The organism is Methanococcoides vulcani (genome assembly GCF_900111645.1).
Lineage (GTDB): Archaea > Halobacteriota > Methanosarcinia > Methanosarcinales > Methanosarcinaceae > Methanococcoides > Methanococcoides vulcani.
This window is the reverse complement of sequence record NZ_FOHQ01000005.1, coordinates 57672-115342: the sequence shown is the minus strand read 5'-3', so window position 1 is coordinate 115342 and position 57671 is coordinate 57672. Positions and strand designations below refer to the sequence as shown.

The 57671-nt window shown below is 45.4% G+C and carries 59 protein-coding genes, 1 tRNA gene and 1 pseudogene (2 of these 61 cut by a window edge); 33 read left to right on the top strand and 28 right to left on the bottom strand.

All coding sequences use genetic code 11. The annotated features are described in order from the left end of the window. Positions 1-697: the 3' portion of a cation:proton antiporter gene (locus BMX02_RS08490; protein WP_091690257.1), read on the top strand. The gene continues 476 nt to the left of window position 1, outside the view; 697 of the gene's 1173 nt are visible here — the last part of the coding sequence; its start codon lies off the left edge, out of view; it ends in the stop codon at positions 695-697. A 51-nt stretch (positions 698-748) separates the two neighbouring features. Beyond that, on the top strand, positions 749-2044 hold the full coding sequence (locus BMX02_RS08485; RefSeq protein WP_091690256.1) for a PAS domain-containing protein: 1296 nt from the start codon (positions 749-751) through the stop codon (positions 2042-2044). Between the two features lie 58 nt (positions 2045-2102). Here the strand turns inward: BMX02_RS08485 and BMX02_RS12420 are convergent. Then, positions 2103-2548: pseudogene (locus BMX02_RS12420) on the bottom strand (pyridoxamine 5'-phosphate oxidase family protein). 182 nt (positions 2549-2730) lie between these two features. Between BMX02_RS12420 and BMX02_RS08475 the strand changes: the two are divergent. Together BMX02_RS08475 and BMX02_RS11920 are read left to right on the top strand one after the other, a co-directional pair. Beyond that, the gene (locus BMX02_RS08475; RefSeq protein WP_091690255.1) at positions 2731-5409 is read left to right on the top strand and encodes a cation-translocating P-type ATPase; all 2679 of its coding nucleotides are present in this window, start codon (positions 2731-2733) and stop codon (positions 5407-5409) included. An 82-nt stretch (positions 5410-5491) separates the two neighbouring features. Then, entirely contained in the window at positions 5492-5635 is a 144-nt protein-coding gene (locus BMX02_RS11920) for a hypothetical protein (RefSeq protein WP_167879321.1), read from the top strand. Between the two features lie 105 nt (positions 5636-5740). Here the strand turns inward: BMX02_RS11920 and BMX02_RS08470 are convergent, their stop codons facing one another. Continuing rightward, positions 5741-6520 (bottom strand): ATPase domain-containing protein, encoded by a 780-nt coding sequence (locus BMX02_RS08470; RefSeq protein WP_091690254.1) that lies wholly within the window; start codon positions 6518-6520, stop codon positions 5741-5743. 532 nt (positions 6521-7052) lie between these two features. Between BMX02_RS08470 and BMX02_RS08465 the strand changes: the two genes are divergently transcribed. From BMX02_RS08465 to BMX02_RS08450, 4 genes are all read left to right on the top strand, one after another. Then, complete coding sequence (locus BMX02_RS08465) at positions 7053-8195, top strand: S-layer protein domain-containing protein (RefSeq protein WP_091690320.1); 1143 nt, start codon at positions 7053-7055, stop codon at positions 8193-8195. Between the two features lie 129 nt (positions 8196-8324). Next, positions 8325-8867 (top strand): hypothetical protein, encoded by a 543-nt coding sequence (locus BMX02_RS08460; protein ID WP_091690253.1) that lies wholly within the window; start codon positions 8325-8327, stop codon positions 8865-8867. Between the two features lie 84 nt (positions 8868-8951). Continuing rightward, positions 8952-9060, top strand: a tRNA-Met gene (locus tag BMX02_RS08455). A gap of 97 nt (positions 9061-9157) precedes the next feature. Next, complete coding sequence (locus BMX02_RS08450) at positions 9158-11893, top strand: DNA-directed DNA polymerase (protein WP_091690252.1); 2736 nt, start codon at positions 9158-9160, stop codon at positions 11891-11893. 76 nt (positions 11894-11969) lie between these two features. Here BMX02_RS08450 and eno read toward each other — a convergent pair whose 3' ends face one another. Further along, positions 11970-13247: a phosphopyruvate hydratase gene (gene eno / locus BMX02_RS08445; RefSeq protein ID WP_091690251.1), complete on the bottom strand. Its 1278-nt coding sequence runs from the start codon at positions 13245-13247 to the stop codon at positions 11970-11972. A 152-nt stretch (positions 13248-13399) separates the two neighbouring features. Here eno and BMX02_RS08440 point away from each other — a divergent pair, with 152 nt between their 5' ends. After that, positions 13400-13777: an MreA family transcriptional regulator gene (locus tag BMX02_RS08440; protein WP_167879320.1), complete on the top strand. Its 378-nt coding sequence runs from the start codon at positions 13400-13402 to the stop codon at positions 13775-13777. Positions 13778-13806: 29 nt separating this feature from the next. On the opposite strand, the gene BMX02_RS08435 is transcribed toward BMX02_RS08440, so the two are convergent. The 5 genes from BMX02_RS08435 to nadC all read right to left on the bottom strand — a co-directional run bounded on the left by BMX02_RS08435 (position 13807) and on the right by nadC (position 18515). Beyond that, positions 13807-14253, bottom strand: coding sequence for a PPC domain-containing DNA-binding protein (locus tag BMX02_RS08435; protein WP_091690319.1), 447 nt, complete (start codon positions 14251-14253; stop codon positions 13807-13809). Between the two features lie 13 nt (positions 14254-14266). Continuing rightward, on the bottom strand, positions 14267-14950 hold the full coding sequence (locus tag BMX02_RS08430; protein WP_091690249.1) for an ABC transporter ATP-binding protein: 684 nt from the start codon (positions 14948-14950) through the stop codon (positions 14267-14269). A gap of 206 nt (positions 14951-15156) precedes the next feature. Further along, complete coding sequence (locus tag BMX02_RS08425; RefSeq protein WP_091690248.1) at positions 15157-16263, bottom strand: FtsZ/tubulin family protein; 1107 nt, start codon at positions 16261-16263, stop codon at positions 15157-15159. A gap of 56 nt (positions 16264-16319) precedes the next feature. After that, positions 16320-17546: a COG1361 family protein gene (locus BMX02_RS08420; protein WP_167879319.1), complete on the bottom strand. Its 1227-nt coding sequence runs from the start codon at positions 17544-17546 to the stop codon at positions 16320-16322. Between the two features lie 132 nt (positions 17547-17678). Continuing rightward, entirely contained in the window at positions 17679-18515 is an 837-nt protein-coding gene (gene nadC / locus BMX02_RS08415) for a carboxylating nicotinate-nucleotide diphosphorylase (RefSeq protein WP_091690246.1), read from the bottom strand. Between the two features lie 135 nt (positions 18516-18650). Here nadC and BMX02_RS08410 point away from each other — a divergent pair, with 135 nt between their 5' ends. The 3 genes from BMX02_RS08410 (at position 18651) to BMX02_RS08400 (ending at position 21357) form a co-directional block, all read left to right on the top strand. Continuing rightward, positions 18651-19466 carry an aspartate dehydrogenase gene (locus BMX02_RS08410; RefSeq protein WP_091690245.1) on the top strand — a complete coding sequence of 272 codons (816 nt, stop codon included), beginning with the start codon at positions 18651-18653 and terminating at the stop codon, positions 19464-19466. Between the two features lie 101 nt (positions 19467-19567). Further along, positions 19568-20488 (top strand): quinolinate synthase NadA, encoded by a 921-nt coding sequence (nadA, locus tag BMX02_RS08405; protein WP_091690244.1) that lies wholly within the window; start codon positions 19568-19570, stop codon positions 20486-20488. Positions 20489-20511: 23 nt separating this feature from the next. Further along, a complete protein-coding gene (locus BMX02_RS08400; RefSeq protein ID WP_091690243.1) occupies positions 20512-21357 on the top strand; it encodes a geranylgeranylglycerol-phosphate geranylgeranyltransferase in 846 nt (281 codons plus the stop codon). Between the two features lie 3 nt (positions 21358-21360). Here BMX02_RS08400 and BMX02_RS08395 read toward each other — a convergent pair whose 3' ends face one another. The 3 genes from BMX02_RS08395 to BMX02_RS08385 form a co-directional block, all read right to left on the bottom strand. Continuing rightward, entirely contained in the window at positions 21361-21996 is a 636-nt protein-coding gene (locus tag BMX02_RS08395) for an RNA ligase partner protein (protein ID WP_244625207.1), read from the bottom strand. A 116-nt stretch (positions 21997-22112) separates the two neighbouring features. After that, positions 22113-24311 (bottom strand): CDC48 family AAA ATPase, encoded by a 2199-nt coding sequence (locus BMX02_RS08390; protein ID WP_091690241.1) that lies wholly within the window; start codon positions 24309-24311, stop codon positions 22113-22115. A gap of 148 nt (positions 24312-24459) precedes the next feature. Beyond that, the gene (locus BMX02_RS08385) at positions 24460-25152 is read right to left on the bottom strand and encodes a (5-formylfuran-3-yl)methyl phosphate synthase (RefSeq protein ID WP_091690240.1); all 693 of its coding nucleotides are present in this window, start codon (positions 25150-25152) and stop codon (positions 24460-24462) included. Positions 25153-25209: 57 nt separating this feature from the next. Between BMX02_RS08385 and BMX02_RS08380 the strand changes: the two genes are divergently transcribed. Both BMX02_RS08380 and BMX02_RS08375 read left to right on the top strand, forming a co-directional pair. Continuing rightward, positions 25210-25905 carry a HisA/HisF-related TIM barrel protein gene (locus BMX02_RS08380; RefSeq protein ID WP_342210534.1) on the top strand — a complete coding sequence of 232 codons (696 nt, stop codon included), beginning with the start codon at positions 25210-25212 and terminating at the stop codon, positions 25903-25905. A 61-nt stretch (positions 25906-25966) separates the two neighbouring features. Then, entirely contained in the window at positions 25967-26215 is a 249-nt protein-coding gene (locus BMX02_RS08375) for a hypothetical protein (protein ID WP_091690238.1), read from the top strand. On the opposite strand, the gene tmk is transcribed toward BMX02_RS08375, so the two are convergent. Then, the gene (tmk, locus tag BMX02_RS08370) at positions 26212-26817 is read right to left on the bottom strand and encodes a dTMP kinase (RefSeq protein WP_091690318.1); all 606 of its coding nucleotides are present in this window, start codon (positions 26815-26817) and stop codon (positions 26212-26214) included. The genes BMX02_RS08375 and tmk overlap by 4 nt on opposite strands. A gap of 61 nt (positions 26818-26878) precedes the next feature. Continuing rightward, on the bottom strand, positions 26879-27007 hold the full coding sequence (locus BMX02_RS12270; RefSeq protein ID WP_280176528.1) for a hypothetical protein: 129 nt from the start codon (positions 27005-27007) through the stop codon (positions 26879-26881). 96 nt (positions 27008-27103) lie between these two features. Here BMX02_RS12270 and BMX02_RS08365 point away from each other — a divergent pair, with 96 nt between their 5' ends. After that, a complete protein-coding gene (locus tag BMX02_RS08365) occupies positions 27104-27781 on the top strand; it encodes a DUF166 domain-containing protein (RefSeq protein ID WP_091690237.1) in 678 nt (225 codons plus the stop codon). 50 nt (positions 27782-27831) lie between these two features. Here BMX02_RS08365 and BMX02_RS08360 read toward each other — a convergent pair whose 3' ends face one another. Then, positions 27832-29268: a methanogenesis marker 14 protein gene (locus BMX02_RS08360; RefSeq protein ID WP_091690236.1), complete on the bottom strand. Its 1437-nt coding sequence runs from the start codon at positions 29266-29268 to the stop codon at positions 27832-27834. Between the two features lie 21 nt (positions 29269-29289). Then, complete coding sequence (gene trxA / locus BMX02_RS08355) at positions 29290-29682, bottom strand: thioredoxin (protein ID WP_091690235.1); 393 nt, start codon at positions 29680-29682, stop codon at positions 29290-29292. A 222-nt stretch (positions 29683-29904) separates the two neighbouring features. Between trxA and BMX02_RS11915 the strand changes: the two genes are divergently transcribed. Beyond that, positions 29905-30069 carry a hypothetical protein gene (locus BMX02_RS11915; protein ID WP_167879318.1) on the top strand — a complete coding sequence of 55 codons (165 nt, stop codon included), beginning with the start codon at positions 29905-29907 and terminating at the stop codon, positions 30067-30069. Next, positions 30066-31085, top strand: coding sequence for a restriction endonuclease (locus BMX02_RS08350; protein WP_091690234.1), 1020 nt, complete (start codon positions 30066-30068; stop codon positions 31083-31085). Before BMX02_RS11915 ends, BMX02_RS08350 begins: the two co-directional genes overlap by 4 nt. A 17-nt stretch (positions 31086-31102) precedes the next feature. Here BMX02_RS08350 and BMX02_RS08345 read toward each other — a convergent pair whose 3' ends face one another. From BMX02_RS08345 to hcp, 5 genes are all read right to left on the bottom strand, one after another. Further along, entirely contained in the window at positions 31103-31312 is a 210-nt protein-coding gene (locus BMX02_RS08345) for a hypothetical protein (RefSeq protein ID WP_091690233.1), read from the bottom strand. A 52-nt stretch (positions 31313-31364) separates the two neighbouring features. Then, positions 31365-31694, bottom strand: coding sequence for a hypothetical protein (locus tag BMX02_RS08340; RefSeq protein ID WP_091690232.1), 330 nt, complete (start codon positions 31692-31694; stop codon positions 31365-31367). 24 nt (positions 31695-31718) lie between these two features. Continuing rightward, positions 31719-32708 (bottom strand): radical SAM protein, encoded by a 990-nt coding sequence (locus BMX02_RS08335; protein ID WP_177165258.1) that lies wholly within the window; start codon positions 32706-32708, stop codon positions 31719-31721. 34 nt (positions 32709-32742) lie between these two features. Continuing rightward, positions 32743-33171 carry a hypothetical protein gene (locus tag BMX02_RS08330; protein WP_091690230.1) on the bottom strand — a complete coding sequence of 143 codons (429 nt, stop codon included), beginning with the start codon at positions 33169-33171 and terminating at the stop codon, positions 32743-32745. A 138-nt stretch (positions 33172-33309) separates the two neighbouring features. Next, positions 33310-34998, bottom strand: a complete 1689-nt coding sequence (gene hcp, locus BMX02_RS08325) for a hydroxylamine reductase (protein WP_091690229.1) — start codon at positions 34996-34998, stop codon at positions 33310-33312. Between the two features lie 222 nt (positions 34999-35220). On the opposite strand from hcp, the gene BMX02_RS08320 reads away from it, so the two are divergent. The 3 genes from BMX02_RS08320 to BMX02_RS11910 all read left to right on the top strand — a co-directional run bounded on the left by BMX02_RS08320 (position 35221) and on the right by BMX02_RS11910 (position 36686). Beyond that, positions 35221-36066, top strand: coding sequence for a DMT family transporter (locus tag BMX02_RS08320; protein ID WP_091690228.1), 846 nt, complete (start codon positions 35221-35223; stop codon positions 36064-36066). Positions 36067-36293: 227 nt separating this feature from the next. Next, positions 36294-36488 carry a hypothetical protein gene (locus BMX02_RS08315; protein ID WP_091690227.1) on the top strand — a complete coding sequence of 65 codons (195 nt, stop codon included), beginning with the start codon at positions 36294-36296 and terminating at the stop codon, positions 36486-36488. 54 nt (positions 36489-36542) lie between these two features. Then, positions 36543-36686 carry a hypothetical protein gene (locus tag BMX02_RS11910; protein ID WP_167879317.1) on the top strand — a complete coding sequence of 48 codons (144 nt, stop codon included), beginning with the start codon at positions 36543-36545 and terminating at the stop codon, positions 36684-36686. Between the two features lie 666 nt (positions 36687-37352). Here the strand turns inward: BMX02_RS11910 and BMX02_RS12265 are convergent. Further along, positions 37353-37484 (bottom strand): hypothetical protein, encoded by a 132-nt coding sequence (locus BMX02_RS12265; protein ID WP_280176527.1) that lies wholly within the window; start codon positions 37482-37484, stop codon positions 37353-37355. A gap of 253 nt (positions 37485-37737) precedes the next feature. On the opposite strand from BMX02_RS12265, the gene gatC reads away from it, so the two are divergent. From gatC to BMX02_RS08270, 9 genes are all read left to right on the top strand, one after another. Beyond that, positions 37738-38019 carry an Asp-tRNA(Asn)/Glu-tRNA(Gln) amidotransferase subunit GatC gene (gene gatC, locus BMX02_RS08310; protein ID WP_091690226.1) on the top strand — a complete coding sequence of 94 codons (282 nt, stop codon included), beginning with the start codon at positions 37738-37740 and terminating at the stop codon, positions 38017-38019. Positions 38020-38028: 9 nt separating this feature from the next. Further along, positions 38029-39456 carry an Asp-tRNA(Asn)/Glu-tRNA(Gln) amidotransferase subunit GatA gene (gene gatA / locus BMX02_RS08305; RefSeq protein ID WP_091690225.1) on the top strand — a complete coding sequence of 476 codons (1428 nt, stop codon included), beginning with the start codon at positions 38029-38031 and terminating at the stop codon, positions 39454-39456. Continuing rightward, a complete protein-coding gene (gatB, locus tag BMX02_RS08300; RefSeq protein ID WP_091690224.1) occupies positions 39457-40878 on the top strand; it encodes an Asp-tRNA(Asn)/Glu-tRNA(Gln) amidotransferase subunit GatB in 1422 nt (473 codons plus the stop codon). Positions 40879-41406: 528 nt separating this feature from the next. Next, on the top strand, positions 41407-41556 hold the full coding sequence (locus BMX02_RS08295) for a 50S ribosomal protein L40e (RefSeq protein ID WP_091690223.1): 150 nt from the start codon (positions 41407-41409) through the stop codon (positions 41554-41556). 7 nt (positions 41557-41563) lie between these two features. Then, entirely contained in the window at positions 41564-42307 is a 744-nt protein-coding gene (locus BMX02_RS08290; RefSeq protein WP_091690317.1) for a phosphoglycerol geranylgeranyltransferase, read from the top strand. 27 nt (positions 42308-42334) lie between these two features. After that, complete coding sequence (locus tag BMX02_RS08285; protein ID WP_091690222.1) at positions 42335-44062, top strand: ABC transporter ATP-binding protein; 1728 nt, start codon at positions 42335-42337, stop codon at positions 44060-44062. Between the two features lie 108 nt (positions 44063-44170). Next, on the top strand, positions 44171-44482 hold the full coding sequence (locus BMX02_RS08280; protein ID WP_091690221.1) for a phasin family protein: 312 nt from the start codon (positions 44171-44173) through the stop codon (positions 44480-44482). Between the two features lie 100 nt (positions 44483-44582). After that, positions 44583-46262 carry an ABC1 kinase family protein gene (locus tag BMX02_RS08275; RefSeq protein ID WP_091690220.1) on the top strand — a complete coding sequence of 560 codons (1680 nt, stop codon included), beginning with the start codon at positions 44583-44585 and terminating at the stop codon, positions 46260-46262. Between the two features lie 112 nt (positions 46263-46374). After that, positions 46375-47349, top strand: a complete 975-nt coding sequence (locus BMX02_RS08270; protein WP_091690219.1) for a DUF128 domain-containing protein — start codon at positions 46375-46377, stop codon at positions 47347-47349. A gap of 24 nt (positions 47350-47373) precedes the next feature. On the opposite strand, the gene BMX02_RS08265 is transcribed toward BMX02_RS08270, so the two are convergent. From BMX02_RS08265 to BMX02_RS08240, 6 genes are all read right to left on the bottom strand, one after another. Then, complete coding sequence (locus tag BMX02_RS08265; RefSeq protein WP_218138498.1) at positions 47374-48225, bottom strand: DUF4435 domain-containing protein; 852 nt, start codon at positions 48223-48225, stop codon at positions 47374-47376. Further along, a complete protein-coding gene (locus BMX02_RS08260; protein ID WP_091690217.1) occupies positions 48200-49555 on the bottom strand; it encodes an AAA family ATPase in 1356 nt (451 codons plus the stop codon). The genes BMX02_RS08265 and BMX02_RS08260 overlap by 26 nt, the downstream gene beginning before the upstream one ends. 309 nt (positions 49556-49864) lie before the next feature. Next, positions 49865-50992 carry an isocitrate/isopropylmalate dehydrogenase family protein gene (locus BMX02_RS08255; RefSeq protein ID WP_091690216.1) on the bottom strand — a complete coding sequence of 376 codons (1128 nt, stop codon included), beginning with the start codon at positions 50990-50992 and terminating at the stop codon, positions 49865-49867. A 102-nt stretch (positions 50993-51094) separates the two neighbouring features. Beyond that, on the bottom strand, positions 51095-51577 hold the full coding sequence (locus tag BMX02_RS08250; RefSeq protein ID WP_091690215.1) for a 3-isopropylmalate dehydratase small subunit: 483 nt from the start codon (positions 51575-51577) through the stop codon (positions 51095-51097). 132 nt (positions 51578-51709) lie between these two features. Continuing rightward, positions 51710-52651 carry an aminopeptidase gene (locus tag BMX02_RS08245; protein ID WP_091690214.1) on the bottom strand — a complete coding sequence of 314 codons (942 nt, stop codon included), beginning with the start codon at positions 52649-52651 and terminating at the stop codon, positions 51710-51712. Positions 52652-52656: 5 nt separating this feature from the next. Then, positions 52657-53940, bottom strand: coding sequence for an ATP-binding protein (locus BMX02_RS08240; protein WP_091690213.1), 1284 nt, complete (start codon positions 53938-53940; stop codon positions 52657-52659). Positions 53941-53989: 49 nt separating this feature from the next. Between BMX02_RS08240 and BMX02_RS08235 the strand changes: the two genes are divergently transcribed. After that, the gene (locus BMX02_RS08235) at positions 53990-54610 is read left to right on the top strand and encodes a diacylglycerol/polyprenol kinase family protein (protein ID WP_091690212.1); all 621 of its coding nucleotides are present in this window, start codon (positions 53990-53992) and stop codon (positions 54608-54610) included. Positions 54611-54671: 61 nt separating this feature from the next. Next, a complete protein-coding gene (locus BMX02_RS08230; RefSeq protein WP_135644075.1) occupies positions 54672-55160 on the top strand; it encodes a hypothetical protein in 489 nt (162 codons plus the stop codon). Between the two features lie 151 nt (positions 55161-55311). On the opposite strand, the gene BMX02_RS08225 is transcribed toward BMX02_RS08230, so the two are convergent. After that, positions 55312-56379, bottom strand: coding sequence for a formate--phosphoribosylaminoimidazolecarboxamide ligase (locus BMX02_RS08225; RefSeq protein ID WP_091690210.1), 1068 nt, complete (start codon positions 56377-56379; stop codon positions 55312-55314). Positions 56380-56569: 190 nt separating this feature from the next. Between BMX02_RS08225 and truA the strand changes: the two genes are divergently transcribed. Both truA and BMX02_RS08215 read left to right on the top strand, forming a co-directional pair. Next, positions 56570-57397: a tRNA pseudouridine(38-40) synthase TruA gene (gene truA / locus BMX02_RS08220; protein ID WP_091690209.1), complete on the top strand. Its 828-nt coding sequence runs from the start codon at positions 56570-56572 to the stop codon at positions 57395-57397. Then, positions 57394-57671, top strand: partial view of a M48 family metallopeptidase gene (locus tag BMX02_RS08215; protein WP_091690208.1) — the 5' portion only. The gene runs 238 nt beyond the window's last position; the window shows 278 of its 516 coding nt (coding positions 1-278); the start codon lies at positions 57394-57396; its stop codon lies beyond the right edge, outside the window. Before truA ends, BMX02_RS08215 begins: the two co-directional genes overlap by 4 nt.

Sequence of the window (57671 nt, the reverse complement as noted above, 5' to 3'; positions counted from 1 at the left end):
TCTCTCTATTGTAGTTACCATGGCAACATATGACCAGTTTCCCTCTGCTGTGCAAATATTGTTCATTTTGTCAAAGATAGTTGCTTTTGTGGCAATAATGCTCATTTTCAGGGTAAAGTTCTTCCCTACGCTTTTTGCCTATGTTCATAAAATGCATGTCAAGGAGTCCATTTTTGCATTTGTGATAATGGTGGCTCTTTTTTCTGCCTACCTTGCGGAGGTCTTTGGCCTGCATGCTGTGATAGGAGCATTCATTGGAGGGGTAATGATCTCGGATATCTCCCATGCAAAGATCGAGCATGTGCAAAGTAAGGTGACAGGAGTTGCATACGGTCTTTTCGTACCGATATTTTTCGCGTTCATAGGGCTGTCCGTAAATATTGCCACTTTGCAAACGGTTGGTCTGTTCTCTGTAGCTGTAGTCCTGCTGGCTCTTGCCGGCAAGTTGATCGGAGGGTTTGCAGGAGGTCGACTTATCGGGTTTGACAATTACGACAGCCTGATATTCGGGGTAGGTGTAATGCCAAGGGCAGGAGTGGAGCTGGTTCTGATATCTATTGGAAAGGAACTGGGTATCATAGGCGATGAGATATTTTCAGCCATTGTTCTGATGGTTGCAGTGTCTATTTTCATATCACCTGTACTTTTGAAAATGGCGATACAGTCTAAAGAGAGAACAAAATCGATCAATACTTAAGCTCATCAGACAAATAAGAAATTGAAAGTGTTAATCTAATGGGGGCAATCTATGGGATCTAATATATCAGTTAAAAATGATGACAATGGTTCTGAAAGTGTATTGGGTAAAGTACTGGACAGAAAAGAGGTACTTGAAAAAATAATAGATAACAGTCCTGTCATTGCCTTTCTCTGGAAGGCAGAGGACACCTCCGAGGAAAAATGGCCAGTTGAATATGTTTCAGGCAACGTAAGTCTTCTTGGTTACACAGTAGAGGACTTCATTTCCGGTCGCCTCCTTTATGCTGATATAGTCCATCCTGATGATCTGAAGATGGTGGGAGAAGCCCTGAGACAACGTTGCAGGCAAGGGGGAGATTTCTTTGACCAGGAATACAGGATAATTTTAAAGTCCGGTGATGTACGCTGGGTTGATGAGAGAACCTATATACAGCGGGATGATGCCGGAAACGTGACACATTATCAGGGTACTATTTTTGATATAACAGAACAGAAGAACAATGATCTGGCCTTTGATGAAGCAGTGAGGAAACAGAGGTATCTGGAAGATATCATCAACAATAGCTCTACGATGGTATTCCTGTGGAGGGTGGAGGAGTTCTGGCCTGCCGATTATGCTTCTGAGAATGTTTCAAAGCTTGGTTATTCTGCTGAGGATTTCGTACTTGGACGCATTGTTTATGGTGACCTGATCCATTCCGATGATTATGGGATGGTCAAGGATACACTTGCAGAGAAGTGTGAGGACGGCAGTGATAACTATACCCAAGAATATCGTGTGATAACAAAAGATGGAAAGTTATTGTGGGTAGATGAGAAGACCTTTATTCTCAGGGACAAGGATGGGAATGTAACTCACTTCCAGGGTATTGTTCAGGATATCACAAAGCAGAAAGAAAGCGAGATAGCATTGAAAGTTGCACTGGAAAAGCAGGCTGAACTGCTGGACAGGAAAAAGGCACTTGAGAAGATCATTAACCACAGCCCGGTGGTCGCTTTCCTCTGGAGGACGGATCTTGAGGATGAAAAGGAGCTCTGGCCTGTTGAATTCGTTTCAGATAACATAACCCAGTTCGGATATACTGTTGATGATTTCCTATCCGGGGATCTTCTTTATGGTAACATAATCAATCCTGAGGACCTGCCTGAGGTACAGATGGAACTTTCGGACATCTGCAGGGAAGGTGGCAAGGTCTTTGTCAAGGAATACAGGATAAGAACAAAGTCGGGGGGAGAGAGATGGGTGGAAGAGCAGACGTTCGTCCAGCGCAACGATGAAGGTGTTGTGACCAACTATCAGGGTGTTATCCAGGATATTACGGAACGCAAGGAGAAAGGCTGCTAACTGAAAGATCCAAAGGCAAAAAGAGATAGCAGATATTTAAAAGGTGAAAAGGGCGAAGTCAGTAATCGACTTCGTACCTGAATCCGAACTCTACATTATAATCGAGGAAGAAAGCTTTTGTTGGTTCGACCTTTATGATCCTGTTATCCGGGTTCTTTGGCATATCTGCTGCAAATGGGAATTTTTCTACCATTAACTGGAAAAACGTCTGTATTTCAGCTTCATCTGTAACAAAAGATGCTTTTCCCTCCATCTGTATACCTGTAATCTTGAATACATCAAGGCTATCTTCGTCTACAGTAAATGCAACTGAAGGATTATTTTCGATATTCTGGTATTTCTTGTGTCCTTGCCTGTTCCAAAGTAAACAACAGGTCCTGCGGAGACAAAACCCATGCTGTGAACCATTGGTTTTCCTTCAGGACTGACAGTAGCGAGATTCAGGTATGGATGACTTTTCAGGTATTCAGCTATGCGCTCTTTGGTCCCTGAATCACATTGCATGTTAGTTCCTCATATAATTTGATGATCCATCAATTCCATTAATGGTAAAAAAAGGTGGCATGTTAAATTATTTAGCTTTGCCTAAAGAGATTTAGAGAGTAGAGGTCATAGATGTTAGCTATTACTCTGGGCAAATTAAGAAATACTATTGTAACATATTTTTATTCTGAGCGGGTATCCTGATGGATTATGAAAATATTGATATTGATTCTGTTCTTGCGGACCTGAATACTTCAAGAGAGGGACTTTCAGAAGAGGAGGCAGCAAACAGGCTGCTTGAATCCGGGTTTAATGAACTTGAAGAAAAGACAAAAGTAACTCCTCTCAAGGTCCTGTTGAGACAGTTTGCAAATTTCATTGTGTGGGTACTCCTGGCAGCAGCTATCATCTCATTAACAATAGATGAGGTTGTGAACTTCTGGGTAATTGTGATCATCATAGCTTTTGTTGTAATTCTGGGATTTGTCCAGGAGTTCAAGGCCGAGAAAGCTATGGAAGCTCTCAAGAAAATGGTTCAGCCGGTAACCCATGTCGTAAGGGGAGGAGTTGTGATCGAGATCCCTACAAGGAATGTTGTTGTAGGGGACATAATGGTTCTGGAAACCGGTGATAAGATTGCAGCTGATGGCTTTGTTTTTGAGATACAGGGTCTTAAAGTTGATGAATCCGCGATAACCGGTGAGAGCATGTCTGTGGTAAAAGGAACAGGCGATCTGATCTTTTCAGGAACACAGATAGTTCATGGAAAATGCAGGGCAATCGTCACAGCGGTGGGCATGCAGAGCAGGCTTGGAATGATCGCAGGCATGATACAGGAGAACGAGGTCAGGACGCCTCTTCAGGAAAAAATAGCCGACCTTGCCAAGAGTCTTGCTATTATTGCCCTTATTGCATCAGGTCTCACTTTCGTGCTTGGTCACTTTACTGGTGCACCCACTGAAGAGATGCTGATAATAGCTCTTGCACTGGCAGTAGCAGCGGTTCCTGAAGGTCTGCCACTGACCATGACGATCACGCTGGCATATGGTATGCACCGAATGGCAAAACATAATGCAATAGTCAGGAAGATGCTGGGTGTTGAGACGCTGGGTTCCACAACGGTCATATGTACCGATAAGACCGGAACTCTGACAAAGAACGAGATGACAGTTCAGAAAATATATGCTGGTGATGAGTTCTTTGATCTTACCGGTGTAGGATACGACCCGGAGGGTTCCCTGTTAAAAGATGGCGAAGATGTGGAAGTGGAAAAGAACCACACTCTTGGTATGCTGCTAAAGGCAGCAGCATTATGCAACAATTCCTCGATGGTGCAGCGGCAGGGCAGATGGGATGTGGTAGGTGCCCCTACGGAAGTATCATTGATAGTTGCGGCTTCGAAAGCCGATATCTGGAAGGATGACCTTGATGCTGAGTATGAAAAGCTGCACGAGATCATGTTCACTTCCGAGAGGAAGCTGATGACGACGATCCATAAGACCAATGAAGGCAGGATCGCTTTCTGTAAAGGTGCACCGGAATTTGTCCTTGAAAAATGTGTTTCCATTGAAAGGGACGATGGTGTCCATGAACTGAACGATGATGATGTGGGCAGGATAGTGCAGCAAAACACCGAGCTTGCACGTTCTGCATATCGTGTACTTGGAATATCATACAGGAACCTTCCTGAAGGTTTGCCTGTAGAAGGATCCGAGAACGAGTTGACATTCCTTGGACTGGTGGCCATGATAGATCCTGAAAGGAAGGAAGCAAAGGATGCGATAGCCCTTTGCAGGCAGGCGGGCATCAGGGTTGTGATGATAACCGGGGACAATGAAGAAACTGCAAAGGCTATCGGAAAGAAGATCGGTCTGTATGCTGATTATGATGGTCCTGTGGACCGGATGGATGATAAGCTCAAATGTATCATCGGTGATGCTGCTATAACAGGAAGCGAGCTCCTGTCCCTTGATGATGAGGAATTTGATTCTGTTGTTGAAGGTGTCAGTATCTATGCAAGGGTCATGCCTGAACAAAAGCTCAGGATAGTTCAGGCGCTGCAGAACCGGGGTCATGTTGTTGCAATGACCGGGGATGGTGTCAACGATGCACCGGCACTAAAGAAAGCTGATATCGGTATCTCCATGGGAATTAAAGGTACTGATGTCGCAAAAGAGTCCAGTCTGATGGTCCTGCAGGATGATAATTTCGAGACCATCGTGGAAGCTGTAAAACGCGGTCGTGGTATTTATGAGAACATCGAAAAGTTCACAACCTACCTTGTCTCAAGGAACTTTACCGAAGTAATTCTCATAATGCTGGGAATCACGCTTCTGGGATTTGACCTGATACCACTTCTGGCGTTACAGATATTGTTCATCAATATGTTCGACGAGATCATGCCTGCAATAGCACTTGGGCTTGATCCGGTACGGGATGAAGTGATGTATGAAAAACCCCGCAAACCGGGGGAGAGGATACTCAAAAAGAGAAACCTGTTACTGGTGGTCAGTATTGCTTTAATCATGGGTCTGGTGTGCTTCTTTGTGTTTATATTCTCAGATCCTGTGGGTAACATCGAAAGGGCACGTACCATGACCTTTGCAACCATTGTAAGTATGATACTTTTCATTCCATTCGTGTTCAGGTCACTGACAAGATCAGCTTTTAGTGTTGGTCTTTTCACTAACAAACTGATGCTTGTAGGTGTCGCCAGCACATTCCTGCTGACACTGACGGTGATGTATGTTCCATATCTTGGGAATGTATTCGAGCTTGTAGCTCTGGGTCCGGCCGAATGGATAGTTCCTATCTCCGCAGCTTTTGCAACACTTTTTATTGCTGAAGCGATAAAGAAAATACTGGCAAGCAGTGGAATATGAATCAGAGTAAACCTAATATATGGCTCTGGTCAATATAAAACAGGCTTAATAAAGAAATTAGAATCTGGATCGGTGAAGTAAAATGAACTACAGATGCCCATTGTGTGAAGGAAGGATGAATCGCTGGAGATATCCTACTATCAAAAGACATGACAATTTTGGTCGTGCGCTTGTGATATACAAGTGTATAGAATGTGGGAACGAAGAGACCTATCCTGATCTCTGATACTTTTGCTTTTTGTAGGTATTTTCAGGCATCTTAGAAATATATTCAAGATGCCCGAGTTCTTCCTTTAATTATTCTTTATATATTACAGTGCCCGGATAGTTTTCAGAATGAGGCATACACTTCTTCATGTGGGTGTATCACAAAACCTTCTGATGTAATATCATATGGGTGTAGCTTCTTGCTGTGGTCGGAACCACGCATCTTGAAGATCTCAATGGTACGGGTGCGGACCGTCTCACGCATGTCGTAATGAAGCACGAAGGTGCCGTCTGTTACGAAGGTCTCCACACCGAACCTTGCCGGCTCCTTTTCATTGATGATCTCACATGTCAGCAGTGAGGTCAGTCCGATAACTTCCAGGGTCGTACTGAGCTTGAGGAGTTCCACACGGATCTTTGCAGGGTCGTGCAGGTAGAAACTGATAGAAGTCGTGGAGTCGATAAGAGCCCTCTTTGCATCGATCTCTTCCTGGCTGGCAATTATCTGGTCCATCATGGAGCGAGTGTCAAAAGGCCTGACATCGACATATTTCTCCTGTGATGGAATGCCGATCTTGGTGGAACATGCGTCGATGATGATAAGTTTGCCTTCATCTTCCAGTGCCTGGAGGTCCCATCCGAATTTCAGTACGTTCTCCCTGATCTGTTCCGGTCTTTCTTCTGTTGCGACGATAATACCGTTCTCACCGTATTTTGTAATACCATTATATATGTACTGGACGGAAAAGTTCGTCTTACCTGCACCGGATGTACCTGATACAAGGTATGAACGGTCGCGGATAAGTCCTCCCCCACAAAGTTCATCAAATCCGGGGATACCGGTCTTGACCCTGTTCATTTCATCTTCCATTGATATTTCTTCAGAGGCTGACCCTTCGAACATTATATTTTCACTCCTCATTATATTATTGTGTACACGGTTTGAGGCTATTATCTGCCAACTATGAGACACATTTGAACCATTATTAGTAATTATATGATACAACAGGTTTCACTGTTATTATAATAATAATTAACACGCTGTACATATAAATTTATTGAAGATATCTATATGTTACAGCATTGATCATGACAACAAGAACGTTGATGTGCACAATATCGACAATTTACGAATTATAATAGGTGATTTTTGAACATTTTATATTAAATCCCCTGAATAATCTTCGACATTCACCGTTATTTGCATCGATATTTACCTTTGCATTACGATAAATACTCTTAAAGAGACCACAAAAGCTTTAAAAGCCAATTAACTTAATAGTCAGTTGTAATCCAATATGACGGGATTAAGAGGGTGATTATGTCTCCTTCGGCAATGGACGAAACTTCGTGCTTTGTCTGGAGGACTGATACACGTTAATACGTTTATCTTGATTCTCACTCTTGATATATATTTAAAATAATGGAGGAAAATAATGAAAAGCTTTTTAGCAATCGCAATGGCTGCTCTTATGGTACTGAGCTTTGTATCAGTAGCAAGTGCAGCAGACAGTGTTGAGATTCGCAGTCCTGTATTCAGTGGTGCAGATGACAGCGCTCTTAACACATATACAACTGATTTTACAGACTTTGCAGCATTCTGGTATGACATTGATGAAGGATTAGGTTCCGAAGCATTTGTCATTACTTATGATGGAGATGCTGACAGGACACTCGATGAAGGAAGCCTTGAATACACCGCAGACGTTATCAATGTAGCATATACCTATGGCGGATGGGCTGACAATGGAGAAGAATTCCAGAAGCTCGGTTTCCTTGCAGAGGAATATGTTCCAGTCAACGGTGACCTTCAGATCCTTTCCACACTTATCATGGACGACGATGAGAAGTACACCATGCGTGTTGGCCAGACACTCGACCTCGGTGAGGGCTTTGCACTCACACCAAAGCAGATCGATGTCGATGGTAACAAGGTATGGCTCGAGCTCACAAAGGACGGCGAATTCCTTGATGATGATGTCTACAACACAGAAAACAACATTGACAACAGCTCATGGGACTATGAGGCAGATGTTGCTGGTGAGGAAGATGTTGTTGTCATGAGAGTACACATTAACGAGGTATTCCAGGGACAGGTCGACAGCCTTGCAATCATTGAAGGTATCTGGCTCATGTCAGATGAAGCAATGGAGATCGCTGACGATGAAGAGTTCGGTATACTCACAGTTGAGGCAGTTGGTGCAGATTTCATCACACTCGAGAACACCGATGAACAGGTCAACCTCAATGCAGACGATGTCATTGAACTTACAGATGACATGAAGCTTAGAGTTGCTGACAGTGATGACGATGATGTAAGGTTCTACCCATTTGTCGAAATGACTGTTGACGGTGAAGCTCCAGAAGTCGAAGAAGTGCCTGAAGAAGAAGTAGTTGCACCTGAAGAAGATGTAAATGTTACACCTGAAGAAGATGTAAATGTTACACCTGAAGAAGATGTAAACGTTACACCTGAAGAAGAGCCAGTCGAAGAAGAAGAAGAGCCAGTACCTGGCTTCGAAGCAGTCTTCGCAATTGCAGGTCTTCTTGCAGTAGCATACTTCGTCAGAAGGAACTAAATAACTAAAATCTAAGAAGGGTGAAAACCCTTCTAACATTTCTTTTTTTTGTCCGGTTTTTCGATAAATTAAAATACCTTATGCCCTTATTGTATCTCATTCTAACTTAGAACAATGAGGTCTTTAAGAATGAATATGAAGGTATTGATGGTTTCTCTCATTGCATTGCTGCTTGTTGCAATGTCAGGATGTACAGATCCGGCTGAGCCGGAAGATCCCATAACAGCTGCTAACCTCAGCGTTGATGGTGTAGTGCTGGAAAATGTTCCTGAAGGGTTTGATTACCTTGGTGCCCACTCCCTTGAGGTCGAAGATGTAAAGGCAAGCTATGCGGATGTCACTGGTATCGTGGAAGCTTCTGAAGGTATATACCAGCGTGATTCTGTGGACTATTTCATTATAGCCATCGAGCTTGAAAGCAGTGAGGCTGCTGAAGAGCTCGTTACCCAGTACAAAGCTGGTTTTGTTCCTCTTGCAAATGGTGACAGGTTCGTGGAAGAATCCTTTAACGGACATGATGCAACACGTGTAACAAAATATATCACCTCAAATGGTGAACAGGTCCCACGTTATCACTACGTATGGACCAATGAGAACTTCGTGTTCCTCGTCAAGGGAAATACCGATGACAACACGATAGTAATGGATCTTGCTGAAGCGACCGGATTCTGATCCGGTCCCTTTTTAAAAAGTTTAAAAGATGAAGCAGTCAATCGATATGCTTTAATACCACTATGTCCATTTAGGTGCTGCAATGCCCGGATAGCCTAGTTGGTTGGGGCGCCAGACTCATAGGGACTTTTAACCGAGCGTCCAAATCTCCTGAGAAATCTGGAGGTCGCGTGTTCGAGTCACGCTCCGGGCACTTTGCCTTTCATTAATTTTGTTTTTTGCTATCAGTTTTATTTTCTGTCTTGCTTTGACAACAAAGCATATATTATGCCTTCACATTAAGTAGTTCCATGAATTTTCAGATCCTGGATGCTGACTATTTCCGTGAAGAAGATCGACCTGTAGTACGCCTTTTTGGCAGGTCCGACGATGGGAAGAGCGTCTGCTGTCTTGTTCCGGGATTTGAGCCTTATTTTTATCTGAGTGCATCAGGTGATCTCCAGAAGCTGGGCCAGACAATAAAGGACAGGTTCGATGTTGTAAAGGACATTGAAGTGGTCGAGAGGTTCGAGCCAATAGGCTATCAGGAAACAAAACAACCCATGCTAAAGGTCACCACATTTGACCCGCGCAACGTTCCTGAGATAAGGGATGAAGTGGCAGAAATGCTTGGTGGAGGGAAAGTTTATGAAACTGATATCCTGTTCAGGAACAGGTTCCTTATAGACAAGGGTTTCAAAGGCATGGGGTGGGTGTCCGCAGAAACAGATACCGATGTATCAAAAGGTGATCTGCTCTGTGACCATGTCATGAGATCGTCAGAGCTGACCGAAGTTGACAGGATCGCCAACGCGCCACTGAAGTATATGGCCTTTGATATCGAATGCCTTCCTCATGACGGCGGGATGCCTACACCGGATGTCTCTCCTATTATCATGGTAAGTTTTTCCTTTGAACCGGCTTACAAAGGTCACAGTACCATTGTACTTGTCAAGAAAGAGGTGGAAGGTGTTGATGATGACGTGGAGATGTTCACGGAAGAAGCCGATCTTCTTAACCGGTTCTTCGAGATCATCACGGAATACGATCCTGATGTGATCACCGGTTATAACATAAATGATTTTGATGTTCCATATATTGTTGACAGGGTGAAAACCCTGAACGAATCCGGTGGCGGTATAAGATCGGTTGTCGGAAGGGATTCGAGGCAGCTCAGTTATCGTAAGATCATAAGCCGCACAATGGTGTCGATACCCGGCAGGGTGGTCGTGGATGCGCTTCCTCTTATCAGGCAACAGTTCAGCCTGAAAAGATACACCCTGCGTAACGTCTCAAAGGAACTGCTTGACAGGGAAAAACTGGACGTTGCACCGGCTGATATGGAAGAGCACTGGAACGATTCCGGTGAGAAGATCAGGAAGTTCATAGATTATGCCAGGCGTGACTCCGAGCTTGCCCTTGAGCTTTTGCTTAAGCTCAAGCTTCTTGACAAATATATTGCTTTATCAAGGGTCAGCGGTGTCCTGCTTCAGGATACGGTCAGTGGCGGGCAGACCAATATGGTGGAGCATATCCTGATGACGGAGTTCGGTAAACAGGGCAGGGTCATGTCCACAAAGCCGGATGATGAAACTTCAGCTTTCAGGCGCAAGCAGAATGAGAACCTTAAAGGCGGTGCAGTTCTTGAGCCTGAGAAAGGGCTTCATGAGAATGTGATCGTTCTGGACTACAAATCCCTTTATCCTACCATTATGATGGCTCACAACCTTTGTTATACAACTGTTGTGAAACCTGGGACATATCCTGAAGAAGATATTATCAGGTCTCCTTCAAAGGGAGAATTCGTTAAGCCCGACATATTCAAAGGCGTTGTGCCATCAGTTCTGGAACATTTGCTTGATCAGAGGATCAGTACAAAGCAATTGATGAAAAAGGCTAGCGATGAAGGGGAATATCGTGTTCTTGATGCAACACAGCTTGCCCTGAAGATCCTGCTTAACAGTTTTTATGGTTATTCGGGTTATGCCCGTGCAAGACTCTACAGCCTCCAGATGGCCAATTCTGTGACAAGTATAGGCAGGGGGAACATAGCAAGGACCGAGGATATCGTCTGCAACAAGATCGGCAGGATAATTCTCAGGGATAATGTAGCTTATCTCACAGATGAGGTCAGTGATTCCAGAGAGGATGATAAGGTAGTGAAACTTTCCGTAGCTTACGGTGATACAGACAGTGTTTTTGTTCATTGCAGGAACGATTGTGACGAGGAGTTCGCAGAAGGTGAGTTCTCACTTGAAGATTCCGCATTGGTGGGAAGAAAGGTCGCAAGCATTGTCACAGCATCGTTGCCTGATCCCATGGAACTCGAATTTGAGGCTGCTGCAAAGCGTGTTCTTCTGATAGCCAAGAAACGATATGCTCAGTGGATATTTGAGCCAACGAACGACGGCTGGGAAGATCAGATAAAGGTAAAGGGACTTGAAACGGTACGTCGTGACTGGTGTGAGCTGACATCCAAGATGCTCAACAGGGTACTGGAACTTGTACTAAAAGAAGGTGACATTGATGGCTCTGTTCGTCATGTAAGGGAACTTGTTGACAGGGTGCGCAATCTGGATGTACAGAAGGATGCTGATATTGTTGAGGACCTTGTGCTTACAAAGAGTTTCTCCAAGTCCCCGTCAAGCTACAAGAACAAACAACCCCATCTTACCGTGGTGGAGAATATCCAGAGGCGCACAGGTGTTCGCCCGGCCATTGGTGAGAGAATACCATTTGTTATTACTGCAGGGAAAGGTCTTTTCGTAGATAGGGCAGAGGATCCTGAATATGTGCGTGAGCACAATATAACTCTGGATGTGGACTACTACATACAGAAGCAGATGTTGCCCCCTGTGGAGCGTATCCTTGGCGTATTTGGGGTTGATGTGGCTACCCTGAACCACGATTCAAAACAAAAAGGTCTCTTTGATTTCGATAGATCTCCTGAAGAAAAGGTCGAAACTGTAAGAAGGACCTGCAGAGGAACCGAAGCATCTGCTCAACAGGCAGATCAGAAAACGCAGAGCTCCCTCTTTGATTTTTAAATCTAAAAACTTAAATTCAAAATCAATTTAAAATAAATTCAGAACTGAATTTAAACTTAAATTAAAATAAAAAAGATCAGAGCTGCACATAACGTGCAGAATCTCCGAGATCTTCTTCTATCCTGAGTAACTGGTTGTATTTTGCAGTGCGCTCACTTCTTGCAGGTGCTCCTGTCTTGATCAGGTCGGCACCTATCGCAACGGAAATGTCTGCGATCATTGCATCTTCGGTCTCAGCGGAGCGGTGGCTTACCACAACGCTGTATCCATTGCGAAGTGCAAGGTTTGCGGCATCAAATGACTCGGAGATCGTACCTATCTGGTTGATCTTGAGCAGGAGTGCGTTAGCAGCATCCATTTCAACACCCTTCGCAAGGCGGTTCACGTTCGTCACGAACAGGTCATCACCTACGATAATGGTGTCCCATGCCTCACTGGTAAGCGTTGCAAAGTCTTCGAATGACTCTTCATGGAATGGGTCCTCTATGGAAAGGATCGGATAGGTGTCGATAAGTTCAAGGTAATAATCCACAAGTTCAGCAGGTGTAAGCATATTTCCATCGATGGAGTATTTGCCATCTTCAAAGAACTCTGATGCAGCAGCATCAAGACCGATGGTGATCTCGGATTCGGTATATCCTGCCTCATCAATGGCACTCACAAGGGCATCCAGTGCATCGGATGTCATTGAGATCGGTGGTGCATATCCTCCTTCATATCCAACGTTGGTTGCGGATGCACCGTATTTATCTTCAAGGACCTTGCCCAGTGCATGGTAGGTCTCGGTTCCCATTCTCAAAGCATTGGAATACGTATCTGCTCCCTTTGGCTGTATCATGAACTCCTGTATGGAGAGCTCGTTACCGGCGTGCTTTCCACCGTTGATCACGTTCATGGTCGGTACAGGCAGTGCGAACGCGTTGGTTCCGCCAAGATAGCGGTAAAGTGGCATGTTAAGTGAATCAGCTGCTGCTTTTGCAACGGCCATGGAAACACCCAGGATCGCATTGGCACCAAAGGTCATCTTGTTATCGGTTCCATCCAGTGCGATCATCAGTTCATCGATCTCACGCTGGTTGCGAACGTCCATTCCAAGCAGTTCCTTTGCAAAGGTGGAGTTCACATTTTCAACTGCATCAAGTACACCTTTCCCGTTGTAACGATCATCCTCTTTGTCCCTTAGCTCGAGTGCCTCATTACTTCCGGTCGATGCCCCGGAAGGCACACTTGCCCTTCCAAATCCACGGCCAGTGTAGATATCGACTTCAACAGTAGGATTTCCTCTGGAATCAAGGATTTCCCTGGCATGTACTTTTTCAATTGTATACTTTGCTTCTTCGCCAATATAGCTCATGTTTTCCACCATTAGAACGTTCTATTGACCAATCGTACATTACAGTATATATCGTTACCGCATTTGTTGTTTCAGGGTTCTAATATAGTTTCCTTATGTAGTCAACATTCCCAACAGCATAAATTTATAATGGTATAGCATTATTATTGTATATGGGGAGTGAAAATATTATTTTAATGGATGATGAAGGGTATGAAGTATCATCGCTTTTGCAAAGTATTGACGTTCCGAGGATCGAAGCGCTTTCGATCGCCTGTCTTTTCAATGTAGAGGAATTGAGCTCGCAGGACATCGAGAGGGCCACCGGGCTGAGGCAACCGGAGGTAAGCGTTGCCATGCGCTCACTTTACGAACGTGGATGGATAGATGAAAGGGATGATAAAAGGACAAAGTGCAGGGGAAGGCCTGCAAAATATTATTCCCTGAAAGTGGACTTTGCAGATATAATCAAGGTCTATGAGTCGAAGATATTGAAAATGAACGAGGAAAAGCTGAAGATCATTCAGGATCTCCTGGGGATGACCATTTGATCTTGAAGTCTTAAGGACTTTAGCTTTTCTTATTTCATTGCTCCGAACGTAATTGGGGCAAATCCTTTTGCAGTATCAAAAGCGCGCTTAGCATCCATGCCGGATATTTCCAGTATAAATACTTCAAGCACCATGAAAGCCTCACTTTCCCCACGCATGCATCCAACATTCACATTATCGCCACGACCGGCAGAGGTGTGAAGGTGTATCTTTGGTCTTCCTTCCTCTAAAAAGATATTTCCGATCCCTATAACTTCATGAGGGTCAGAGTAATTCACCCACATAGGTTCAGGTGGAATTGCATTCTCTTTTGGACCGACAACAAGGTTTGCTTTAGCAACAGCACCCAGCAGGATGAAAACTGCAGATGTGATACTTTCTTTTTCAGCGAGTCCTTCGAGTTCTTCAAGCAGGTCTTCTCCCGTGTCTATCCTTACGGTAAAGACCCTTCCTATATTCCCTTTACTATATTCCATATTTCCACCGTTATCATTCATTGACTATTTTTCCATCTACCAGCCGTACGATACGTTCAGTCTTTGCAGCCATGTTCTCGTCATGGGTCACAAGGATGAAGGTCTGGTCATGTTCCCTGTTAAGCTTCCTTAGAAGCTCATATATCTTATCACTGGAATGGCTGTCCAGATTGCCTGTGGGTTCATCACCTATGACTATCTTTGGACTGTTTGCCAGCGCACGGGCTACGGCAACCCTCTGGTTCTGGCCCCCTGAAAGCTGGTTAGGCCTGTGATCCATTCTATCTTCGAGATCAACTTCTTTCAGAAGATCGCGTGCGATCCTTTCAGCTTCACGCTTGCTTTTCCCTGCTATCAGCAGAGGCATCATCACATTCTCAAGTGCAGAAAAGTCAGGCAGCAGGTGATGGTACTGGAAAATAAAGCCCAGCATTTCGTTGCGTGCTCTGGAACGCTCCCTGTCAGACATCGTAGTTACATTTTCCCCGTCTATCAGGATGGTCCCGCTGGTAGGCGTATCCAGTATGCCTATCATGTGAAGTAAAGTGCTCTTTCCTGATCCTGAAGGACCGATTATTGAAAGGAACTCTCCGCGTTTAACGGTCATGTTCAGTCCGTCAAGCGCTTTGACCCCAAGACCATCGGTATAGATCTTGGTAAGGTCCCGTATCTCGATTATGTTGGGTTCACTGGTCATACTATGCCTGCTTTGGTTTAGGTCTTTGCACATTCCTTTTATCTTTTCAGGATTATTTATAATGAATGGTGCTCTCTCATGAGCAAGCAATAGTCTTCTGATGAGATACTCAATTCTTGTAATAGCTGCCTATAAAAAAGCTGAAATAGTTACAAAAAAGTTCAAAAATAGTATATAATATCCCTTTAAGGGATATTATATAATGCTTAATAATCAGGCTCAAGCCCATCGATCTGGGAAAATGCCCTATCGACTCCTTTCTGCTCGGTAATCCTTGTTTTCTTTTCGCGTTCCTGATGGATCGCATCTACGGCAACAGAATAAAGGTTCTCAAGTTCTTCTGCAACTTCAAGTGTCAGCACGGCAAGTACCTGGGGTGTTTCTCCTTTCCTGACAATGATACCTTTGAAAACATGACCAACCGATGAGGAAAGTTTTTCCACTTCAGTGGATATCTCATCAATGCTCAGGTATGACTTGTCACCTTTTATGATGATCATTGCCCTGCTACCTTCCTTGTAAACATCAGTGGAGAACAGAAGTCCGGAAGGTGAAAGTGCTTTTTGTATCGCTGACTTGATGGGCGTTCCCTTATCGGCCTCATAGAAACCGATGGTTGCAAGCCCTGCACCGCCACTCATAACTGTCTTGAAGTCGCCAAGATCGGTGACCATCATCATTTCGCTATCCAGTGCATCGATCAGGAATAGAATACGCTTTGCGATCATATCGTTGATGCTGTTGTATGCTGACTGTACATCTCCTCCAATCTGTTTGAGGAACTGGTTGTCGGCAAGTATTATACCGTCCACACCACTGTCGCGTATATCCTTCAGGCAGAATGCAGCATTCTGCAGGTAGAGTGTACCCTCCTCCCTGAACGGAAGGACGACGACCGCATAGATCGGGAAATCATAGCTCTTCTTTAGTTCTTCGATAAGTGGAGGTGTAAAGGATGATCCTGTTCCGCCTGATGCAGACGTGAGCACAAAACCGATATCGAAGTTTCCCCTTTCCTCGATCTGGCGCATGATGTTTGCTTTGTTCTCTTCAAAGACATTTTTGCCTACGTTGCGGTTTGCACCAACTCCGTGAAGGTGAGGAATGTGTACTCTGTCCTTTGCTTTGGTGAACCTCATCTCTTTCAGGTCGTTCATTGCAGTGTTGATAGCTATTGTCTCAACATTGCTCTTGTATTTCTGCTGTGAGTAGAACTTTGCAAATTTGCTTTTACCACCAAAAGCCTCTTTGTTTATCGCATCAAGGATACGGTTACCACATTGACCATTTCCTATGACCAGTATATTGAGCAAATAATTCCTCCGGATTTAATCTCTCTTGAAACGTTCATTATGAAGTTAGCTGGTGATCAGTACCTGTATTGCCTGGACCTGTAGACGATCCATCCTCCGATGGCGAGAATGAACAGTAATGGGAGGGCATATGCATACCAGGGCTGTTCGAAAAGCACATCAGTGTCTCCTCTGGCCACATCGAGTGTGCTTGTTGTGAACTCCCCGCTGACTGTCTGGGATTCTGAAGCCATACCACTGTCATACTGGTATGAATACTCTGTTGTAATGGTGTAAGTTCCCAATTCCGTGGGTTTGATATTGTATCGGATCTCTTTTTCCTGATTCAGGCCGAAGTTCTCGATATATACTTTTGGTACATCGTTGATCATTTCGATGTTATCATTGCTGCCTTCAAAATCAAGTCCTTCAGGTAGCAGGATGTTCAATACGACACCATTTGCAGAAGCCTCACCTGTGTTCCTGATATTGATCGTGACCTCTACATCGTCGCCTCTTTGCACGCTTCTGGTATCCAGTGCAGTGGAGAACTCAAGTTCTGCCATTTTGTCTTCACCTGTGACCGTTACGACAGGTCTGTTCGAGGTAGCTTGAGGGAAATCCAGTTCTGCTTCGTTGGAGTAGGTTGCAACAGTGGGCTTCAGTTCAAATGTTCCTGCTTCATTTGCCTGCAGCTTATAGAGGAAAATGGTCCTTTCCTCATATTTGTCTATTGACATTGGTCCGGTCTCTTCAAGAGTTATCTCCTGCAAAACGAACCCGGCCGGCTTCGGATCAGTGAAACGAACTTCAGTAGCTCTTCCATCTCCGTTGTTCCTTACCACGACTTTGATTGTGACAACATCACCCTGTTCTACACTGTAGGAACTTACTTCCTTTGTGATCTCCAGTTTCGGTGTGCCCGAATACTTTGCTTTATCATGACCACCATCAACGACCTGTTCCAGATAGATCGGGTCGTCGTCTGTAATTGTTATGGATAACGTTGCCCGTGAAACTATTCCTCCGGCGACAGAGTCTAATGTTATCTCAATGGTTTCCCCTTCTGCATTAAAAGAGAATGAATCACCTTCGCTGACCATTTTGTCTTGGATAAGTTCATCCTGATCATATACTTTGAATACACAGGATTCAGCATCAATAAAGACTTCGACGACATCGATCACAATATTATTGATCTGGTATCCGTCCCCTTCCTCTATGCTTCCGTTGAACAAGACCTCTTTGGCAGATGCGCTTGTTGTGAACATCAAAGCTATCAATGCTATCGCCACTATCGTCACAAACAAATTTTTAGACCGAAACATAATTCCCTCGACGCAGAAGTAAATTGCTATTTAATAGTATTTTATAGTATATACTCTACCAGCATCAATACAATATGAGAATCCAATAAATAGTTTGTGATAATGGCATCACGTATCAGTTTCTACAAATTCAAGACTGACATCCGTCCACTGTGATCTGTGAACCAGTGAACCCACAGATATCACATCAACGCCTGTCTTGGCATATTCTGAAATGTTGTCCAGGTTTATGCCCCCTGAAACCTCAATGATAACATCATCTCTGAGTCCTTCCCGCTTCAGTTCTTCCAGCGTATGGATCACCTGTCCGGGTAACATGTTATCGAACATGATAATATCGACACCCATTCGTGTTGCTATGATCGCATCTTCTGCGGTTTCGACCTCTACCTCGATCTTCTGTGTGAATCCAGCCAGTTTTTTGGCGGAAATGATCGCGTTCTCCAGCCCCATAGCGTTTATGTGGTTGTCCTTGATCATAATGGCGTCTGAGAGATCGAACCTGTGAGGATCTCCTCCGCCTGCAATGATAGCAAGTTTTTCGAACTTCCTGATTCCGGGCGTTGTTTTCCTGGTCCCGGCCACCTTTGTATCCGAATACTGCCTGACTATCTTCACATATTTGCGGGTCAGTGTTGCAATCCCGGTCAGATGTCCCAGGAAGTTCAGGACAAGGCGCTCGGCACGCAGTACCGCTACAGAATTTCCACTTATTTTAAAGATCGTATCCCCTGCTTTGATCTCATCCCCGTCCACAAGTTCCGTATGTGTCTGGATACCAAAATATTCCATTATCTTTTGTGCAACTTCGATCCCTGCGACAACACAATCCTCTTTTGCAAAAATTATCGCATTGATCTTTGTTTCAGGAACAAGGGTGCAGGAAATATCGTTAGCCCCAAGATCTTCACTGATGAATCGTTCTATCTCACAGTTCAGTATCATATTACCACATATATTAATGCCTCAAGAGGTTTATATGCTTTTAGAGTATTTTGGAATACCATGGTCGAACTTATAGGTCGACCGACATTCAACTAACCATAATCTAATTAATAAGATATTCATAAGGAGTCCAGAATGCTAAAGATCGGAGTGTTCGGATGTGGTGCTATCGGTACCGAACTTTGCAAAGCTATCGATTCCGGCCACATAGATGTTGAACTGTATGCAGTATATGACAGACACGAACAGGCAACAATTGATTTGAAAAAGCAGCTCAGGAACATGGATCCGAAAGTTCTTGAGATCGTAGAGATGGTAAAGCACGTTGATCTTGTAGTAGAATGTGCTTCCCAGCAGGCAGTCTACGAAGTAGTTCCTACTGCTCTCCATGCAAAGTGTGATGTCATGTCTATAAGTGTAGGAGCTTTTGCTGACCAGAATCTCCTTAAAACTACTACTGACCTTGCAAAGGAGTATGGCTGCAAGATATACCTTCCCTCAGGAGCAATTGCAGGCCTGGATGGCTTAAAATCCGCATCTGCAAAAACTATCTATTCGGTGACACTGACCACTGAGAAGCACCCCAGAAGCCTTGCAGGAGCGCCCCATGTTATCCAGAACAACATAGACCTTGATGCTATCACAGGAAAGACCGTAATATTTGATGGCATGGCATCAGAAGCTGTCAAAGCTTTTCCTGCCAATGTTAACGTTGCAGCTTCCCTGAGCATTGCAGGTATCGGTTTTGATAACACAAAGGTCAAGATCGTTGCAAATCCTGCTCTTTCAAGGAACATCCATGAAATTACCGTGGAAGGAGAGTTCGGAATGTTCACAAGCCGTGTGGAGAACGTCCCGGCCCCGACAAACCCCAAAACAAGTTATCTGGCTGCCCTCTCAGCCATTTCCACTTTGAAAAAGATCGCATCTCCCCTTCAGGTCGGCACATGATAGGTCCGATGGGGAAAAATGTTTAATCCTTATCTGGTTATTGTAGCGCGGTTCATTAACATGTCGTAACCAGCGACAAAATTGAAAAATCAAGTGATCATATGCAGGACAGGCAAACCATCATCAATAAGATCAGATCGTTAAAAAAAGAGCGCAATGCCGTAATCCTGGCTCATTGCTATGCACGCGATGAGGTCCAGGATATTGCAGATTTTGTAGGCGACTCTCTTGGATTGAGTCAGGAAGCAGTTGATCAGGAAGCCGATGTGATCGTGTTTTGCGGTGTAAGTTTCATGGCTGAAAGCGCTGCAGTCCTCTCTCCTGAAAAGACAGTGCTTATGCCGGATGCAGATGCTAATTGCCCCATGGCAGCAATGGTGGATGTACCATCTCTTCGTGAGATGAAGAACGAGCATCCGGATGCAATGGTGGTATGCTATGTGAATACGAGGGCTGATGTCAAGGCCGAAAGTGATATCTGCTGTACATCTGCCAATGCGGTGGAAGTTGTGAATTCATTGGATGCGGATGAGATCATCTTCGTTCCTGACAAGAACCTTGCAGCTTATGTTGCAAAGCACACTGACAAGAAGATAATTCCGTGGAACGGTTACTGCCCTGTGCACAACCAGATCCTTGAAGAAGATGCTCTGATGGCTATGCACGATCATCCGGATGCAGAAATAATGGCGCATCCCGAATGCCGTCCCCAGGTACTTGAGGATGCAGATCATGTGTTCAGTACCACGGGTATGTTGAAGTATGCAAAGGATTCTTCATGCAATGATTTTATCATTTCCACAGAGCAGGGAATAATGCACCAGCTGGAACTTGAGAACCCCGAAAAAAGATTCTATCCTGTTTCTGAATTTGCCTTCTGCTCTGACATGAAGATGATAAACCTGGAAGCAGTACTGCGTTCACTGGAGAACATGGAACACGTTGTGACCGTACCGGAAGATATCCGCTTGCGTGCAAAACAGTCCCTTGATCGTATGTTAGAGGTCAGGCGTAGCAGGTAACATTACTTAATGGGGACATAAAGATGCGATCCTATCTCGAGCTGATGCGTGCCGGCAATTGTGCAATGGCAGCTTTTGCTGCACTGATTGGTGTCCTGATAGCGTATAACATTCTCTCATCAGCAGGTTCAGCTGCATCCCTTTCATTCTATGATGCATCGCTTGTATTTTTCATCGTCTTTTTCGTGACAGGTGCCGGAAACGGGCTTAACGATTATTTCGATATCGACATCGATACCGTGAACAAGCCGTCAAGGCCGATCCCCTCTGGAAGGGTTTCATTAAAGAGCGCTCTTTATTTCTCTCTCATACTTTTTGGTGCAGGGGTTGCAATGGCATTTCTTGTTAATGTGCTCTGTGGCATCATTGCCATGCTCAATTCACTTGTTCTGATAGTCTATGCAAAGAACCTGAAACGTACCCCCTTCTTCGGTAATGCTTCGGTCGGTTACCTTACAGGTTCCACATTCCTGTTCGGTGGTGCCGTTTTTGGGATGGACGGACTTCAGGCAGTGATCGTTCTTTTCCTGCTGGCAACGCTTGCTACCATTGCACGTGAGATAGTAAAGGATATCGAGGATGTAGAAGGTGACAAAAAAGAAGGTGCAAGAACATTGCCGATCCTTATCGGGCCAAAGAAAGCATCTTATATGGCTGCAGCTTTTGGTTTTATTGCCATGCTTGCAAGCCCCGTTCCATATCTTCAATCAATACTGAACGAAAGATACATTTTTGTCGTGGCAATTGCAGACATATTCTTCCTCATAGCGGTCTACCAGATACTTGGAAAGAATGATGCTGCAAGCTCTTCTAAATTCTTCAAGTTCGCAATGCTCTTCGCATTGGTCTCGTTCATCGTTGGTGCTTAAAACTCACTTTCTGTCGTTACCTTTCGAAGGTGTGTGCTTAAGATATTCCTGAAGCATCATGGGAAATGTTGTTGCAGGTACGAACCTGACCCCAAGTTGTTCTGCCCATTTCTGGATACCATAATCACTTGCAACAACTGCGGCATCCAGCTCCTTTGCAAGCAGTAGCACATCAATATCCGGTGCGCTGTCAAGAATGCCGTAGCGAAGCGCTGAACGGTACTTGTTCCTGAACTTGCCTACAATGCCACCAATGAGCTCGCGATCTATCACATTATCCATGTCATAGCCAGCGTCAGTTTCGGGATTGACAGAAAGGCATTGTACGGATGCTTCCCTGATGGCTTCCTCTGCCACGTTCATGCCTTTGTTGATACGCTCACGCATGTATGCCACATACTCGTGGAAAATATGGGATGGTATCTTCACATCATGCCTGTCAGGTGCTTTTTTAACGAGCCATGTATCTATCTTTGCAATAACTTCATCATTACAATCGTTGTTCTTTGCAAACTCATGAAGCTCTTTGTATACGGACGGGAACGGAACATAACAGCTTATCTGTAGGTGAAGTCTTGATTCTGCTATCAGGTCCAGTATTGTGCGCATACCATCACAAAGATCATCTATCCCCATCATTTCCCGAGTCTGGAGATCGGTCAGAGCTGTAGTATCTATTACAAATCTTTGCTTTAACGTTGTTACTCCCCCTAAAGTGATACAATATCTGTATTAGACTCTTATTCCCTTTTCCCTCATTCTCCATTCTTTTCAGATCCTGATGATCTTGAGAACATGCAGGCAGTTTCGACATACATCTCCATCTCACTATTTGATGTAGAGGGTCTGACGCGTGAAATTGCCTTCTTGAAATGTGGTGTCTGAAGCACTATCCTTCCGGCTGCTTCATAAGCTTCTTCCTTTGTCATTTTCGGTTTGATGTTCTCTCGCAATGCCATCATTGCAGCTTCCCTGCAAACTGCTTCGATATCGGCACCAACATAACCTTCTGACATATCGGCAAGTTCGGAAGAGCTGATTTCATCTGAGAGGGGTTTGCCGGCAAGATGGATGTTGAATATCCTGATACGTTCCTCCCTTTCAGGTGCTTTTACATAGATAAGCCTGTCAAAACGTCCGGGTCTTAAAAGTGCAGGGTCGATAATATCCGGACGGTTGGTGGCAGCCACAACCACAATGTCCTTCATCTCCTCTATGCCATCGATCTCGGTAAGGATCTGGCTGACAACACGTTCAGTTGCCTGTGACTCAAGCCCCATTCCTCGTTTTGGGACCATGGAATCAAGCTCATCAAAGAAAATGACTGTTGGTGATGCCTGCTTTGCTTTTCTGAACGTTTCCCGGACCGCCTTCTCGGATTCTCCCACGTACTTGCTGAGAAGTTCGGGTCCCTTGATACTGATGAAATTAGCTTCACTTTCGTTTGCAACAGCCTTTGCAAGCAGTGTCTTTCCTGTTCCGGGAGGTCCGAAAAGCAGTATGCCTCTTGGCGGGGTAGTGTTCAGGCTTTCGAACATGTCCGGATATTTCAGAGGCCATTCCACGGCCTCGATAAGTTCCTGCTTTGCCTGTTCCAATCCACCGATGTCATCCCACATTACATGCGGGACCTCTACGAACACTTCCCGGAGTGCAGATGGTTCGATGTTCCGATGCGCTTCGATAAAATCAGCTTCAGTAACCTCCAGCTGTTCCATTATCTCGGGTGGGATCTCCTCCTCTATGCTGATCAGGGGGAGCATCCTGCGAAGTGCATGCATTGCTGCTTCTTTACATAGTGAGGACAGGTCAGCGCCTACGAAACCGTGGGTCATATCGGCGATCATATCAAGACGCATGCTCTTTTCTATCGGCATTCCGCGGGTATGGACGTAGAGTATCTGCAGCCGACCACTCCTGTCTGGTATTCCGATCTCGATCTCACGGTCGAACCGCCCACCGCGGCGCAAGGCCTGATCAATGGAGTTCGGGCGGTTTGTGGCCGCTATGACTATCACTTTTCCTCTGCTCTTCAATCCGTCCATAAGTGAGAGGAGCTGGGCAACAACTCTCCGTTCCACTTCTCCGACAACATCGTCACGTTTTGGTGCGATGGAATCTATCTCGTCGATGAAGATGATGGATGGTCCTTCTTTTTCAGCGCCTTCGAATATCTCGCGGAGCTTCTGCTCGCTCTCCCCGTAGTATTTGGATATGATCTCGGGCCCGCTGATCGGAATGAAGTTAGCCTCACTCTCACTGGCAACCGCTTTTGCTATCATGGTCTTGCCTGTGCCGGGAGGGCCGTAGAGCAGTACACCTTTTGGAGGATCGACTCCGAGCTTGTCAAAAAGTTCCGGATGGCGCAAAGGAAGTTCTATCATCTCGCGCATCAGACCCAACTCCCGTTTTAAGCCGCCGATATCCTCATAAGAAATTCCCTCGCTGATATCTGTTTCAGCAGTTGGCTTGTCCATTACGATGTGGGTGGTACGCGCCACAACAACGGGGCCCTGGGGCACTGTAGATTTGACAATAAAGGTGAGAGGATTGTTAACTGTCTCTATCCTGATACGCTGTCCTCTTTCCAGAGGTCGACCTTCCAGATTACGGTGTATTGAGCGTGAAAGCCTTTCCTGGGGGAAGGCCCGGGTGGGTGCAAGAGTTATTCGTTCAGCTTCCTTTTCAACAACTCTCCTGACCGTTACCTGATCGTCGATGCCAACCCTTGCATTGTTTCTCAGATTGCCGTCGATGCGGATGATCTTTTTCCCGTCATCATCAAGGTTTGCCGGCAGGACCCTTGCATAGGTCTTCTTTTTACTCCTGATCTCGATGATGTCCCCGCTTACTGCGCCAATTCTTTGCATAAGGGCATTGGCAAGCCTAGCGATGCCTCTGCCTGCATCACGGTGGTTTGCTTCTGCAACACGAACAATGAGATCTTCGGCCATATCGGGAACCTATATCAAAGGATCAAAAGAAATGCAGTGCCAGAGGCAATAACTGCAAGATCCACTATAGAGTGAATTTTACAGTAATAGTATAAATAAAAGATGATGCAGAAGGGTTTTCTGCAAAAGTAAAATGGTGTGAGACCTATCAGATCTCACTCTTTAATTTCTCAACAAGTTCCTGTTTGATGGTAGTGCTGCGGTCTCCGCCACAAACAATGCCGCGTACACCAATGATGGTAGGCTGAATGCGCTTTAATGCTGGTATGTCATCGAATTTGATGGTTCCTGCAATTGCGGTTTCAAGTCCGCGTGCGTGTGCATCGTTAACGAACTCAATGAGATCATCTTCGCTCATGAACTCGAAGGTGGAGCGACCGTCCTTGACACCAGTGTCGACCATAACAAGGTCCACACCTGCTTTCTCTCCAATGGCAGGGAGTAACTTCGGATCGATGGAGTCGATACGCTCATAGTCAGAATATCCGCAGGCAACGACCTTAATGTCCATTCCCTTTAAAGATTCGGCAATGCCGGTCATCATTTCAAGCGCCTGATCTTCGGTCTTTACATCGTAGAGCCCGACCTTCACATAGTCTGCACCTGCAGCTGCAGCCCCGTATGCGGCAAGTGCTGCGGTGCCTGGCTTGTAATTAAAGTCGCCGAGTGCGGCACTGATAGGTTTTTTACCCTCGACAGCATCTTTCACACCCTTGATGACCCATGGGAAATTAGCACCCAGTGAGCCTTCTTTTGGATTTTTGACATCAATTACATCTGCTCCTCCGTTGAGTGCAGATATCGCTTCTTCAGTGTTAATAGGACTTACCAGTAATTTCATAGATTGGCCTCTTTTTTATAGGATGAACTAAAGTATCGATTAAATATGTTTCGAACCGTGTTTGTATTTGATGTATATAACCATAATGCTGTCCATGCACAGGGCGGGGACCGCCGCAGGTACCGGCCGGTACATGAGTCCAGTTCGATATGCACGACATCGGACCCTGTGGAGATCGTTCGCCGTCTCAGGCCGGCAGAAGTGTATATTGCAGACCTTAACCGTCTTCAGGGTCAGGGAGCACCGGATACCAACTTTGACGTTATCAGGGGGGTTTCAGAGCAAACAAAGGTCATGCTGGATGCGGGAATATCCTCTTTTGAGGACATTATGCCCGTAATAGACCTTGCAGACCATCCCGTACTGGGGACAGAGACCGCTTCACTTGATACGATCTCGAAGGTAGCTTCGCAATACCCTTCCAGGGTAAATGTCAGTATCGATAAAAAGGATGGTGTGATCCTCTCTTCAGATCCTTCAATGCCCAACGATCCGGTTGAGATTATTGAGATGCTCAACGGTCTTGATATCAATGATGTCATCTTCCTTGACATGGATATGGTGGGCACATCGGCTGGTTTTGATGCACAATTCTTAAGTCTGATAGCAGATGTTTGTGAACACGACGTTCTTCTTGGTGGAGGCGTAAGGGGCTTAGAAGACATCGGACAGCTTGAGGATATAGGTATCAAGGGTGCATTGGTGGCTACAGCTTTACACAATGGTTCTATCCCTGTTACAATGTTGCAATAAACATTACAATAAAAATTACAATAAGCAGATAAAAGCTGAAAATTACATATCTGGTGATAATATGGCAGAAGATAATACGGCAGAAGATAATACGAATGTTTCTGAAGGCGAAGAGTACATGGAGATCAAGATGGCAGGCGGCTGGTATCTTACCATGACCCTTGCAAAAAGCGAGAAGTATGACAGTGAATATGTTGAGGTCGCAAAGGAAAGAAGCGGTCAGAAAAGGAGCCGCTTTAACATAAATCCAAAATACGCACGTGAACTTGGCGAGACCCTCATAAAGTTCGCAGACGCTAACGGTCTTTAATTTTCCATGATCGATGTGATTGCCTGCAACACATCGTTCTCTATTTCTTTAAGGTCCCTGTCGGTATCTATTATGACGAACCTTTCAGGTTCTTTCTCTGCAAGTCGAAGGTAATTTTTTCTTACTCCATTTAAGAGCTCGATCTTCTCGAATTTTGTCTGTTCCCCTCTTTTACCACAGCGCCTAACCGCTATTTCCGGATCGATGTCAAAAAGGACCGTAAGGTCAGGGACCACTGTCCAGCCTTTATGGATCTGTTGCACCCATTCCATGGGTTCATCGAACCTTTCCTTGAGCGTAACGCCCTGGTATGCATATCTGCTGTCCGAATACCTGTCTGAGATAACGATCTTTCCGTCTTCAAGTGCCGGGCGTATCAGGGTTGCAATATGGTTTGCATGGTCTGCGGTGAAGAGCATCAGCTCTGCAAGGTGGTCTGTGTTGGATTCAATGGCTTTGTAGACCGCGTCACCTATCCAGCTTGTGGTAGGTTCCCTTGTGAACACCGCACTGGAAAAGGCAGGATGCGAGTTCAAAAAACGTGTGATGGTGGATTTACCGGATCCATCGATACCTTCCAGTGTTATGAGCTTTCCTTTCATGAGTGTCAACTGTACTGCTATCTTCTTAACTTTATGTTCTTCGATCTTCTGTTCTTTGATCTTATGTTCTGGAAGTATCCTCACTTCTGCACTGGGGACATTTTATGGGAAAGAAGTTAGGATCTGCCTGGAATACAAAATCACACACATTACACCTGAAATATACCATTGACTGGTCGATATCTTCCATTATATCACCTTAATATTTTAGCAGTTATACTAAGTTTGAACAGCAAACAATATTAATATACCGCTGTTCCAATAATATCACAAGCAGGTATTGAAAATGACAAAAATAGGAGTTATACTGCGCGGAAAATATGGGTCAAGGCTTGTCGAGACCGTGCGTTCAAAGACAGATATGGAAGTCATAGTGGCAGAGCTTCCCGCTTATCTTCCGGATTTCATAGATGAGCCCGAGGAGTTCTTTTCCGGGCTGGACTTTGATACGAAAGTGTTCGATGCTGACATCATAATCACTTATTCCCTGCATCCTGATATCACTCCCCAGATAGCGCGCCTGGCAGGTCAGGCAGGTGTGCGTGCCCTGATAGTGCCCGGAGGTGCTTCAAAGGCACCTGTCAAGGAACTGGAAGATATATCAAAAGAGTACGGCATCTTCATAGAGGTCGATGAGATCTGCTGTAATGTAGCATCCGATCCTGCTACTGATGATTTCACCTGCTTCTTTGGAAACCCGGTACTTGATGTTGAAGTAAAGGACGGGAAGGTCGCAAAAGTGAATGTGATACGAGGTGCTCCATGTGGCAGTACCTGGCACATGGCAGAGGCTCTTGTAGGCACTCCGGTAGAAGAAGCCGGTCCAAAGGCCGGTCTGATAGTTTCCCAATATCCCTGCCGTGCGGTCAGGGGAAATATGGGTGGCATACATGAATCTTCGGAGATGCACAAGCAGGAGATAGAGGCGGCCATAAAACGGCAGCAGGCTTCTTCCAGAAAGTAAAGTAAGAAAAAAAGAGAAAGCATGGCAGGATAGAATACCTGCCTTTTAGATCATTTGTTCTGAAGTTTGATACGCTGTCCAAGGATACATTTTCCGCCGCGGTGGCCTCCAAGCGGGTTGAACGTGGTGCCCAGGGAGTTCATGCACCTTGCCATGACCGCAGCGCCTCTTGCAAGACCGTCGTCTACGAAGACAACGTTCTCTTCGATCTTGCTGTTAAGCCCGAGCTCTTCCAGATACTTCAGTGCAAGTTTGGCTTTGTCGCCACTGATGCCGGCACGTCCGGTAATTCCAATGGCCGTCTCAGGATACACAAGTCCTTCTTCTTTTGCGACCTTGACCAGCCGGTAGATAACCTGTGCCATAACTTCATCTATCACTGCAAAAAGCACTTTGAGGCCGTATTTGCTGTAGATCTCACCGCCTAACATTGATAGTTTGTCCATGTCGGATCCATTATCTCCAACATCGCATCCTATAAGCACAACTCCAATATCCTTTGCAGCTTTAGGGTTTACCGGTACGCTACCGTATTTATCCCGGCTTTCCGGTACTTTTTCTATGATAACGTAATCGAGTACTTTCTTTGCGTATTCCTTGATGTTTTTGCCCTTAAGCAGCATTGTAAGCCTGTCCGTGTGGATATCATTAAAGACGTCCAGGGCAGTGCCAAGCCGACTGTCTACCGTTTCCGTACCTTTTATCAGGGCATCGGGTATTGCTCCTGCATATCCGCAGAAGTTACCGATGGTCTTTGCATAAGGTTTGTCAGGACTGATTATCCTGCCATCAAGGGTCGTTCCAAAGTCCATGGACATGCATGGGTTGCGGAAATCCACATCCACCCATTTTGCACCTTCCTTGATACCTGCTGTGGCAAGCTCTCCTTCCATCTCATTGGCAACGATCTCAACACCTGTGGCACCGGTAGGCGGTAGCACACTGGCAACAGCCCCATCGAAGAAAACTTTGTCCAGTTTACTGTGTTTCTGGAACTTTTCCGGAAGGTTGTCCACGCTCATAGGGGGTGTCATGTGCTTTGGTGGTACGCCTGCGGTCAGGCATCCATCTGCAAGGGCCTTGATGAACTCTCCTACTTCCTCGGGTGCGTCGAATCCGGCAACAACCCCTGTTGAGCGCACAACGAAGTTGATGTCTGTTTCGATGTCAAGGTGAGCATCTTTCACAGCTTCCAGCAATGTGCCACTGACAAGTTCTGAGACTGATTCGCGGGTGAGTTCCACTCCGTTCAGTGTCTTTCCGAAAACGGTCTCATTGGCCTTTGGTGGTCTGACATCCCTTGTCATTTTGACTGTCTTGGTAACGTGGTATGTCTTTCCTTCATCCATATTGGTGGCTGTCAGAATACATTTGGTGGTGGTGTTTCCTACCTCCACGGAAGCCACGATGAAGAAAGGCTTTGAACTTGATTTAAGGTCAAGGAGCCTGACCCCGGGATTTGCTGCGAATCTTGGTTTAAGTGACATTATATCATCTTCCGGTAATTATCAGATAAATTTGTTCAATCTTTCAACAAGCTGTTCTTTCTGGAGCGCACCCACTATCTGTCCGGCCGGCTTTCCGTTCTTGAATACCAGAAGTGTGGGGATGGCCGTGATATTGAACTTTCTTGCGGTCGTCTGGTTCTCATCAGTGTTCAGTTTCCCGAAAGCGATCTTACCCTGCATCTCTTTTGCAAGGGCATCAATGACAGGTACCAATTTCCTGCACGGTCCGCACCATTCTGCCCAGCAATCGATAACGACAACTGGATATTTTGATATAAGTTCATCAAAGTTCGCATCCGTGGCATGTATGGGGCTGTCCGGGAATGACCTCGATTCAAGGTTATTTTTGATCTGTTCCAATCGTTGTTGTCTGATCTTTTCTAAATCGTCCATTGTGCTCACCTGATCTGCCTGTGAGAACAGTTCTAAATTTTATAATAACATTAATATTTGATATGGTATTATAATCTACCATGTACTTTTATGCGTTTGCAGATTAATGTTGTGAAATGATTTAAAGTTTTGTATGGTTATTCGGAAAACATGCACAACCATTGGGTTGATATCGGATAGCTTTTTTAAGACCTTAATACTAAGATCGGGTAAGGTAGGTTTATGAAAGACAAATGTGAGAAACAACAGATGGACCGGTCACTCTTTGACCAGAAATGTGTAACCTGTGGTACGTGGATGGTAAGTACTGAAAAGAAGGTCAATGACGTCACAACTATCACATATTCCTGCCCGGAATGTGGCCTTACCTATACGGTCGATAAATGAGCGATATATCCAATTGGTCTTTGGACCAGCTTCTCGAAATAGACCCGTATGATCTTGAGAACCTTGTAGCTTTTCTTTTCAGGAGAATGGGATATAAGGCAAATGTAACTTCACGATCAAAGGATGGCGGGGTGGATGTGGAGATAAAGCTTGAGCATTTTGGCCTTTCACATCGCTGGCTTGTCCAGGTAAAACGTTACCTGAATTCCGTAGGTGTAAAAGAGGTCAGGGAATACAGCAGCCTGCGTTACAGGGAAAAAGTCGATGGGGTCATAATCGTTACGACTTCCACGTTCACTGAAGATGCATACAGGGAAGCCACAGAGCATAATGTAAAGCTCATTGAGGGTCAGCTGCTGGTTTCGATGCTCAATCATTACTGCAGTGATGCAGCTAAGAACGTTTCAGATGGAATTGAACAGAAAACTACCACATCAGGCGGTGCTGTCCTTAAGACCGGTGAATCTGTTCATCTAAGGGAGCCTGCAATCGTTGGGAACACGCGACTCACACTGGTCATTACGAACAGGAATATCTATTTTGAACAGAACTCAGGCGGTCTGTTCTCAAAAAGGCCGGAGATCTCACGTCGTATAGAGGTCAGGGACCTTGTTGGTTTTTCACATGTAAGGAAGGAGATCCTTCTTGTGGTGGGCAAAAAGAAGTTCGAAGTGATCCGGATCCGGCCAAAGGGCATGGGGAAGGTGTTGAACGTGCTTGAGCAGTTAAAGACCGATTACATGAGGGGTGAGTCACTTCTCCGGCTGGAGCAGGCAAAAAATAATTTCATTATTCTGACCAACCGCAGGCTTGCTACCATTACACCCCGGGGGGAAGAGGCCCTTGAAGTTAAGCTAAAGAATATTGTTGGAACGGAAGTAGCGGGTTCAGGGATGTTCAGCAGGCAGAAGCTCATCATTTCAGAGGTTCGTGAGGATGTGAAAAAGCATGTCTTTGAAGTAGCCGACGCAAAGGGATGGAAAAATGAGATCGATGAGGCTGTGCGTTCAGCCTGATCCTGATCTGTAAAGTATTATTTTGGGAAAAGGCCGCCATGTTTCTGGTAGGCTATAGCCCTTGTGATGAAAAGTGCGACGATACCAATGGAAATTCCGATCAGGATGACCATGACCGCATTTCCTTCATCTGCAAACTTCAACATGCTGTTGAAAAGGAAAGCACTGACCAATATGCCTCCCAGCATAATGTAGGCAATTGGGGATCTGTAAAGTTTTTCAATCATATTTTATCGCCATCCTGTATTCTATTACCTCCTATTTTATTGTTATCCATGATCAAATATCCGGATGTTCTTCTATAGGACTTCGCTTTAGAACGCCCTCGATGTATTCGATCTTATGTATCCTTTCGATGTTCATGAAATCGAATATAAGCTCAATATCATCCGGATATGGGCTGTTAACATAAAGCGGGTGAAATGGTTCCATGTCCTGCTGTGACACATAGAACATATCTTCCCCAAAAAGAACAATATGCCTCAGGTCGTAGTTCTCAAAAATATGAATGATAAACTCCTTTGACATTGGCGGAGTTGCAAATTCAAAGTCCTCATCGGTCATTTCAATGGAGGCTTCGAATGCAGGCTCATTTCCGATTTCAGACATTTGTTTCCCACAAATTCGGTCCTTTCAGTCTTCATCCTCACAAAGATCCGTATGAGGGTTCATGTCACATCCTGTACATGGCAGGCACATGGTCTTGAATACATCTGCACGTAGTCCGTTCTCGTCCAGGATCTTGCGAAGTAGCCGTGTAAGCTTAAGCAGCCTTTCTTTTGAAGGTCTTTCAATGAAAACCTCTCCTTCACGCAAAGGGTGCATGCTTGCAGGTCGGAGTATGGGTACTACTCCTATGGAGATAAGCTCACGGATTCCTTTTTCCACAGTTTCATCTGTCTCGCCCAGGCCGATGATGAAATTGGCACATACCTTATTCTTGCCAAAAACCTCGACAGCCCCCTTAAGCGCCTGCAATATTTCTTCCATGTCCTGTCCGGGACAGACCTTTTTGTAGAGTTCCCTGTCCATTGTTTCAACGTTGTACTTGATCTCGTCAGCGCCTGCTTCTTTTAGAAGCATGTTAGAATCAGGGGTGGGGTAAACTGCAACACCAATGGGTACGCCGTATTTCTTCACAGCATGGACGACCTCGAGGGCTCTTTCAAGCTCTTTCTCCACTGATTCATCAACACCTGAGGTGATAGATATGGCCTTCATCTTGCCGGTGGCGTTCGCTTCGCCTATTAGATCCACTACCTCTTCAATGGTCTTGACCTTGCCATTGAGCTTTGGGACAGGACAGAACTTGCAGTCGAAGATACATCTCTCTGTCATGTTTATGTAGGCCTGGTCAGGACAATGGATAAGCTCTTCTTCGATCTCTCCCCTTGCGATCTCTTTACCATCTCTCATTATGACAATGTCATCTCCGTCGGCAACTGCTTTGAGAGGGGAGTCCTTGTTCAGGGCAAGCCTGACCCTTTGGTTGCCTGAGTGGAAGAAAAATGCTGTTTTGCCTGCTCCCGGTCCTGCGGTCGGGACTGTGATCTTCCCCAGCAGGGATGGCTCTATATCAAGGCTACCTACGGCTATAAGCTCGGCTTTTGTTTCTGGTCTCATCGGTATCTCCATCCTTTTCCGGACATTAATTGTTCTATAGCTGACAAATTGGCATTTGCCTATTATATATGCTTCTTCCGGTATATTTTGCCACTTTCATGGTAAATCCATTAATTACTATTTTGTGTATTGATAATATGGCTGTCAGGAACAGGACGAAACCCAGTCCCCCAAAAAGGCCATTCAGTACCCATCCTATTGTAAGTATGATAAAACCCAATGTAAGAGCTACCTGCTCATTTGACGATCCCTTCATCATGTTGACCCTGCTGGTTGTGATCAGATATGCAGAGCTGAAGAACAATATCGATGTGGTGAGATACAGTATCCCTATGTGGTATCTTTGATCAACTAATATCATTGCAGCGGCAATTGTCAGGAGAATAATTGCTGCAAGTGCAAGTAATATTTTCCAGACCTTGTTCTGATCGCCTTTAGTTTTGTTCTGAATATTTCTCACCATGATATGTTGTTTTATGATGGTATAAATGAATTTTTAGTGGTCGTTCTGATGGTAAACAATTAGTCGGGAAAAAAGAAAAAAATGGCTACAAATGGATGAAAATAATGACGGAAGGGGATGAAAAGAAGGGGGAAAGGCTCAGAGCAGCCTTTCCATATCCTCCTCGACGGTTGTGTTGGGTGCGATGTTGAAGTTCTCAACAAGGACGTTGAGGACATTCGGAGAGACAAATGCCGGCAGTGTCGGACCAAGTGTTATGTTCTTGACACCAAGGTGCAGCAGTGCAAGCAATACAAGGACTGCTTTTTGTTCATACCATGCGATGTTGTATGAGACCGGCAGTTCATTGATGTCCTCAAGTCCGAAAGCTTCAGCAAGCTTCTGTGCGATGACCACAAGGGAGTAGGAATCATTACACTGTCCTGCGTCGAGCACTCTTGGAATCCCATCAATGTCACCAAGATCAAGCTTATTGTAGCGGTATTTTGCACAACCTGCTGTCAGGATGACCGCACTTTCGGGAAGAGCTTCTGCAAATTTGGTGTAGTAGTCCCTTTCCTTGTGCCTTCCGTCACAACCAGCCATGACCACGAAGCGTGTGATCTTTCCGCCTTTTACGGCTTCCACGATCTTGTCTGCAACGGAGAGGACCGCACTGTGGGCAAATCCTCCAATCAGGGTGCCATCTTCCAGTTGTTCCGGAGAGCTGCATTTCTTTGCCTGCTCGATCAGGGCAGAGAAGTCCTTTGCACCGTTCTCGTCTGCATCGATATGCTTTACACCATCAAAACCGACAATGCTTGTGGTATAGATCCTGTCAATGTAACTGTCCTTTGGAGGGACTATACAGTTTGTCGTCATCAGTATGGGACCGTTGAACTTTTCGAACTCGCTCTTCTGTGTCCACCATGAACCTCCATAGTTTCCGACGAAGTGATCATATTTCTTGAATGCCGGATAGTAGTTCGCAGGCAGCATCTCACCATGGGTATAGACATCAACACCTGTTCCCTGGGTCTGCTTGAGCAGTTGTTCCATGTCCTTAAGATCATGCCCGCTGATGAGGATACCCGGATTGTCCCTGACCCCAAGGTAAACCTCAGTTGGTTCAGGGTTGCCGTAGGTGGATGTGTTAGCTTCATCCAGCAACGCCATGACCTTTACACCGTACTCTCCACATTCGAGGACCAGTCCGACAAGGTCGTCAACTGAAAGGGTATCGTCAAGGGTTGCAGTAAGTGCTCTTTCTGTGAATGCAAATATCTTGTCATCGCTGTATCCAAGAACGTTTGCATGGTGCGCATAGGCTGCAAGACCTTTAAGGCCATAGGTAAGTAATTCCCTGAGTGACCTGATGTCTTCGTTCTGGGTTGCAAGGATACCTGTGTTTGTGGTCTTGAGAGCTTCGGGTGTGACGATCGCAGCACCGGGGATGTCAAATCTGGTTTCCGGATCAGACATGCCGAGTGTGGCTTTGACCTTGTTACCGAATGAAAGCCCTTTTGTTTCTCCAAGGTCGATGTTCCTTGTAACAAGATTGCGCTTGACACCATCTCTTATTTCAAGTCCTTCCCTGATGTATTTCTGGAAGTCCTTTGCGCTGAAGTTCGTGTTAGTGATGGTTGAGAAAAGCCCGTTCATGATGAACTGATCGACTTTCTCGTCGGTGATACCGTTCTCACGTGCCTTTGCGTTGTAGTATGCGATACCTTTGAGGATGTAGGTGAGCTGGTCCTGAAGGTCTGCAACTTCCGGTTTCTTTCCACATGCTCCTGCTTTGGTACATGCCTGTCCACTTACTGTTTCTTCACATTGATAGCAATACATCTTTTTGATCTCTCCTTTTTGTTGTAGTTATTGTAAATTTGGTATCGTTAGGATATTAAGTACATTAAAGATACTCGTATATATAGCCCCGGTTTCTTGTTGGATACCCGGTACCAAAACAAGTTTTCATGAACCGATGTTTCCATCCTTGTGAGAACCTATTTATAGAAATGAACAAATTTACCCGAAAATGATCCTATTTTTTGTTTCGGAGCAAACCATATGATATCTCCTGAGATCCTTGTCATCTTCTTCAGTCTTGCAGCAGCTGCAACCTGGGGTGCCGCAGATTTTGGTGGCGGATTTGCGACAAAGCGTGCCAGTGTCTATTCTGTTGTCATAATAACACAGGCAGTTGGTCTTGTTCTTTTGCCATTTCTTGCATTGTATTTCTCAGAAGAATTCCCTCCAATGAATGGCATGTTCTGGGGATTTGTTGCAGGTGTTGCAGGAAGTTTGGGTCTTCTGGCGCTCTATCATGCACTTTCCATGGGCAAGATGGGCGTTGTAGCACCGATCTCTGCTGTGGTTACCGTTGCTCTGCCTGTGGTTTACGGTGCTTTCAATGAAGGCTTGCCTGCAGGACACCAGATAGCAGGTTTTGTTATGGCCATTGCCGCCATGTGGTTGATCAGCAGTACCGGTGAAAAAGGTGAGATCAAAAAGCAGGATGTCGTTTATCCGTTACTGGCGGGGGTTGGATTCGGCATTTTTTTCATATCGGTCGATCTTTTCAGTGAATCAGCAGTATTCTGGCCCCTTACGGTCGCAAAGCTCTCTGCAGTCGTGGTGATCCTGGGATTTGCCTTGCTGAGAAGGTCAGCAACTGTGCCTTCAAAGGGTGTCCTTCCCCTTATAATACTTGCAGGATTGTTCGACACTGGTGGAAACCTTTTTTTCGCACTGGCCTCCCAGGTCGGGAGACTTGATATTGCAACCGTGATCGCATCTCTGTATCCCGGCAGTACTGTATTGCTTGCATGGATAATCCTGAAAGAACGTCTGTCCTCAATGCAGTGGATAGGGGTTGTGCTTGCTTTGGCAGCGATTGCATTGATCTCTTTGTGAACGTTGAAGCTGTTAATATCTGAACAACCAATATTAGCTTCAAAGATTATATAAATTATCTATATCCAATACTATTTATACTCAAAGTGACAACATAGTAGCAAGGTCAATGTATGGGGGTTGCAGGTGGGATCCGGCTGGGGTTTCTCAACTAATGATTTCCATTTGCTGGCATGCATCGATCTGACTTAAAGAATATAATGTGTAAATATTTGGGGACAGAGAATATGGCAGATACACTTGGGAATATGGTAGATGCATATAAGTATGAATATCTTTTGAGCAATGTGGTTTTATACAAACCACAGAAGGGAAATGACCCTGCTGTCGTTTTCTCTTCGATAGTGAATGATGATGGAACTATCAAACGAAGGCGTCTTTATCGGATCTATTCCGGACATGGGTATAATCGATCGAACTGATATTTCAGGATAGGAAGCTTAAAAGATAAACTTTGGAATAAACGAGGGATGAAAATGGAAGATACAACTTTGCTCTATGTGCAGCCAAATGCGGAGGATTCCTCTGCAATTGCATTTTCCATCAGCATTAGTGCAGATGGCAGGATCGACAGCAGTAAACTGTTAAAAATAGATATGAACAAACAGGATGATTCCTGAACCTCCATTATTTTTTAAAATTCATCCTGTGAAACCATCCATTCAGGAACTCTCCTGAATGGATATATTTGTTGTTTTTTGTTAGATCTTTTATTTTGTTATTAAATATTGAATAGCGTCAGCTTTGGCAATTTGAGTTAGTATGACGTTGTCATCTCTGAGGATGGGCATGGAAAAAGAGTGAAGCTTAGGCCAAACCTGCTGATCAGGCTGACCATTTCAGAAGAAAGAATTCGTTAGGGGGGCTTTTCGGGATCCTCATCACTCTCCACAAAGTCCATTGAGATCGTTCCCCATGGTGAACTTGAGAGTTCCAACCTGAAGTTTGAACTTCGTCTCATTTGTACCACCTTCTTTTATTCCCAATTACAAATTGGTTATGATTGTATTTATATATGACCAGCAATAAAAAAGAAATGCGGACACTCGTAATGTATATTTATCTCCGTATTCAATTAATGCAAGTCTAAATTGCATTTCATGGGATCGATTTTTACAGGATATAATGTCCAAGCCATCTTAAAAAAAAGTAGCGTGTTATCTGGTCATTAATAGGATATTTGCTGGAAATACGATATTATCATTCAATTCTGTTCAGTTTTCTTCCTCTTCCTGTGATATCTGCCCTGACTCAAAAGTTCTCTCGCTAGTATATGGCCAATTACATCATATCTTGCTATAGTTCACACCTAATTTTCCCACAAGTTTAGCTATGGAATTGAGCGCCTCATAACCCTGCACACTGATCTGGTATTCACCTCGTTCGCCACGCTGCCTGATTATTCCCTTGTTCTGCAATTTCTCCCGGTGGAAGAGAAGATTTCCTCCGCGAAGTTCTGTGAGCTTTGAAAGTTCGGTGAATGATCTTCCTTTTTCGACCTGCTTTTATCGATATTCTTTTGACAGCTGAGAATCCGTGACGAACTGGTCCTTTTACAGTTACTATTATTGTTCACGCACACAACCCAACATATTAATATTAAGTACTTGATTTCTATCAGTCATATTAGAATACACTATGTTATTATCCCAATTATCTGAGGAACCTATAATGATCACTAAAGACGAGGTAGAACACGTAGGATGGCTTGCCCGCATCGAGATCGATGATGCGGACGCCGAGGACTACGCTGTGAAGTTAAGTTCTGTATTGGATTATTTCGGTCAACTGGATGAGGTGGACACTGAAGGTGTCGAGCCTACATATCATGTGGCAGATGTCATGAACATCTTCAGGGAAGATGTTGTCACACCATCACTTGACCAGAAGGATGTGCTTGCGAACACTGCAGCCGAGAAAGATGGTTACATCAAGGCACCGAGGATCATTTGAGGTGGAAAGATGGCTGAATGGTTGAGCATATCCGATGTGAGGAAGAAGATCTCCGAGAGTTCTGCAGAAGAGGTTACAGCTGCATATCTTGAAACGATCGGACAGAGCAGGATCAATGGTTACACGTGTACCTATGACGGTGCACTTGAAATGGCAAAGCAGGCCGATAAGGGCGAAGGTGAAGGACTGCTTGCCGGTGTACCTATTGCTATCAAGGATAACATTTCTACAAAGGGGCTTGCAACGACATGCAGCTCAAAGATACTGGAAGGCTATGTGCCACCTTATGATGCACATGTCATCGAGCGGTTAAAAGCAGAAGGTGCTGTCATACTCGGCAAGACCAATATGGACGAGTTCGCAATGGGCACATCTACCGAATCAAGCTGTTATGGTGTTACAATGAACCCATGGGACCTTGAGAGAGTGCCGGGAGGTTCATCCGGTGGCAGTGCTGCTGTTGTCGCAGCAGGCGAGGCTCCTATTTCACTTGGTTCTGACACAGGCGGTTCAGTTCGCTGCCCTGCCGCATTCTGCGGTGTTGTGGGACTCAAGCCAACATACGGCGCTGTCTCACGTTACGGTCTTATTTCCTATGCGAACTCCCTTGAGCAGATCGGTCCAATGGCAACATGTGTCGGGGACATTGCAACGGTCATGGATGTAATAGGCGGATACGATCCGCGTGACAGTACTTCCATTAACAGGGAGATCAGCTATCGCGATGCACTTGTTGACGATGTCAAGGGACTGAAGGTCGGAGTGCCGGAAGAGTACTTTGGTGAAGGTGTGGACGGCGGAGTTGAGAAGGCTGTCTGGGACGCTATCAGCAAGTACGAGGAAATGGGTGCAACATGGGAAAAGGTTTCCATGCCTAACACGAAATACGCTCTTGCAGCTTACTATACCATTGCCATGAGCGAGGCATCATCCAACCTTGCGAGGTTCGATGGTACACGCTACGGTCCAAGGAACGACGGTGAGAACTGGCATGTAATGGCATCAAGGACACGTGCCGAATATTTCGGGAAAGAAGTGCAGCGCAGGGTGCTGCTTGGAACATATGCCCTATCTGCCGGATACCAGGACAAGTATTATCTCAAGGCACTGAAAGTGCGCACCCTTGTCAAACAGGACTTTGAGAAAGCATTATCCAATGTGGATGTCCTGATGGGTCCGACAATGCCAATGCCTGCATTCAGGATCGGTGAGAAGATCGAGGACCCATTATCCCTGTACCTGACCGATGTGAACACTGTCCCAATGAACCTTGCAGGAGTTCCATGCATATCAGTTCCATGCGGACTTTCCGATGGTCTGCCTGTGGGATTACAGATCATAGGAAAGCAGTTCGATGAAGCGACCATTATTCGTTCAGCATATGCATTCGAGCAAAATACCGATCATAATAAAGCACGTCCTGCAGAGGTGATCTAAATGGTATACGATAATCCTGATGGTGTCATGATCGGACTGGAGGTTCACGTCCAGCTGAACAAGCTCAACACCAAGATGTTCTGCGGTTGTTCTACAAAATACCACGATGCAGAACCTAATACTCACGTATGTCCGGTCTGTCTGGGCCTTCCGGGAGCATTGCCTGTGATCAACAGGAAGTCTGTGGAAGCTGCTATGAAGATCGGCCTGGCGCTCAATTGTGAAATTGTGGAGCAGACACAGTTCCACAGGAAGAACTATTACTATCCTGATCTTCCAAAAGGTTTCCAGACCACCCAGTATGATTTCCCTATCGTCAGTGGTGGGAAGGTCGTCATTGAAGGCGAGGATGGGGAGCATGTGGTAAGGATCACACGTGCGCACATGGAAGAGGACCCCGGTCGTCTGATGCACATGGGAACCATTGAGAAGTCCAAGGGGACACTTATTGATTACAACCGTTCTGGAATGTCCCTTATCGAGATCGTTTCCGAACCTGATATGAGAAGCCCGAAAGAGGCTCGCAGGTACCTTGACAAGTTGCGAAATATCCTTGAATATCTTGATGTGTTCGATGGCAGCCTTGAAGGTTCCATGAGGGTGGATTCCAATGTGTCTATCATGGGAGGCCAGAGGGTAGAGGTCAAGAACATCTCCTCTCACAAAGGGGCAGAACGTGCTATTCTCTTTGAGATCATGCGCCAGAAGAACCTCTTAAGAAGAGGTGGCAAGGTGGTCCTGGAAACTCGTCACTTTGACGAGGCAAGGGGCGTTACCATTTCCATGCGTACAAAAGAAGAGGAGCATGACTATCGCTATTTCCCTGAGCCTGACCTTGTGCCAATGAGGGTGTCCGACTGGGGACCGGCTATTCAGGAATCTCTTCCGGAATTGCCTGATACCAAACGTGAGCGTTTTATCTCACAGTACGGGATCACGGGGATGCATGCAAAGGCACTTACCTCTGATATTCGTGTGGCGGACTTCTTTGAGATAGTTGCTTCAAAGGCCGATCCGCGTGCAGCAGGAACCTGGGTTGCGGATGTGCTCAGGGGTGAGTTGAATTACAGGAATCTGGCCATCACTTCCTTCACAACCGAGGACATCATTGAGATCATCGGTCTTGTGGTAGAGGAGAAGATCACCGAAAAGAGTGCGGTCGATGTTATCAGGACGATCCTTGATGTCGGTGGAAGTCCCATGGATGTCGTAAAGGAGAAAGGTCTCCTGAAGGTCGAAGGGGATATTGTGACACAGGCAGTCTCCGAGAGCATCGTGGAGAACGAGGAAGCTGTTCAGGACTACCTTGGAGGAACTGAGAAATCCCTCAATTTCCTTGTAGGTCAGGTCATGAAGAAGACGAAGGGCCGTGCAGATGCACGTCAGGCCCGTGAGCTGCTTATTGCTGCTCTTAAGGACTAAGATCATCGATCTTGTCCTTTTTACTTTTCTGTTATCTTTCTTATTTTTCTTTTTGAATTTCTAACTTCTTTTTTGTTACCAGGTTGTATATCAAAATTCACTAATAGTTTTAAAACATATTCTCTATTACCGTATCATAAATGGTACGGTGTGGCAGTGAGTCAGAAGGTAGAACGCCATTGGGTATAAAAGCCCATGACCTTTCAAGGTTTGTATGGCATTCGTAAATCCTTTAGGTCGACCTGAGATGGGGAGGATATCGGGGTAAGGGTCGCCCAATGAGATGTCGTCCAATAAAGTCGACAAATCGATCCCTGATCACTGCCATCAAATTACTTTTTTACTGTTTATTTTCGATTAGCTTTGGCTTTATTTTTGCTTCAGTCTGCTTCTCACTTTTTTGTAAACGTGTTTGTCTTTATCCCAAAACAGTTATATGTTTTGAAATGCATGTAGCCAGCCTGTATTGCTGATGACTATCAGTTTCAAATAACATATTATTATACTATTAATCAATCAGGTGAGAACATGGCAAGATTTCCAGAAGCAGAGGAAAGGATCCTTAATAAAAAGATCTGTATGAAGTGCAATGCACGAAATGCTATCAGAGCAACAAGGTGCAGAAAATGCGGTTACAGTAACCTGCGTGTAAAATCCAAGGAAGCTAGGAATGCCTGACCTACATATGAAAGTGGAAGAGTACCTCAACGAGATCGCAGAACGCGAAGGTACAGTTCACTTAACCCTTATCGATCCGGCATCCCAGCCCCCCGAAGTTGCTGCAGATATTGCAAAAGCTGCAGTAGATGGGGGTACAGATGCTATCATGATCGGTGGTTCCACTGGAGCCGGAGGTCTAGCATTAGATCAGACCTTGTTAAAGATAAAGGAACAGATCGATGTTCCTACTGTTCTTTTCCCGGGAAATGCCGGCGGCTTAAGCATTTATGCCGACGCCGTCCTTTTTATGAGCCTCTTGAATTCCCGTGACATCAACTACGTCACAACGAATCAGGCAATGGGGGCTCCACTTGTTTACAAGTACGGGATCGAACCCATTTCCATGGCCTACATCATAACTGAGCCCGGAGGTACTGTTGGCTGGGTAGGCGATGCAAAACTTATCCCTCGCAACAAACCGGAGCTTGCAGTGGCCTATTCCCTTGCGGGAAAATACATGGGAATGCATTACACTTACCTTGAAGCCGGTTCAGGTGCAGACCAGCCGGTCACTCCCGCTACAATCGGTGCGGTAAAACACGTTCTCGGAGACAATAAGTTAATTGTCGGCGGTGGTATCCGTGATGGCAGGACTGCAAAGATCTGTGCAGATGCCGGTGCTGACATGATCGTGACAGGTACGATCGTCGAAGAGACCGATGATGTCAGGAATAAGATAGAGGAACTTGTGTCAGCTATCAAAAAATGATAAATGGATACTGTTGGGGGTTTAGTTATGCTCAGGGTTTCCGATATTGTAAAAGATTACGAGACAGGTTCAGGCAATGTACGCGTCCTGGATGGTGTCAGTTTTGAAGTGGCCGATGGTGAGATCCTCGGTATAACGGGTAAAAGTGGTAGTGGAAAAACTACCCTTCTCAAGATATTAAGAGGTGCTGAACCTTTCAATGGCGGTAGTATCGAACTGGACGGTTCGCTGATCACCAGTGATTCCGGTACCGATGGCTCAAAACTTCTTGGCAGGAACACTGCTATTCATTTTCAGCGTAATTTCGGTCTGTGGAACGGTCCGGCGATCGAGAACATTATACGCAGGCTGAACAGCCATTATATTGGCTATGAAGCTCTTCCTGAGCCGGATGCTCCTCATTATGACGAGCTTTATGAAAGAGCCATGGCATATATGCGTCTTGTGGGTCTTGAAAAAAAAGCGCTTCATTCATCGAACCTGCTGAGCGGTGGTGAAAAACAGCGCTTGATCGTTGCCCGCCAGCTTGCAGCCCAGCCACGTCTTTTACTTCTTGACGAACCTGTTACCATGACAGGTCCTGATACCAAGCAGGAGGTTATGGATGTCCTCCTGCAGCTTAAGGACCGGTTGAATATCCCGATCATCGTAGTATCTCATCTTCCGGAAGTCCACACATACCTTGCAGACCGTGTCATCTATATCGAGAAAGGTAAGGTTGTTGAAGATGGTGAACCTAAGGCAGTTTTGAAGAACTTCCTCAAAGACCTGAAACCACGGATAGATTTGACAGAACTAAAGGAAAAGGTCCCCTGTATAAGGGCAAGCAATATCTCAAAGAGGCTGGCCCTGATACGTGTGGGTGAGGTCCTTAACATCAAAGACCAATCCCTGGAGATCAACAAAGGGGAGATCATAAGTTTCATCGGTTCATCAGGAGCAGGCAAAACTACATTTTTGAAGATAATGGAAGGCCTGACAATTCCGAAAGAGGGTGATGTGACCTTCTGTCATGAAGGTGAATGGGTTGACATGTCCAATTTCACCAAACAGCGTCTGGAACTGTGGAGAAAGATCAGTATAATGCATCAGGAATTCTCCCTGTCCCCCCACTCGACCATACGTCAGCAGATAGGGTTCAGGTTAAGCATGAAGATGCACGGCGCACTTGAACATGCAAGAAAGAAAGCAGAGGAAATGGATATTTCCAATGAGATGCTGGATATCATTTACAAGCTTCCGGACATGGGCGAGGACGAGAGGTCAAAGGCACTTAACCAGATGCGTCTTTCAATGGAAATTTATCCTAAGCTGTTCCCATCTGTGTTGAGCACTGATGTGGATAAATATGCAGTACCCATTTTTGAGGCACTGGACCTTCCATTGGATATTCTTGACAAGACCACCTACCAGATAAGCGGTGGCGAACATGTCAGGGCTTACATAGCACTTGCACTGTCAACTTCCCCTGAGATCCTCATGCTGGATGAGCCATTTGGTGACCTTGATCCTGTAACATTGAGGGATGTGACCAATTCCCTGAAGAGGATCAATGCAACTTTTGGCACAACGATCGTGCTTGTGAGCCATCACATGGACTTCGTTAAGGAAGTGTCACACAGGGCTGTTCTTTTCGAGAACGGTTCCATTATCATGGATGGCGATGCAAGGGATGTCTGTCAGAAATTCATCGAGATGAGTAATGCAAGATATCTTGAGCATACCATCGAAGAGCTTGCAGGTTCAGTGAGCTGATATCGGGCAAGGTTCGTGAGAACCGGTCCGCTATTCTTTTTTGTTACTATTTTTCACAAACTATATATCCTAAAAAAGTTAACTTCTATTACGGGAGGTTAAATTTTGATGATAGATACTATGAAGAAGTTAGGACTATTTGGTCTGGGCCTGTACGCGATTACCGAAGAGAAGATCGATGAGATCGTAAAAGAACTTGTTGAGAATGGTGAATTCAACAAGGAGGAAGGTAAAAAGTTCGTCGAGGACCTGATTGAAAAGCGAAGACAACAGCAGGAAGACCTTGAAGATAAGATCTCTTCAAAGGTTCAGGATGTCTTTGGCAAGTCCGATCTTGCTACTAAGGAAGAAGTAGAATCCCTTCACAAAAAGATCGAAGAGCTGGAAGAGCTGTTAAAGGAAAAGAACAAAGAAGAATGATATTTTGATCATTCCTTCCATTTATTTTTGTAAGATCTTAGCGGGTTTTTATTAGTTATATAGGTTGCCATATAGCATTTAATGGCAGCCAGAATGTCGGATGGCTTCCAATATAGTACGCAGGTATTCCATGGTGAAACGCTATGGAGTAATCATTGATACGCTCATCAAGTATGGGTTCGGGTACTTTGTGGACCAGATGGGCATCAGGTCCCTTGGTTCCCTCAGGTCCAGGTTCAAGGGTCGTTTCGGTAAAGGCGACGAGGCTAGAACAGGTCCTGCAAGGGCACGTATGGTACTTGAAGAGCTTGGCCCTACCTACGTTAAGTTCGGCCAGCTCATGAGCATGCGCGAGGACCTTATTCCAAAAGAATATGCAGAAGAGTTTTCCAAACTTCAGACTGATGTACCACCGTTCGAGTACTCGGAAGTTGAAAGGATCATTGAAGAAGAGTTAGGTGATAAGGTCGAGAACCTGTTCCTTTCTTTTGATAAAAAATCGATTGCTGCAGCATCCATCGGGCAGGTGCACCGTGCAAAGCTTCACGGTGGCACGGACGTTGTTGTGAAGGTCCAGAGGCCAGGTATAAGGAAGGTTATCGATTCAGATCTCGACATACTTTATAGTATAGCCGGTTTTGCGGAAGAGCATGTAGAGGAAGCAAAGCTTTACAATCCTGTGGAGGTAGTGGACGAGCTTCAAAAGTCCATATATGCGGAGATGGATTATACTCAGGAAGCTCGTAATATTGAGCGTTTCCAGAGCAATTTCAAGGACGATCCAAACATCGTTATTCCAGGTGTTTATTGGGAGTACAGCAGTCGGAGGGTGCTGACCCTTGACTATATCGACGGGATCAAAAGTGATGATTTCAAACGGATCGATGAGCTTGGACTGGACAGGGACAAAATAGCAGAATATGGGACCGAGGCGTTCATGAAGCAGATCTTCGAGGACGGCTTCTTCCATGCTGACATGCATTCCGGAAATGTCCTGATCCTGGAGGATGGCCGGATCGCCCTCCTTGATTTTGGGATGGTCGGGCATATATCCAAAGAGATACGGAACCTGTTGATCGATGCCCTGCTCGCTATTACCAGGGGTGATGTGAACCAGTACCTTGAGGTATTGAAAGACTTCGGAATGGTCCCCGCGGAAATTGATGTGCATGCTTTTAAGATCGATTACGAACACGTTTTGAACAAATATTATGGCAGGTCATTAAAGCAGCTCGATACTCCGCTAATGATCGCAGAAATGATGACCCTGCTGAGAAAGTTCAAGATAAGGATCCCGCCAAACATCGCATTGCTCTTTAAGGGTGTAATGACGGTAAGCGGTTTTGCCCTTCAGATGGTGCCGGATTTCAATGTGACCGTAGTTGCTGAGCCTTATGCCAGGAACATCATGCGCAACCGTCTCAGGCCTCGCAATATCGCAGAGACCTTTTACACTGACATGTGGTATACAGCACGGATGCTGCACAAGGCCCCATTGCAGATCTCGCATATACTGGCAATAGCAGAGAAAGGCTACCTGAACATAAAGTTCGAACATCGTGGAATGGATCGTATCGTTGCTGAGCTCAATGCATCGAGCAACCGGTTAGCATTCAGTTTAATTATTTCGTCTATCATTTTAGGCTCTTCTCTTATCATACAGACAGGAATGCAGCCTCATGTGGGGGGTGTTCCTCTTTTTGGGGTGGCGGGGTTCGTTATGGCTGCATTCATGGGATTATGGCTTATGGCTTATATACTAAAAACAGGAAAGATATAACCGGCAATAGCAAATTATAAATTAATATCCGGTGTACATACGATGCTTATTTTGAATAGGCAGTATATCCAAATTAAACCATTAGTTTTTTGATCATATCAGGTGCTGACAGATGACCGATCCCCAGATAGAACGTAAGCTCATTGAAATAATGCGTGTTATCAGCGAGAGCGATAAGCCCATAGGTGCAAGGAATATTGCAGATGAGCTGCAGAATCGCGGTTACAATCTGGGAGAACGTGCTGTTCGTTATCATCTCAGGATCCTTGATGAAAGGGGATTTACCGAAAAACACGGCTACAACGGACGTACCATCACTACTTCCGGCAGGAAGGAACTGGACGATGCCCTGATCGGGGACAGGCTTGATTTTGTTATTACGAGGATCGAGGAACTTATCTATAAGACCGACTACGATCCGTTCTCAAAGAAAGGCAACGTCATTGTGAACCTTTCCACTGTGGACAAGGATGATTTTGATAATGCCATAGATGTTATGAAATACGCATCATCAGGCGACATCAGCATAAGCCCTAACATAAAGATATTCGAAGAGGACTCGGATCCGCGGGTATATGTGCCGCCAGGCTGTGTTAACATAGCAACTGTTTGCAGTATCACATTCGATGGTCTTCTTCTCAAAAGCGGCATTCCTATCAAACCTGCTTATGGTGGCATCATAGAGATGGAACACAATGATCCGGTACAGTTCCTTGATATGATATCATATTCGGGAACCTCGATAGACCCTGTCAAGATATTCATGATGCGCCATGAGACATCGGTCCTGGACGTACTGGACACAGGCAATGGCCGTATCCTTGCCAACATGCGAAACATACCCTCTTCTGCGATCGATAAGACTAAAGAAGTGCTTAAATACCTGGAAGATTCAGGTATTGGCGGGGTACTGAGCATTGGAGATTCTTCTGATGCTATGGTGGGGGCTCCTGTGGAGGAAGGAATGGCCGGCATACTGGTGGCCGTGGGTGTGAATCTGGTAGCTGCAGTTGAGGAAGCCGGTATTCCGGTTGCAACATCCCCTGTTTCGATGGTGCTTGATTATAGTGAAATGTCGAAACTTTGATCTCTATATTTCATCTCTACATTTTTATTGGAGGACTACAAAAGACGAGTTTCGGTCTTCCCATTCCTGTATCGAAATATAAAGGTCGGTTTCCCTGAACATTGTGATGTCATAGGCAAGCCTCAGACTTCTGTCAATGATCCCTTCGGTAACATATCGGGAATCGGAATTTCCGAAAACCTCACGCAGGCCAAATGCCAGTATTTCTACGATGTCGTGACCAGAGCATGTCTGCCAGGGATCATGCTCTTCTTTCAGGAGAGTGATCATTTTTCTCTTAATGGTCTTTTCATTCAGGGAACGTTCGTTCGAGTTATCCTTGACTTCTCTTATCAGGTGTTTGATATTGACCGATAATGGAAATTTTTGCATGAAATTATCGAAATGTATGTCCTTGAACCTGAGTGAGAGTCTGTCCTTTGAAGATGAGGAAAGCCATCTGAAAAGTCCGATGGGCATGGCTGCCTCAAGAAGCAACTCGCGTACAGGTGTTCTCATTTTCTGCAGTTTGAAAGGTGCTGCAAATTCCCCCAGAAGCCTGTCGAGAGCTTCTGATGCTATAAGCATTGTTTCAAGATCGTGTGTATCGGTGACAAGTATATTTCTGTCTTTGAATTTGATGCCGTCAAGGCGCCAGAAATCAGCATCAACTATTGTCAATATGCCTTTAAAATCAGAGCTTTCGAGTATTTTGACAACCTTGATGGCATTCTCCTTCCCATTGGCAGGAATAAGTCTGCATTTCCTGTCATCTACAAAACGCTTGTAAAGCCTCATGTCGGTGCTGCCTTCGATTATCATGATGCTCCCGCGATACTGGGTACGCATCATCCTGGCGCTGTTGGCTATATCATCGGCTGTCAGGTATTTCTTCATCGTCACGTCCTCTAAGTTCGACGGTGAGGTCCCAGCGGTCATGTATGATCTGTGGCGAATGCGTAGCAATGAGTATGTCGAAGCCTGCCAGCTGTGTGATGGCTTGCAGGTCCCTGAGGAATTGCTGCTGCCAGAGAACATGCAGTGAGATCTCAGGTTCATCAATGAGTATCAGGGATTCAGGATCAACATGGAACAACAGCTCATAGAACAATACAAGTTCCTGTTGTTCTCCGGAAGACAGTTTGGTGGGGGAGAGCCGCATATCCCCTGATGTCGTGAATATGAAACCGTCTTTTTTATTTACGGATAATTTCTTGTATAAAAATCTGCAATTTATGATCTTGATAAGGAGGTCGATCCTCTCAGTAAGCTCATCAAAGACGCTGAGCTTTTGTTCAACATCCTTGATGTATAGCTGCAGGAAGTTCTTGTTCTTCTCATTTATTTCCTTCAGTTCGTCGACATCAATTCCTTCTTCAGTATCAATGAATCCTGCATCAATGAAACATTTGCGTTTTTGCTCAAGGTCTTTTAATTCCCTTTTTAGGTCCTCTATAGAGGTCTCAGGATGTTCTCCGTTCTTTAGCATCCGGCCGGGGAAGGTACGATCAAGGGATTGTGAAAGGGTTGCATACTCTGCAAGTTTATGCTGCATCAGGTTTGCCAGCTCTTCGGAATAACTGATAACTGAAGGGGTTACAGATGTCCTCCTCTCTGTTTCTACCGGTTGTGAGTATGAGATACTCAAAAGGCGCTGCGTCTTAATGAAGCAGATATTGATCGAATTCAGTGCATTCCTGAGCCATGCAGGTTCGTCTTTCCTTTTCTGTGGCAAACGGTCGCTGAACAGGCTCATAACCTCTTCAGATGTTAGCTTCTCCTGTGTCGGGAAATGAACCCATGTGTTGTCATCGATCCTTTCAAGCTCAGGTGTCATGTGCTCTACTTTGAAAGATGAGAACACTTCTTCTATGTCAATGGGCTTGACAGTGTAGCGCTGTTTCTTCTTGCCCGGTCTTAACAATTCAAATCCCAGTTCCCGATAGGTGTTGTCATCCGGGTAATGGGGTAAGTTTCCCTCCAGATGCAGTTTTTTCTTCACAACAAGCTTGCTCCTGTCACTAAATTCAACTGTCAGTTTGCTGAAAGGGATGCGATAAAGCTCATAGTAGTTAGAACGGAAAAGGGAATTGAGCATCCGAAGCAGCATGGTCTTACCTATGCCATTGGGTCCATGAAGAATAGTGATGTGTTCATCTGTGTTCAGCGGGATATCATGGTCGAACGTCCCAAAAAGGTTCTTTACTGCAAATCTCTTTATCTTCATGATCTCTCCCCGCAATTGCCCCTTTTGTCAATTTGTATCAATGGCACACGAATTGCGTCCATTATAATATATCTCGTTCCTGCTCATATATAGTTTCCTTTTTTTGGATATGGGATTTTCAGATCCGGATGGGGATAGATGCTCTATTGATTGTATAGTGGTCGCACATTGATTGTATTGATGGTGTACTAATTGGTAGGTGAGATGAAACTTGCAGCTAACCGGATACAATCAATAATATGAAATCTCAAAAATCAAAGTTCCTCCACGTCAAATCCTGACGTGAAGGCAAAAATAAAAATGTTAAACTTACTGCTCGAGCAGGATCCTTGCGATGTCGTCACCAACATCGGATGTGCCGTTGCTGCCACCCATGTCGTAGGTCTGGACCTTTGCTTCGAGGATGTTCTTCTCGATAGCGGAGACGATGGAGTCTGCAGCTTCCTTCTCACCGAGCTGTTCGATGAGCATTGCGCCTGCCCAGATGGTTGCGATAGGGTTGACCTTGTTCTGGCCCTTGTACTTTGGTGCTGAACCGTGGATTGGCTCGAACATGCTTGTACCGTTCGGGTTGATGTTTCCACCAGGTGCGAGTCCGAGACCGCCCTGTACCATTGCGCCAAGGTCAGTGATGATGTCACCGAACATGTTAGGGGTAACGACCACATCGAACCACTCAGGGTTCTTGACGAACCACATGGTGATAGCGTCAACGAAGTTGAAGTCGGTCTTAACATCAGGGTGGTTTGCAGCAATTGTGTTGAACTCCTCTCTCCAGAATCCGTAGATATCTGAAAGGACGTTTGCCTTGTCAACTGATGAAACGTGCTTTTCCCTTGTCTCAGCAAGGTCGAAGGAGTAGTTCATGACCCTCTGGGTACCTTCCTTTGAGATCATGCCGATCTGGTATGCGATCTCCTCGCTGTCGGTCTCGATGTCAAGTCCGAACTTTGCATTGTAGAGTGTCCTGTTGACCTCAAGCAGGTCCTTGCTCATGCCGGTCTTTGCACGTCCACCGATGCCGATGTAGAAGTCCTCGGTGTTTTCCCTGACAACAACGAAATCAACGTCTTTAGGGGTCTTGTCCTTAATTGGACACCATACGCCTTCAAGAAGTTTGATAGGGCGCAGGTTGATGTACTGGTCAAAGTAGAACCTTGCGGCAAGCAGGATACCTTTTTCAAGTACACCGGGTTCGATCCTGTCATCTCCGATAGAACCGAGATAGATCGCCTCGTAATTTGAAAGCTCTTTGAGTGAATCCTCGGATATCAGTTCACCTGTCTCAAGATAGTGGTCTGCACCGTGTGGGTATTCTATCCAGTCAACATCGAATCCGAACTTTTCTCCAGCTGCATCGATGACCTTCTTACCCTCAACTATGATCTCAGGGCCGATACCGTCACCAGGCAGGACTGGTACTTTATATTGTGCCATAAATTTCCTCCAATTGGTTATTCCAGGTTAAATTTTCATATTTTATTCAGGTAGCGTGAACGCTGATAGGTATCAACGTAAGAACAAAAAGGAAAAGCAAGATCAATCAATGATCTTCCTTGTGTATTCCTTTAATCCGCCGGCATCTACAATACCGCGGACAAAATCAGGTAAAGGTGTAGCCTGGTACTTCTCACCTTTTGTAAGGTTCTCGATAGTACCAGATTCAAAGTCTACGGAGATCTCATCTCCATCATCTATCTTGTCGGTGTCAGGGCACTCAAGGAGTGCAACACCAATGTTAATTGCGTTCCTGAAGAAGATCCTTGCAAAAGACTTTGCGATAACGCATCCGACCTTTGTTCCTTTAAGGGCGATAGGTGCATGTTCTCTTGATGAGCCACATCCGAAGTTGTTGCCTGCAACAACAATGTCGTTTTCCTTAACGTTCTCAGCAAAATCCGGGCGCACTCCGATAAAAGTATACGGCGCCAGTTCCTCGGGAGTGTTCATTACGAGGTATCTTCCAGGGATGACGGCATCAGTGTCAACATCATCTCCGAACTTCCATACTCTTCCTTTCATTATAATCACCGGTGATATTTTCAAGTAAGTGTGAAATCTATGCTCTGATTATATCTTTCAGTTATTTAAGTACTTTCTACCGGCATAATATTTCCGTGTCAACATATAACTTTGGCACAATATCAGAAGATCTCAGGCAAAACGCTCGACCTTCAGGTCAATGCCGTCAACAAGGACCTTTGGCTTTGTGATAATGCCATCCAGATGGAGGTCAACGGTAACATCCCCTCCAAAAGTGGAATTGTCTCCCAGTGCAATATGGATCGTGCCGCCGACCTTTTCATCCTCAAGAATGACCCCGATAAGCATTGCAGCCGGATTGATGCCGATCCCCAGCTCTGCGATGTTACGCCCGTCCGGTCCGACATCGTTCACCATCCTTTCAAGCTTTTCAGCACCATCGCCTTCAAAGCTTACCGCCTTCCTGTCCTTGATCTCGATGACCAGCGCCCCTTCAAGCAGTCCTATACCTCCCATGGACCCGTCGATCACAGCTTTTCCGTTCACATTTTTCGGAGCTATGTACATCTCTCCTGCCGGAAGGTTGGTGGTCGTACCTTTCTCGTGGCACATGCCGGTGTCCGCCATCCATTCCCCACCATCAACATCAATGACAAGGTCAGTTCCCAGTTCAGTGGTGATGCGTACTTCCTTTGATCCCTTGAGAGTTTCAAGCAATTCCTCTGCTAAGCTGTTTATCTTCTCATAATCAGCGTTCAAGCCGCCTTCCTTCATCATGCCGATGGTAATTCCCGGCATTGTGGCGGTTCTCGTACCGTTCTCGGATGCATGTTTGCGTGCCTGGGTATGTGTAAGTGACTTTGATGCAGGAGCAAGCAGGACATCAGAGCTCTTCATAGCCTCTTCAACAAGCATAGGCGGTTCTGAACCGTGTTGTTCCCTTGGTTCCATTGTCAGCATCAGGGTCTCGCATCCCGCTTCGACCGCAGAGGTATACAGTGCCTTTGTGATCTTCTCGTCAGTGCATGTATCAGTAACGATAAGCACAGTTTCTCCTTTCTTCGCACCCATGCAGGTGTTGATCACCATGTCCGCACTTCTCTTAATATCCATTATTCTCATCTCCTTTCATTCAATGCACTTGGCTCGTTCCCGCCATGCCAGCTGTATCTTGGCCTGATCTTCACAAGGTGTGTGCTCTCTGACGTATCATCTACAACGAATGCTATGCCTCTCTCCAGTCCCATCTTCCTGATGGCATCCCCTATGTTCTCTTTCATGTATGTCGGACGGATGGCTTCCAGTGCCTCAATATCATCTCTTGCAGTGAGCCTGTGGCATATCACAATGTCGGACTGGGATATAATGTCCGGATGCAGTGCCGCAGGTCGCTGGGTTGCAAAGATGATTGATAGTCCCGGTTGCCTTCCCTGTCGCACCCACTCGTTGATAAGGACGTCTGATGCTAAAGTCTCTCCTTTTGAAGGCACGAACAGGTGGGCTTCATCGATGAACATCCAGACCATGGGCATCTTCTGCTCGATCTCCTCATCGCCCATGATCATTCTCTCATAAGAACGCCTTTCCTGCAAACGTCTGGTATAGATATCTCTTGCAATGATCCCCACTACCGCAGAGCGTACGATCTTGTTCTCGATAGCGCTCACATCAAGTACTGATGTGCATCCGCGTTTGATAAGTTCGGAAATTCCGCAGGCATCCTTTTCAAAAACTCCCCATGAGGCAGCGGTCCTCAAATAGTTCTCAGCTGCCATTTTCGTAACATCATCCGTCCTGTCGTCCGCGTTGATCCTGTTAATGATATCTCCGAAGGAAAAGTTCCCTTCATTTTCCCGCATCTCCTCTATTATCCTGACCAGAAGCACTCCCAGCGGAGATGTCACTTCTATGTTGAAAAGTTCACACCAGTCATAACCATGTAAATGTGCCACAGGGATCGAGAACGGCTTCACTTCGATATGCCTTTCCTTATACTCATCCACATGACCTGCAGGCACAAAGACCTCTGCATTGAATCCTGCCGGTTCCATATTCCATTCCTGCAGCAGCTCTGCCTGGGGATTATTACCTCTTCCAAGTGTCCAGAATATTCCCATTGTGTCGATAACAAGGGATGCGACATTCTGCCTGATCTCCTGGGGCAAAAGTGCGATCTCCTCGATGAGGGTCCCCATGGTATAGGATTTTCCATAGCCCCTTTTCCCGCATATCAGGATCGCGTGTGGTTTTAATGCATCAATGGCGACATGTGATCCTGAAGACCTGTCAAGGGCGAGGTATCTGCCAATATGAAGCACTCCCTCTTCGTTCTCGTCCCTTCTGCCGAGTATATAGCGCTTTTTGACCACGCCGGCTTGAACATCATCCTTTAGTTTTATCATTTAGTTCTAATCAATAACTATGCATATATGATTTTTCACCGGTGAACAAATGGTGCTGAAAAACTTTGCATGTACGGTCCCGCGCTCCCTTTCCTATCTGCCATTAAGAAAAGTGGTACACCTATTTGGAGCTCTTTTTCCGGTGATAGCGGTCTATTCCGGAAAGGAGATCGCAGTAGGACTTGTCATGTTCCTCACTTTTCTCTTTCTGGGGATGGAGCTGATAAAACCAAAAATAAGGTCGTATTCACTTTTCAAGGTCCTCTGGAGAAAGAACGAGTACGAAAAATTTGCTTCAGCACCTTTGCTTTATTTGGTGTCGATACTGGCACTTCTGTTGTTATCCTACAGGCTGGATGAGGGCATATGTTATGCTTCCATCGTTGTGCTTGCAGTTGGGGATGGCCTTGCTACGATCATAGGTATTCACGGGAAGATGTGCTATGGGGATTCATCGAAGACGATTGAAGGAACTGCTGCTGGCATCCTCGGGGCAATCCTTTGTGGCTTTCCATTTGCAGGTCCCCTGTCTATTGCAGGCGGGATCGCAGGCATGTATGTGGAAGCAAGGTCCGAAAGATCAGACAACCTGACGGTTCCATTTGCAGCTCTTCTGGGTATGCTTATTATGCAATTTCTGGTCAATACTTATATATCGATAACTGCCTGAATATATTGCTGAAATTTACTTATTTATAGTGTATATTTATTGAATTGATAGGAACTGGATCATGAAACTAACCTTTTATCGAAATCTGCTTGTATTGCTGATGGTGTTCCTCTCATTGTCAGCCGCAGGCTGTGAAGATATTGAGAACGGTGTAAATGAGATCGAAGGCTCGATCTCACAGACAATGGAAAATATTGATTTCCTGCGCTGGACAGCGGATTCTGCTGAGGTCCTGCTTGATGATTATGAAGCTATAAAGTTCGCAGCTTCTGAAAGGGATAGTGTCCTGCTGGAGGAAGGCGGGATAAAGCTCAAGGAAGATTCCGAAAGATATCTTGAGGAGCTTGAGGGTTTTTCGTTGTCACCTTCGGTCGAGGGTATTGCTACTGAATATGCAGATTTCCTCCAACGTTCGTATGAATTTGGTGAGTTTGTGGAAACTAATTCTCAGGAAATTGATTTCGAAGCTCTTGAAAAGACCATGGAGCTTATGAACGAGACATCTGAACTGATCAATGATGTCTCCTATATGGCGGAGCAGGAATCCTGAGTGGGTTCCCAAATCCGTACATCACTGGTAGCAATACGTGGGCGGGAAGTATCCCACAGATGCTTTGTCAAAAGTAAACGGGGGATCCATAGATTTCCCCTCAATTTCAAAAAGAGTGACGATTGTTAAAAATGAGGGGCATGAAACCCGCTCATGACACTATCATTTCAAGTTTGCCCAATTTCGCTGCAAGCTTGATCTCCTGGGAGATCCTCTTTCCTGTGGACAGGTCCGGCTCAATGAGGTCGGAATATGGTGATCCTGAAGTGTAGATGTTCGTACCGGCGACGATACGTGCAGATATCTCAAAGACCTTGATCTCAAGTTTATCTGTGAACACGGTTTCAAGACAGAAAGGTCCTATCATGCCACCAAAGAGGTCAAGGGACTCTTCAACGACCTTCTCTCCAAGGGAGAATATGTGGGGCAGGAGTGATTCCCTTGCAACAAGTGGAACGTTTCCGGTAACTACATAGGTAGGGAGAATGCCTGCATCTTCAAGTTCACGCGGGGAGCCGAGCCTGAATATCTCATCAGCATTGGCTTCAACCCTGCGGTCCATGCTTAGCATCTCAAGTATACCATTGCTCAACTTGTAGCCTTCCTCCCGTATTGGGGAATAGAAGAAGTGAAGGTAATATCTGGTGCCGACAATGAACTCCTGGATCGTGAACTTCTCGTTTGGGTCGATATTCTGCTTGAATTCATCATAGTTCTTTGCAACAAAGAATCCTCTGCCACCTTTTGCTCCATGATATTTCACCATGACAGGGCCATCTATCTTTTCCGGGTCGACCACTTTTGGCATGTGTATCCCAGCACCTTCGAGCCATTCCCTTTCCTTGTCCCTGTCGGATTCCCATTCAAGGACAGCGCGGTTGCCAAAGGATGGGACCGGAAGTTCTGCGAAGTTCTTAGCACCCATGTATTCTACAAAAGAACCGTGAGGTATTATGATCGCATTCTTTTCGACAAGTTCCTGTGCTATCTTTGGAATGTCGGCATAGCTCTCAACAACGATATATTCGTCAGGTTTTGCTTTTGGGAAAGCATCATAAAAACGCGGAGGCTGGCCTACACAGATCCCTATTGTCTTCAATCCCTCTTTACGGGCTCCATCAAAGATCTGGAGGCTTGAGTGTGAGCAGACGGTTGCAATAGCAAGATCATCTAGATCGTACTTGCTTATTATCTCAGAGATCTGTTGTTTTGATATCATAGTTTCGCCTCAAAAATTTAAATTAGATTGTATTATCTTGTATTTAAGTTTGTGGCATGAAATAAGGATTGATTACTTTTCATAAAGAAATAAAAAATATATTCCCAATGTTATTCTATGTACTCGAATGTGTGTGGAATTATGGTAATCATATTATAGATAGAGGTCTATATGTGGCATCAGTGATTCAATGAGAGTTGCACTCAAAATTGCATATGTCGGATCAAACTACCATGGATCTCAGGTCCAGGCCCAGGTTCCAACCATAGAGGGTGAGCTTTTCAAAGCATTGAAAGAGCTGGAGATTATAAAAGATCCAGGGTCAGCTAATTTTATCAGTTCAGGACGCACAGACGCCGGAGTCCATGCCATGGGGCAGGTAATTGCCTTTGACACCGATGTGCCCAATCTGGCGATACCCCGTGTGATCAACTCAAAGCTCCCGGGAACCATCTGGGCGTGGGCACATTCGCTAGTCCCCGACAATTTCGATCCTCGCAGGCATGCGGTAGGTCGAAGCTACCGTTACATCATGTGCGGGGAGCAATATGACATATCCAAGATAAGGTCTGCTTCAAAGCTTCTGATCGGAAGTCATGATTTTGCTAATTTCTGCACGACCGATGCAGGGAGGGGCACTGTCAGGAATGTTGAACGTATAGATGTCAGGGTCAGTGGCAACCTTACGCGCATTGATGTTGAGGCGAACAGTTTCCTGTGGAACATGGTCCGCAAGATAGTAACTGCATTAATGATGGTGGGAAGCGAAGTTCGCGATGAAGAATGGCTGGAACAGATGCTTGACCCCGATTCCTACGAGGAAGGTCTGGAGCCTGCACATGCATACGGGCTTGTTTTCATGGATGTACGCTATCCAATACCTATTGAATGGATCGAGGACGGTTATGCCATACGCAGGGCGCATGAGCGTGTCCACGACCATCTTGTACGTTACAGGGTCATGGCCGATGTGCTGGAGCATCTCCTCCCAATAGTTCCGCCTTCAGATGAGCTATGAACTCAGACCATCGCATCGGTATCAATGGTATTGATATCCCTTACAGTCTTAGCCATCGCAAGGTGAAACGAGCACGACTGGAGTTCCGGGCTGGCAGGCTGAATGTCGTTGTCCCCAAAAGCTTTCCGGACCATGAACAACTTATCCTGAGGCACAAGCTGTGGGTGTACAGGCGTTACACCGATTCACTGGCTACCATTGAGAATGCCGCTTCCAAAAAGCTAGTGGGCAGGTCCGATGGTGAATTCAGGGATCTTGTCCTTTCTTTTACCAA

Bases quoted from the DNA above. Each gene is read 5' to 3' on its own strand.
- BMX02_RS08485 (WP_091690256.1), top strand. From the start codon at position 749: ATGGGATCTAATATATCAGTTAAAAATGATGACAATGGTTCTGAAAGT.
- BMX02_RS08475 (WP_091690255.1), top strand. From the start codon at position 2,731: ATGGATTATGAAAATATTGATATTGATTCTGTTCTTGCGGACCTGAAT.
- BMX02_RS11920 (WP_167879321.1), top strand. From the start codon at position 5,492: ATGAACTACAGATGCCCATTGTGTGAAGGAAGGATGAATCGCTGGAGA.
- BMX02_RS08470 (WP_091690254.1), bottom strand. From the start codon at position 6,520: ATGTTCGAAGGGTCAGCCTCTGAAGAAATATCAATGGAAGATGAAATG.
- BMX02_RS08465 (WP_091690320.1), top strand. From the start codon at position 7,053: ATGAAAAGCTTTTTAGCAATCGCAATGGCTGCTCTTATGGTACTGAGC.
- BMX02_RS08460 (WP_091690253.1), top strand. From the start codon at position 8,325: ATGAATATGAAGGTATTGATGGTTTCTCTCATTGCATTGCTGCTTGTT.
- BMX02_RS08450 (WP_091690252.1), top strand. From the start codon at position 9,158: ATGAATTTTCAGATCCTGGATGCTGACTATTTCCGTGAAGAAGATCGA.
- eno (WP_091690251.1), bottom strand. From the start codon at position 13,247: ATGAGCTATATTGGCGAAGAAGCAAAGTATACAATTGAAAAAGTACAT.
- BMX02_RS08440 (WP_167879320.1), top strand. From the start codon at position 13,400: ATGGGGAGTGAAAATATTATTTTAATGGATGATGAAGGGTATGAAGTA.
- BMX02_RS08435 (WP_091690319.1), bottom strand. From the start codon at position 14,253: ATGGAATATAGTAAAGGGAATATAGGAAGGGTCTTTACCGTAAGGATA.
- BMX02_RS08430 (WP_091690249.1), bottom strand. From the start codon at position 14,950: ATGACCAGTGAACCCAACATAATCGAGATACGGGACCTTACCAAGATC.
- nadC (WP_091690246.1), bottom strand. From the start codon at position 18,515: ATGATACTGAACTGTGAGATAGAACGATTCATCAGTGAAGATCTTGGG.
- BMX02_RS08410 (WP_091690245.1), top strand. From the start codon at position 18,651: ATGCTAAAGATCGGAGTGTTCGGATGTGGTGCTATCGGTACCGAACTT.
- nadA (WP_091690244.1), top strand. From the start codon at position 19,568: ATGCAGGACAGGCAAACCATCATCAATAAGATCAGATCGTTAAAAAAA.
- BMX02_RS08400 (WP_091690243.1), top strand. From the start codon at position 20,512: ATGCGATCCTATCTCGAGCTGATGCGTGCCGGCAATTGTGCAATGGCA.
- BMX02_RS08395 (WP_244625207.1), bottom strand. From the start codon at position 21,996: ATGATGGGGATAGATGATCTTTGTGATGGTATGCGCACAATACTGGAC.
- BMX02_RS08390 (WP_091690241.1), bottom strand. From the start codon at position 24,311: ATGGCCGAAGATCTCATTGTTCGTGTTGCAGAAGCAAACCACCGTGAT.
- BMX02_RS08385 (WP_091690240.1), bottom strand. From the start codon at position 25,152: ATGAAATTACTGGTAAGTCCTATTAACACTGAAGAAGCGATATCTGCA.
- BMX02_RS08375 (WP_091690238.1), top strand. From the start codon at position 25,967: ATGGCAGAAGATAATACGGCAGAAGATAATACGAATGTTTCTGAAGGC.
- tmk (WP_091690318.1), bottom strand. From the start codon at position 26,817: ATGAAAGGAAAGCTCATAACACTGGAAGGTATCGATGGATCCGGTAAA.
- BMX02_RS12270 (WP_280176528.1), bottom strand. From the start codon at position 27,007: ATGGAAGATATCGACCAGTCAATGGTATATTTCAGGTGTAATGTGTGT.
- BMX02_RS08365 (WP_091690237.1), top strand. From the start codon at position 27,104: ATGACAAAAATAGGAGTTATACTGCGCGGAAAATATGGGTCAAGGCTT.
- BMX02_RS08360 (WP_091690236.1), bottom strand. From the start codon at position 29,268: ATGTCACTTAAACCAAGATTCGCAGCAAATCCCGGGGTCAGGCTCCTT.
- trxA (WP_091690235.1), bottom strand. From the start codon at position 29,682: ATGGACGATTTAGAAAAGATCAGACAACAACGATTGGAACAGATCAAA.
- BMX02_RS11915 (WP_167879318.1), top strand. From the start codon at position 29,905: ATGAAAGACAAATGTGAGAAACAACAGATGGACCGGTCACTCTTTGAC.
- BMX02_RS08350 (WP_091690234.1), top strand. From the start codon at position 30,066: ATGAGCGATATATCCAATTGGTCTTTGGACCAGCTTCTCGAAATAGAC.
- BMX02_RS08345 (WP_091690233.1), bottom strand. From the start codon at position 31,312: ATGATTGAAAAACTTTACAGATCCCCAATTGCCTACATTATGCTGGGA.
- BMX02_RS08340 (WP_091690232.1), bottom strand. From the start codon at position 31,694: ATGTCTGAAATCGGAAATGAGCCTGCATTCGAAGCCTCCATTGAAATG.
- BMX02_RS08335 (WP_177165258.1), bottom strand. From the start codon at position 32,708: ATGAGACCAGAAACAAAAGCCGAGCTTATAGCCGTAGGTAGCCTTGAT.
- BMX02_RS08330 (WP_091690230.1), bottom strand. From the start codon at position 33,171: ATGGTGAGAAATATTCAGAACAAAACTAAAGGCGATCAGAACAAGGTC.
- hcp (WP_091690229.1), bottom strand. From the start codon at position 34,998: ATGTATTGCTATCAATGTGAAGAAACAGTAAGTGGACAGGCATGTACC.
- BMX02_RS08320 (WP_091690228.1), top strand. From the start codon at position 35,221: ATGATATCTCCTGAGATCCTTGTCATCTTCTTCAGTCTTGCAGCAGCT.
- BMX02_RS08315 (WP_091690227.1), top strand. From the start codon at position 36,294: ATGGCAGATACACTTGGGAATATGGTAGATGCATATAAGTATGAATAT.
- BMX02_RS11910 (WP_167879317.1), top strand. From the start codon at position 36,543: ATGGAAGATACAACTTTGCTCTATGTGCAGCCAAATGCGGAGGATTCC.
- gatC (WP_091690226.1), top strand. From the start codon at position 37,738: ATGATCACTAAAGACGAGGTAGAACACGTAGGATGGCTTGCCCGCATC.
- gatA (WP_091690225.1), top strand. From the start codon at position 38,029: ATGGCTGAATGGTTGAGCATATCCGATGTGAGGAAGAAGATCTCCGAG.
- gatB (WP_091690224.1), top strand. From the start codon at position 39,457: ATGGTATACGATAATCCTGATGGTGTCATGATCGGACTGGAGGTTCAC.
- BMX02_RS08295 (WP_091690223.1), top strand. From the start codon at position 41,407: ATGGCAAGATTTCCAGAAGCAGAGGAAAGGATCCTTAATAAAAAGATC.
- BMX02_RS08290 (WP_091690317.1), top strand. From the start codon at position 41,564: ATGAAAGTGGAAGAGTACCTCAACGAGATCGCAGAACGCGAAGGTACA.
- BMX02_RS08285 (WP_091690222.1), top strand. From the start codon at position 42,335: ATGCTCAGGGTTTCCGATATTGTAAAAGATTACGAGACAGGTTCAGGC.
- BMX02_RS08280 (WP_091690221.1), top strand. From the start codon at position 44,171: ATGATAGATACTATGAAGAAGTTAGGACTATTTGGTCTGGGCCTGTAC.
- BMX02_RS08275 (WP_091690220.1), top strand. From the start codon at position 44,583: ATGGCTTCCAATATAGTACGCAGGTATTCCATGGTGAAACGCTATGGA.
- BMX02_RS08270 (WP_091690219.1), top strand. From the start codon at position 46,375: ATGACCGATCCCCAGATAGAACGTAAGCTCATTGAAATAATGCGTGTT.
- BMX02_RS08265 (WP_218138498.1), bottom strand. From the start codon at position 48,225: ATGAAGAAATACCTGACAGCCGATGATATAGCCAACAGCGCCAGGATG.
- BMX02_RS08260 (WP_091690217.1), bottom strand. From the start codon at position 49,555: ATGAAGATAAAGAGATTTGCAGTAAAGAACCTTTTTGGGACGTTCGAC.
- BMX02_RS08255 (WP_091690216.1), bottom strand. From the start codon at position 50,992: ATGGCACAATATAAAGTACCAGTCCTGCCTGGTGACGGTATCGGCCCT.
- BMX02_RS08250 (WP_091690215.1), bottom strand. From the start codon at position 51,577: ATGAAAGGAAGAGTATGGAAGTTCGGAGATGATGTTGACACTGATGCC.
- BMX02_RS08245 (WP_091690214.1), bottom strand. From the start codon at position 52,651: ATGGATATTAAGAGAAGTGCGGACATGGTGATCAACACCTGCATGGGT.
- BMX02_RS08240 (WP_091690213.1), bottom strand. From the start codon at position 53,940: ATGATAAAACTAAAGGATGATGTTCAAGCCGGCGTGGTCAAAAAGCGC.
- BMX02_RS08235 (WP_091690212.1), top strand. From the start codon at position 53,990: ATGGTGCTGAAAAACTTTGCATGTACGGTCCCGCGCTCCCTTTCCTAT.
- BMX02_RS08230 (WP_135644075.1), top strand. From the start codon at position 54,672: ATGAAACTAACCTTTTATCGAAATCTGCTTGTATTGCTGATGGTGTTC.
- BMX02_RS08225 (WP_091690210.1), bottom strand. From the start codon at position 56,379: ATGATATCAAAACAACAGATCTCTGAGATAATAAGCAAGTACGATCTA.
- truA (WP_091690209.1), top strand. From the start codon at position 56,570: ATGAGAGTTGCACTCAAAATTGCATATGTCGGATCAAACTACCATGGA.